Below are 43,481 nucleotides of genomic sequence, written 5' to 3' on the forward strand. Positions count from 1 at the left end.
AACAGGCGTCGTGTCGGGCACGACGGCGCTCGTGCTGGGCCGCATCGTCGATCCGCCCGACAACCTCGTCGTCCAGCACCTGATGGACGAAGGGCTCGCCTGCGCCGTCCGCGCCGACCATCCGGGCGTCGGCGATGCCATGACGCGCGAGCAGTTCGAGGCGATGAAGCACGTCAACATCGTGCCGCCCGGACGGATGCGCGCCGGGCTGTTCCAGGCGCTGGCGCAACAGCAGCTGAAGCGCGACGTCGCAATCTCCGTGACAAACTTCTTCGCGGTAGCCGAGATGGTGGCGGTGACCGACTATTGCGCCACCTTGCCCTCGCTCATCTGCAGGCGGCTGATGCACGACCCCCGGCTGAAGATCCTGCCGGCTCCGGTCGACCTTGGCAGCTTTCCCGTGGAAATGGCTTGGCACGTCCGCTATCGGCATGATCCCGCACACCGCTGGCTACGGGCGCTGATCGGCGCGGTCATCACTGACCTCACGGGGAAGACGGCAGCGGCAGCCACGCCGTCGCCAGCCTGAGGACGATGTCGAACCGCGACGTCGCTTGTGCGTATCCCGTAGGTAACAAAATTCGCTATATAGCCTCTGACGATAGGATTTATCATGCGCGCAATCGGCTACCAGCAGCCCGGAACGATCGATCGCACAGAAGCTCTCGTCGATATCGAACTTCCCGATCCCAACGCTACCGGCCGTGATCTCCTCGTCGAGGTCAAGGCTGTCTCGGTAAACCCGGTTGACACGAAGGTGCGCGCTGGCTCGGGTTCGATCCACGGTGATTGGCGCGTCCTGGGTTGGGATGCCGCCGGTGTCGTTCGCGCGGTTGGCCCTGATGTGCGCGGCTTCGAACCGGGCGACGAGGTGTTCTACGCGGGTAGCATCGGCCGCGATGGGACCAACGCCGAGTTGCACTTGGTCGACGAGCGCATTGTCGGGAAGAAGCCGGCTAGCCTCGATTGGGCAGAGGCAGCGGCGTTGCCGCTGACGGCGATCACTGCGTGGGAGGCCCTCTTCGAGCGATTGTCCGTGCGTACTCCTGTAGCTGGTGCAGCACATGCGCTGTTGATTGTCGGGGGTGCCGGCGGGGTAGGCTCGATGGCAATCCAGCTTGCTCGCCAGGTACCCGAGCTGATCGTCATTGCGACAGCCTCGCGCCCTGAAACGCAGGCCTGGGTGGCCGAGCTCGGTGCGCACCATGTCATCGATCATCGCCAGCCGCTGGCTCGGCAAGTGGCGAATTTGGGCATTGGCGCGCCGGCTTTCGTCTTCTCGACCACGCACACCGACGAGCATATCGAGCAGATCGCCGAGATGATCGCCCCGCAGGGACGTTTTGCGCTCATCGACGACCCCAAGACGCTCGATGTCGTACCATTCAAACGCAAGTCGGTGTCGACCCACTGGGAGTTCATGTTCACCCGGTCCATGTTCGAGACCGCTGATATGGAAACGCAGGGTCAGATCCTGTCGACCATCGCCAGCCTCGTGGACGCCGGCGACGTGCGCACCACCCTCACCGAACGGTTCTCCCCCATCAACGCCGCGAACCTCAAGCGTGCGCACCAGGCGCTTGAGAGCACTACCGCACGCGGCAAGATCGTCATCGAGGGTTGGCAGTGATGCGGTTCACGCTCACCCGCAACGTCCGCCGTGCCCGCGGCCCCCGCCGCACCAACTGAAAAGGACCAAGCCTCGGCGTTATCGATGCCAGCCATGTGCGGTTGTGGGCGTCGCTTTCGCTGGGTCACTGATATCTACAATCATAAAAGACCGTGATGTTTTGAGATAGCAGACGCGGTCCTCGGGTGAAAACTCGGGACGTCTGCTAGCTCGGCCTCTCACCAATCGGTGCCAAGAGCGGGGAGTGCTTCGGCTAAGAAGTCAATCCACGCCCGCGTCTTGGCGGCGGGGCGCCGCGTCGGGTGTGTGATGGCATATGCCGCTCCCAGCATCATAGGCGGCTCGTCCAGCTCAAGCTCGCTCAATTGGCCGGCGCGAAGCGCCTCTGCCGCAATAAAGCGTGGCCCATAGACCAGCCCTTGGCCCGCGATGGCAGCGCGAACCAAGGCCTCGCCATTGTCGGAACACATCGATCCTGAGATCGGCACCTTGATCGTCCCGTCTTTGCCGAACGCCCACGATGTCGTTCCTGCAAGCGACGCGTTGGTGTGGCCCAGGCAATCGTGATCGCCGAGATCGGCCAGGCGGGTTGGCGTTCCCCGCCTCGCCAAATAAGAGGGTGCGGCACACAACACGACGCGCATCGCCACGAGCTTGCGGGCAACAAGCGCACTGTTGGCGAGGCGCCCGATCCGTACGGCGACATCCCAACGTTCTTCCAGCAGGTCGACGTAACGATCGTTGAAGCCCAGTTCGATCGTCACTTCGGGATGACGTGCGGAGAAAGCAGGGATGAGTGAGGCAAGGTGCAGAACGCCGAAGGTGGCGGGCGCACTGACGCGCAGCAGTCCCTGCGCGGTGATCGACCGCGACGATGCCTCCGCCTCGGCTTCTCCGATCTCCATCAGGATACGTTCGGCCTTTTCGAAATAGTCGGTGCCTGCCTCGGTCAGCGACAGCCGACGCGTCGAGCGCTGGATCAGCGTGGTGCCGAGCCGCGCTTCGAGGGCGTCTAGGTGCTTGGCCGCCATCGCCGGCGACATGTGCAGATCGCGTGCGGCAGCAGAGATGCCACCGAGCCTGATCGCCCGGACGAACACGTCCATACCCGTCAATCGATCAGCCATGATTTCCTACCCGTGGTTGAAGCTGATCCTTCTACGCGAACGATTATCATTGCGCGATATCGGGCACATATTCCGGTCAACAGATCGAACAATGATCCAGGCGGCTTCCGTGGCGCCTGCACCGGAGTGTATGACCATGAGCGTCCAGCCTACCTACTTCATCCCGCATGGCGGCGGCCCCTGCTTCTTCATGGACGATCCGCGCGGCGTGTGGAGCGGTATGGAAGCGTTCCTGCGCAGCCTGCCGAACTCGCTTGCCGAGAAGCCCAAGGCCATCCTCGTCGTCTCGGGACACTGGGAGACGGACGGCTTCGCCTTCACCGGCGCCGAACGGCCCGAGCTGATCTACGACTATTACAACTTCCCGCCCCATACCTATCAGCTGCGCTACGACGTGCCGGGCGCACCAGCGCTCGCCGCCCGTGCCGCGGCTCTGCTCAAGGATGCGGGCATCCCCTCGTCTGTCGACCCGAAGCGGGGCCTGGATCACGGCGTGTTCGTGCCCCTCAAGGTCGCCTTTCCGGATGCGGACATTCCGCTGATCGAGATGTCCGTCGAGCGCGGGCTGGACCCGGCCCTCCATGTCGCTGCGGGCCGCGCCCTTGCGCCGCTGCGTGAGGAAGGTGTGCTGATCCTAGGTTCGGGCATGAGCTTCCATAACATGCGCGCCTATGGCGATCCGCGCTCGACGCCCGGCTCGCAGGCGTTCGACCAGTGGCTGGCCGAAAGCATGGAGCTGGACGGCCCACAGCGGGCCGAGCGTCTTACGCAATGGGCCGATGCGCCCTCGGCGCGGTTCGCCCATCCCCCGGCCAAGGAGGAGCATCTGCTGCCCCTGATGGTCGCGGCCGGCGCGGCCGAAGGCGAAGGCGCCCGGGTCTATGCCGAGGAAGTGCTGTCGACCGCCATCTCCGGCTTCCGTTTCAACTGATCTCAACTCTCAACGCGTCATCGAAGGAGAATTGTCATGACCATCGCCGTCACCGGCGCGACCGGCCAGCTTGGCCGCCTCGTCATCGAAAGCCTGAAGCGCAAGTCGACCGGCGAGCCGATCGTGGCGCTGGTGCGCTCGCCCGAGAAGGCCAGCGATCTGGGCGTCGAGGCACGCGCGTTCGATTACGCGCAGCCCGAGACGCTTGCTCCGGCACTGGCCGGGGTCGACACGCTGCTCCTGATCTCGTCGAGCGAAGTCGGGCAGCGCGAGCCGCAGCACCGCAACGTCATTGAGGCCGCCAAGCAGGCGGGCATCAAGCGTATCGTCTACACCAGCCTGCTCCACACCGACCGCTCGCCGATCAGCCTAGGCGAGGAGCACCGTGCGACCGAAGCGATGCTGGCATCCTCCGGCATCCCGACGACCCTCCTGCGTAATGGCTGGTACACCGAGAACTACACGGGCTCGATCCCGGCGGCTCTGGAGAATGGCGCGTTCGTCGGCAGCGCTGGCGAGGGACGCCTGTCGCTCGCGACCCGTGCCGATTATGCCGAGGCCGCAGCCGTCGTGCTGACCAGCGAGGGCCATGAGGGCAAGACCTATGAGCTGGCTGGTGACGACGCGGTGACGCTTGCCGACCTTGCCGCCGAGATCTCGCGCCAGACGGGTCGCGACATCCCGTACCGCGACCTGCCGCAGGCCGACTACGCTGCGATCCTGAAGCAGGTCGGCCTGCCCGAGGGCTTCGCCGAAGGGCTCGCGGCGTGGGACGTCGATGCCTCGAACGGCGCGCTGTTCGATGACGGCCATCAGCTCTCGAAGCTGATCGGACGTCCGACGACGCCGCTGGCCGACGCCGTGCGGGCGCAACTCGCCGCGCAGGGCTGACGTTACGCAATCCTCCGACGGTTAAAAAGCCATCCCTGGAGATAGCGCATGAACATCGACCTTTCCGGCAAAACAGCGCTCGTGACCGGTTCGACCGCCGGTATCGGCTTCGCAATCGCGAAGGGGCTGGCGGCAGCCGGGGCGATCGTCGTCCTGAACGGGCGCGACGAGAGCCGCACCCAGGAGGCGGTGGCCAGGCTGAAGCGTGAGGTCGGGGATGCCGATGTGCGCGGTGTAGCCGGAGACGTTGGAACGGAAGCCGGATGCGATGCCATCGTATCCGCGCTTCCGGCGGTCGACATCCTGGTCAACAATGCCGGCATCTTCGGCCCGCAGGACTTTTTCGAGACGCCTGACGCGGAATGGGAACGCTTCTTCAAGGTCAATGTGCTGTCGGGCGTACGCCTGTCCCGGGCCTATCTGCCGCGGATGCGCGACAAGGGCTGGGGTCGCGTGCTGTTCCTGTCCTCGGAGTCGGGCCTGAACATCCCGGCGGACATGATCCACTACGGCGTGACCAAGACCGCCGACCTCGCCCTGTCGCGTGGCCTCGCCAAGCGCATGGCGGGTACGGGTGTAACGGTGAATGCTATCCTTCCCGGTCCGACGCTCTCGGAGGGCGTATCCGAGATGCTGGCGGATGCGGTCGCCTCGGGCAAATCGTTGGAAGAGGCCGGCGCCGATTTCGTCAAGGCACACCGATCGTCCTCGATCATCCAGCGCGCTGCCACGGTCGAGGAAGTCGCCAACCTGTGCGTGTACATCGCCTCTCCACAAGCGTCCGCGACCACCGGTGCGGCGCTACGCGTTGACGGCGGTGTGGTGGATACGATCGCCTGACTTTCAGTTTGTCCTATCCCGATTGGGAAGGGCGGCCAGCACTACCAATGCGCGAGTTGCACGACATACGGCAAGGCGGGTGCCGTTTCCCGAACTGCTTGTCGAGCGTGGCGAAACGGAAAGCCAGACCGCCAGAAAATCGACCGGGGCTGTTGAAAAATGCGCCGCTGGTGGCCGGTCCGGTTGAGGGCGAGATGACACCCCAAGGTTTCGGGATCCCGTCTCGCATGGGATCCCAATCGGAACGGGGGCCGCGGTAGCCAACGTCAGCTATGCGCCTTGCTTTACCCAAAAGCGGCCGGTCCGCTAACCACCAGAATTTCTAGGTTCCGTTACCGACCTCCCGCCAGGCTAATCCGGTTACCAAGATGGCGAAAGGCGCGATCACGACAGGTAAGCAGGATGACCTGCATTCGCGTTGCTGCCTCCGTCAGAATCTCGGTCATAAGATCGAGGCGGGTATCGTCCGAATAGACCAGCGGGTCGTCCAGGATCAGCGAGACCGGCATGCCCTGCTCGAGGAGCATGTCGGCAAAGGCAAGCCGCGTGAGGACTGCCAGCTGTTCCTGCGTGCCCCTGGAGAGATCGCCGCAACCCTCGGCTAATCCGCCCCGCGCAATCGACGCCAGGCCAAGGTCGTCGCCAAAGCCGGGGTCCGCGCCCGGCAGCAGCCGTTCGATGTGCCGGCGCGCACGCCGCGCCACAGGCCCGACGAACGTCCGTGACGTCTCGGCGCGTGCGCTCTCCAAAGTGTCGCGAAGCAACTTCAGCGTTTCGGCTTCCTGCGTCACACGTGCCAGATTGGCAGCTGCGGCATCAGCCTCCTCACGCGCAACTGCGGCGCGGTCGGCCAGCCCCTTGCCGCCTTCCGCCTCGATCCGCGCCTCGAGCCCGGCAATCACCTTTTCCAGGTCGGTACGCTGGGCCCGGGCCACCTCGACCCGCTTGTCCAGCAGTCCGATCTGCCGTTCGATCGTCACAACGTCATGCGCAGTCGCCGCGCGTTCGGCATCCTGCAGGTTGACGAGCGCTGCCGCCTCCTGCTGGCGCGCATCGCGCAAAGCGTCGTCAAGCGAGGCCACCTCGGACTTGGCTTCCAGGGTGGCAAGCTGGGCCGCGACATTCAGCGCATCCCGCTCGGCGCCAGCTTCCTGAACCATCAATGGAGCATTGCGCGCCTCCACCTCGCGCAACTGCTCGGATGCCACCGCATCGACACCTTCAGCCTTTGCCAGCGCTATATCCGCCTCACGTGACGCGATCGTCAGCGCCTCGACGTCTGGTTCTTCGCCACTCCCCTCCCCTTCCGCGCCTTCCCGCAATCCGGCGATGAAAAGTTTCAGGGCCGAAGCACCCGCCTCGACGTCGAGCAGCGTCACGGCAGGCGTGATCCCGGCGATCCGCGCTTCAAGCGTGCGAAGGTTGGCGACCGCGTCTCGTGCCGCCTCGTTACGATCACGAGCCGCAGCGACACTCTCCACCCCGTGCTCAGCCAAGGCTGAGTTCAGATCATCGGTCGCATTGGCGAGTGCCGTCTCGGCGCCTTGCAGCCCGACCGGCGGACGGATGATCAGTTCGGCATCGCCCAGTCTGATGCGCGTCTCGCGAGACAGCATGCGGTCTCCACGCTCCGCCGCAGCTCCGTCGATCGTCAGACCGCTGACATCACCGGCGAACTCTATCCGCGTCGCACCGGCATCCATAGCCGCCCGCGCCTTGTCCACGGCACGTTCACGTTCTTCGAGGGCCTTGATGACGGTGGCAGGGATCGTCGCAGTCGCGAGCTGTCGCGTCGCTTCGTATTCGGCCTCCAGCCCAACCAACTCGGTATAACGCCGTCGTGCCTCGCCGATTGCCCCCCGGCGCTCGCGCTCCGCAGCCCGAATCCGAGCAGCATCAAGTGCCGCGTGAGCGGTCCGCCGAGTGTCACGAGCACGGGTTAGCAGCTCACGGGCTATCCTCGCTCTTTCCTGTGCGGCCGCCAGCTCCCCGACCAAGCCGGATCGACTATCCCGTGCCTTGCTGAGCGCCGTAGCCGTGTCGCTGACAGCTTTGCGGGCGGTTGCGAGGCGCGATGCGAGATCCTCAAGGGCCCTGACGCGTTCGACAAGGCGGCCGTGCTCTGCGCGGCGTGTGTCGAGCAGCTGAGCGGCAGAGCGCGCCACATCGAGCTGGCCTACCAGCGTCCGACGCTGCTCAGCATCGGTGGTATCGGCAAGATCGCGGTCTAGCACCTTTAGCCGCGCTCGCGCAGCCTCGAGATCGGAGAAGCCTTGTTCCAAGGCGGCAAGCCGAGTGGCCGCCTCGCTCGCGGCGCGTTGTGCTGCCTCATGCTCGTCGCGTGCCGCGGTCTGGCGACCGGTCGGCCGACCGCTGTTGGTCCAGTATTCCGCGAACTGGCTGTCGATGCGGGGACGAACACGCTGGTAGGCGGCACCGCCCATGATCGTGCCGACCTCAGCTTCCAGCGTAGCGCGAACGCTGTCGCGCACGATCTCACCCGGCGCCGTCACTTCAAGCGCCTGTGCCTGCCCGACCCACAGCAGGCCGAGTGCGCCGTGGGCGGCCGCGTCGCCGCCCTGGCTGGTGTCGCGACGCGCACCGAGCAGTGCTTGCAGCTGCGCCTCGGCATCCTCGCCCTGCGCACGCCCGTTCGGTCCCCGAACCTCAACCGAAGCACTTTTCAGGAAGCGCTTGCTGACTTCCCACGCCTCACCTTTCGCCTCGAAGCCGATCTCGATCTGCGGAGCGACGGCCTCACCGTAAGGCGCATAGCTACGCGCAAGCCGGTTGGCGGTGTTGTGCCGGATGAAGAAGGCGGCGCGCATCGCTTCCAGCAGCGTCGACTTACCAGTTTCGTTGGGCTCGATGATGACGTTGAGCCCGTTGGTCAGCCCGTCGAGCACGAAGGGGTCGCGGTATTTGCGGAAGTTTGAAAGCGCAACGCGCCGGATTCGAAGGCTCATGCCGCGTCCTGCCCACGCTGATGTTCCACAAACAGGCGCTCAAGCGCGCGCCTGGCAATGGCGCCGTCGCTGCCACCGGCCTCTATCATGCTCATCAGCTTGCCCGCGGCCGTACCTATCATTCCCTCGACCCGCAGGTCTGCCAAATCCTGTTCGCTCGGCCGACCGACGAGATCGTCGGCGGTAACCACCAGATGGCGCAGGCGATGGCGCAGGTCATTGTCGAGACGCGCAAGGATCGCGATACGATCGGACAAACTGACGATACCCGAGAGCGAGAGCTGCAGGAGGGTTGCCGATGGTTCGACCTGCGCAAGCAGCCGGTCGCACTCGGCGGCAAAGCCCTCCGCGTCGGCCACCGTCCACGAGCGCATCAGCCACTGGAACCTGCCAGTACGGATTGGCGATACCGACGGCTCCGCCCCTGCCTCAAGCGTCACGAGCAGAGCGTAGCCCGGCTCATCCCGCTGGAAGCGGTCGGTTTCTGGCGTTCCTGAGTACCAGGTGCGCGCATCGACCCTGAGGCTCCCGTGCCAGTCGCCGAGCGCAAGATAGTCGAGGTTGGAGCGCTGCGCGCGATCAGGTGCGATCTGGTTCTGCGCCTCGCCGCGCGACGAGAAGTCGCGGATCGAGCCGTGAGCGAGACCGATGCGCGAGCGCGCGCCTGGCGTCTCCATCGTGTCGAACAGCGCGGTTGGATCGTCGAGATTGTGCCGGTGGGTTAGCGGTGCCGGCAGCAGCCACTGCCCGGGCTCCAACTCGCATGGCACCGGCTCGGCGAGGACGCGGACATTGGCGGCGCCCTTGGCGCGGACACGGTCCCACAAGCCGCTATTGCGGGCGAAGTCGTGGTTGCCGGGCAGCAGCCACCAGGTACAGGCATAGCGCTGCATTCGCGATACCGCCTGCACGATCACACGGTCTTCTGGTCCTTCGGTATCGAACACATCGCCGGCGACCAGTACGTGCCTGACCTCATGCTCCGCTGCCGCCTTGCCGATCGCGTCAATCGCATCGAATCGGGCTTCGCTGAGGGCAGCGCGCACATCGCTGTCGAAGCGGCCGTATGGCTTGCCGAGTTGCCAGTCTGCTGTGTGGATCAGGCGTAGCATCGAAACCTTCTGGCGGTGTGGGCCATGGCAGTCGAGCCGAGCCCCCTACCCGCTCCCCTAACCCTTGACCGTACGAAGTCAGCGGATCGCGACAACCTTGACCTCGACGGCGTCGGCGACCTTCTTCCAATTCTGGTCGCTGGTCCATGCGGGCAGACCGTCGCGCCGTGCGAGTGCCAGGCAGAAACGGTCACCGAGACTGAGCCCCGCCTCGGCTGTGGCCGCCCGCAACCGCCCAGCGATCTGCGCGAGCGCCTTGTCGGCCGGCACGACCGTCAGCGGCAATGGATCAAGCATCGCATCGACTTCGCGCTCGGGCATGCCGGCATGGACGAAGTGGCTGACGACCTCGGCATAGTTGACGCTGCTCACTCGCGCGCCACCGATTTCCGCCGCAACTTTTGCCGCGCCGCGCTCGCCCTTGAGCATCGCGATGATCGCAGACGCGTCAAGCACCACGCTCATTCGCCGCTCTCTTCCCGACGTCGGGCGAGAAAAGCGTCAACAGAAGCGTCAGGGTTACCGCCGGTGTACTGCTTGGCCAGGGCTTGGGCACGTGCCACTGCCTGACTTGCTGTTCGCAAGACCACACCATCTTCGGTTTCGTCGAGGTAGACCGCACCACCGCCACTCAGACCGAGGCGCTTCCGGACGTCCGCTGGCAGACTCATGCGCCCGTTAGGGGTAATATTAATTTGCAAGGTCATGTTAGCACGTCAGCCCCGATGCACCACTTCGATGCAATATAGCTAAAACGTCCGCCTACGACAACAATGTCGCTCTTGCGCCTATCTTCCACTCCAATGTCATGCTTGTCCTTACGTGTCACACCGCTACGATCCTGCCAGATGCGCTTTTTAGGAGGTGCGTTTTGGGTATACCCGTATAGCACTACCGGGTCTCAGTACACTTTCCGTGTGCTACAGGTTCAAAGGTACCACTCTCAATTTTGGTGCGTTTTGCATGCGATGAGCTAGCTATAAAAGACCATACGCACCGATCCATAGATCCGAAGCGCCCGATCATCGTCGACCCGTAAGACGGGATCGATTTCTTTCTCGCCAGTAGCCCGCGGTGTGTCACGTGGCACACCGTTGGTCGCGGAAGCCGAACCTCGCGCCGCGATCCACGCGGTAGCGGCGTCGATGCGTTTCAAGGCGGGCGCTGGGGCTACCGCACCGAACGGCCACGGTGCCGGCGGGCCCGTGTTCCTCGCGAAGGGCACACCATCGGACTACCTGTGGATCCCGGACATTTGAAAGTTTGGCCGCTCCCCGGATGGATGGGGCGAGACGTACGTGTCGCGCCGCTGGTCGTCGGTGTGAACACGCTCGCGGCATCAAGCACCAACTCTCCGGTCGAAAGCCCACAACCTGCATGACACGGCGTTGAACGTCATGTACCCCGTCATCATGGGTATGCTCCAACAACCATGTTCGCGCCATCTGGCGATATGGTTCGCGGTGCTCGCGATCGCAGCAAGACTCGTCGTCCCGAGCGGCTTCATGCCGCAGAGGGCGGGCAACCACGTGGTCATGGCGGTTTGCACGAGCTCTGGTCCGCTGGTGACCCTCGTTCAGGTTCCGGGTGCGTCGACGGACACGCGCGACGGCTCCGAATCCATCCGCCCTGCGTCACCGTGCTCGGTCTCCGCCACGGACACCTCGATCTGCTCGGCGGTCGATCCGGTCCTACTGACTGCCGCCCTCGCTTTCATCATCAAGACGTCGATCTTCCACGCCGTACGAAGCACTGTGCCGGCTCCTCCACGTCTTCGTCCTCCACTACGGGGACCACCCTCGACCCGCTAGGCATCGGTCAGGCGGCATCCTCTGCGTCCGCCGCCTCCAACCATAATTCCATGACCGATGGAAGATTCGAAAGGTCGCATGACGCCTCCGGTCCGCGGATGGCGCGCGACCAGACTCGACCTAAGCGAGGAACATACCTTCATGCTCAGCCAACGTCACAGCGAGACAACGCTCGCAGCCATCAGCACCAAACGCTTCCTGCTCCTGGCAGGGCTTGTATCGATCCTGATCAGCGTCGCCACTTGGACGTTGGATCTCACACAGGCGACCTACGCCTGTCCGTTCTGTCGAGTCCAACGTTCGGCGATCGGTATCCTGGGGATACTGATTCTGCTTCTCCCGTACGGCAATCGGTTCTTCCTCCGGTATGCCGCAGTCGCTGTTGCCACGCTCGGGTTGGGCGTCGGCATGATGCAGAACTTCAATGGCGGCTGGCTCGCGATGTTCAAAGGGACGTTCAAGCTTCATGATCCGATCTGGTTCGACTCGACGATCCTCTCGTCGTGCGCCATCGTGATCATGTCCTTTCAGCTCGGGATCATCTTCGAGGTCTCGGCGAGGCAGACGCTTCGGACGGAGAGGGCCTGATCATGCTGAAGTCGACGGTGGCATGCATCGCATGGCTCTTGATGGTCGCGCCCGCGGCGGCCGAGCCGACGCAGATCGTCGTGCGGGTAATCAGCCAGGACGGGAAGTTCGTCGGCGATCACACGGGAGGAGCATCCATCACGCTGCGCGAGGTGAAATCGGGCAGGGTGCTCGCACGCGGCGTCACAAGGGGCGGGACGGGCGACACGGAGCGGATCATGGAGGCGTCTCGACGCAGCCCTTCGATCGCGCTTGCCGATGCCGCATCCTACAAGGTCACTCTCGATCTCGGCGAGCCGACGCTCGTTGACCTTGAGGTGGAGGGCCCCATAGGTCGTCCTCGATCCAGGATCAGCGTGAGATCGCAGCGCTGGATCGTCCCAGGCGTGCCGGTGACGGCAGGCAATGGCTGGCTTGTCGAGCTTCCGGGGCTCGCGATCACGCCCACCATATCGACGCAGGGCCGATCGGTTTTGATCACGGCCAAGGTCGAGCTGATGTGCGGCTGCCCGATAACTCCCGATGGACCTTGGCCATCCGCCGATTACGCCGTCACTGCGAGCATCTGGAGCGGGCGCCACGAACTGGCGAGCGCGCCGCTTGCGTTCACCGCGGCGCCTGGGACGTTCAGTGGGCGCATCGCCCTACCGCGAGCCGGGAAGGCGAAGATCTACGTCAACGCCGTGAACGGCCGAACGGGCAACTCGGGACTGGCGACCGTCAGGTTGCCGTGAGCCAAGGCGCTGCGCGTGGGAAACCGAAGCGCGCAGCGCCTCCGTCGATTGACGAGCTATTGATGAGGATCCGCCATGTCCAAACCTCAATTGCGGATCGGCAGGGGAAATATGCAAATCCGCTAAAGAATAGTTCCACTGGCATGAGCCGGATCGAACGCCATCGCATGTATGAGAGGACCTGTGGCTTCTGATGATGCAGCGCAGGTAAGACCTGCATCATCGCATTAGATGCACCTTTCTTCGACGAACACGCTCCCGCACCCTGCGCAAGTCCCAGGTTCAGGTTATAATCGGCGAGACTTCCGCAGGCACGTCGTCCGAGTCGGTATCCACATGCTTCAGGTGAACGGTCTGCGTGGCGTAGGCTATCGGAACCTTAGCCTTCTCCAAGCTGGCATGGATCTTCAAGAGCAAATCCTGTCGGATGATCAAGCTCTCGTCGAAGTCCTGCGCCCTGATGTAGGAGAAGATTTCTATGTCTACGGAGCTCAGATTGATGTCCTTCAGGCGCGCCCGCGCGCCCGGCTTGATGATATGTTCGTTCGCCTCCAGGATTTCCGTCATCATGTGGAGGGTCGCGGGCAGCTTGTCGGACCTGATCCCGTGCTCCAACCTGATGATCGGATTGAATAGGAAGGAGTCCCGTCGAGCGAAGTTTTCAATCTGTCGCGCCGAGAAATCTCCGTTTGGAATGGTCACCACGGTCCGCTCCAAGGTGCGGATGCGAGTGGAACGTATGCCGACGTCCTCCACCGTGCCTACCACGTCACCGACCTTGCAGAAGTCGCCGACCTGCACGGGTTTGTCTGCGATCAACGTCACGCTTCCGACCAGGTTCTCGACCGTCTTCTGCGCCCCGAGAGCCAAGGCGATGCCGCCGATGCCCAATGCGGCGACCCCCGTCGTGACGTCGATCCCGAACGTGTCGAGGACGGCCACGACCGCGATGAACAGCAGGACGAGCTTCGCAGCGCGACGGACGAGACTGATCACGGACACCGCTTGCCGTCGTTCCAGTCCCTTGAGCCGATTGATGCTGAGCTGTGCCACCGCATCGATCATGCGGGCGAAGAACCACGCCAGCGCGATCCAGGCGAAAACACCCAGGTACCGCAGCAGGATTTGACGTGCGATGATGGAGACCGGCAGCGATCCCGCCCATAGCTGGAACAGCAGGGTCGCCCCGAACAGGCTTACCGGCGGCATCGCCGCCTGAGCCACACGATAGGTCCTGCTCCTTTCGTGATCGTGGATCGTGCGCCTCATCACGAAGAGGATCCCGGCGCTGACCACGTAGAAGCCAAGGAAGACGAGCGACGCGAGGCCGAGCAGGGTCGACCAGTCCCCGACCGCCGCGCCCCCGATTTCGATCGGTTGCCCGCCTTTGCCGGTGTTCCTATGCTCGTGCAGCCGCCGTGCGGCGATGCTGGTCTTCAGCGCCACACGCCAGACGTTGCCGGCCGTTGCCGTTCCGCCACGGGTAAGGAGTATGGGTACGTCACCCGTTCTCGAGAGGCTTCCTACCCGTTCGATGTTGGACCCGAGACCGTCCTCCAGATTTCCCTGCGGGTCGTTGGACAGCGAAACGAACGGATCGATCGCACCGCTCTGATCCAATACGGACTGAAGCTCCTCCGTCAGACGGCGAACGTCCGCCTTGGCTTCGAAGTAGCGGCCGGCCCGGCTGTAATCGCGCTCGGCCATTGCGGAAAGAAGACCCGAGACGGTGCCTCGCGGCGTGTCGCGGCCATAGATGTCGGTCGGGGGCTTTGTGGACGACGCGGACGCGCCGGCTTTCGGGGCGGCCTGCGACTGTGCCCGACCCGGCACGGCGCCCGCGAGGAGCACCATGCCGATCAAGTGTAGGCGTGATGTACGAAGCATCGATGGCCTCATGCGCCTGCGATGAAGTTCTCGACCGCGATCTGGGCGAGGTCGTCAGTCATCTGGGTGCGCGGATGCTTGCAGAAATAGGCGGATGCGGGGTCGATCACGCCGGCGATGCCGCGGTCCTTGGCGATCGCGGCGCAACGGATCATGTCGATCGCGACACCGGCGCTGTTGGGCGAATCCTCGACCGACAGGCGCAGTTCCAGGTTCATCGGCACGCCGCCGAACAGCTGGCCTTCCATGCGCAGGAAGCATACCTTGTTGTCGTTCTGCCACGGCACGTAGTCCGACGGCCCGATATGGACGTTGTCGTCGTCGAGCCGCTCGGCCGCGACCGACTGGACCGCCTCGGTCTTCGAGATCTTCTTGGATTCGAGGCGGCGGTGGTTCGACATGTTGAGGAAGTCGGTGTTGCCGCCGGTGTTGAGCTGATACGTCCGGTCGAGCTTGACGCCGCGCTTGGCGAACAGGTCGGTGAGCACGCGGTGGACGATCGTCGCACCCAGCTGTGCCTTGATGTCGTCGCCGATGATCGCGACGCCGGCATCCTCGAAGCGCTTCGCCCATTCGGGGTTGGAGGCGATGAAGACCGGAATGTTGTTGACGAAGGCGACGCCGGCTTCCAGCGCGCATTCGGCGTAGAATTCGGTCGCCTCCTGGCTGCCGACCGGCAGGTAGTTCATCAGCACGTCGGTGCCCGAACGCTTCAGTTCGGCGACGACCTCTTCCTTGGTCGGCTGCGTGTCGTTGGCGACCACGAAGGTGCGATCGTCCTTATATTGGCTCATATGGTCGGCGACGCCGTCCAGCACCGCGCCCATCTTCACCACCGTGCCGGTCGACGGGATGGTGGCGGCGAACACCGCGGTGCAATTGGGCTTGGCGAAGATCGCCTCGGCGACGTCCTTGCCGACCTTGCGCGTATCCACGTCCCAGGCGGCGACGACCTTGATGTCGGAGGGTTCATAGCCGCCGACTTCCCAGTGCATCAGGCCGGCCGCGTCGTTGGTGCCTCCGCGATAATGCTCCAGCCCCTGGACGAGCGAGCTCGCGCAGTTGCCGATGCCGACGATGGCGATGTTGATGAGTTTCACGAATTTACTCCGGTATGCAGCCGTTGCTCGGCTTTATCGATGGTGAGCATCCATGCGTGACGCCTGCGCAGACATCGCTCTGATCATGCCCAGGACACCGCCTGGATTGGCGGCGCCATTGATCACGTCGGCTTGAATGCTGCTTGCAAGCGACGGCTCTTCGTCGCCTTGCTTTTCAGTGGTTGAAGAGGCCGTCGATCACGCCCCCTCGTCGACTTCGCTCATGGCGGCCAGCGCCGCGAATGCCGGGCGTGCTCTTCGGTCTGGTTTCAGGCCCCCGGGCAGGGAAGCGGGCGCTGCTGGGATGCGGGCTGTCCCGCGGACCATCAATGCCAGCGTAGGCGGATTTCGCGCGATGACCTTGTCGAGTCTGCTCGGGTCAAACCAGACGCCTCGGCATCGGGGGCGATAGTAGAGCTCGCCCCCTCGGCGGTCGGCGATCAGCAGTCCGAGCTGACATCCGGGAGCCAGCATAACGCCGTCACGGCGCTGCGATGACGATGGGATGTCGTTCATGGCCTGCCCTTGAGGTTCGCCCGAGAGGCTCAAGGATGGATGCCCTGTTCGGCGCAATCGCGTCCCGAGACCTCAGTCTGGATCGTGCTGTGTCCGATCTCGTATCGGTCTCGCAGAAGCGCTTGAACGGCCGAGCGCGTCCCATCGACGTCGGCACCGCGATCGAGTACGAGGTGGACCGTACAGTTCACCTCGTCGTTGCTCATCGACCAGACATGCAGGTCATGAAGGTCGGCGACGCCGCGCACGCCGGCGATGGCGGTGCGAACCTCGCTGAGCTTGAGGCCGCCCGGAACGCCTTCTAGTAGGACGTTGCTGGTGTCGCGCAGCAGGATCCACGTACGCGGCAGGACCCACAGGCCGATGCCGACCGCTACGATTGGGTCGACCCAGGTCCAACCCGTGAAGCGGATGGTGAGAGCGCCGGCGATGACGCCGACGGAGCCAATCATGTCGGCCCAGACCTCCAGATAGGCGCCCTTGACGTTGAAGCTGCCTTCCTTACCCGCCATCAGCAACCGCATCGACACGATGTTCACGACGAGGCCGATCGTCGCGACGATCAGCATGCCCCAGGATTGAACCTCCTGTGGGGTGCTGAAGCGCTTGATCGCCTCGACGAAGACGTAGATCGCTACGCCGAACAGCAGCACGGCATTGAAGGCCGCAGCGAGGATTTCGAAACGACGATACCCGAACGTCCGCTTGTCGTCGGCCGGCTTCTGGCCCAGCTTGATAGCCAGCAGCGCGATCACCAGCGCCATCACGTCGGTCATCATGTGAGCGGCGTCCGAGAGGAGCGCCAGGCTGTTGAAGACGAAGCCGCCGATCACCTCCGCGATGAAGTAGGTGAAGGTCAGCGCGAGCGCCCAGCTCAGCATCTTGGCGTTGGCGCCGGCCGCATGGTTGTGACCGCCCGCGCCATGGCTGTGATCGTGCCCTGCGCCAGCATCGTGCGCTCCGGCGCCGTGGTCGTGACCGGCGCTCACTTGCCGGCCTCCCGCTTCGCGAGCCAGATGCGCATCCGCGAGATCTCAGCCCGCTGCGCCATGACCACCTCCCGTGCGAGCTTCCGCACTTCGGGATCGCGGCCGTATCTCAGCTCGACCTCCGCCATCGCGATCGCGCCCTCGTGGTGCGGGATCATCGCACGCATGAAGTCGACATCGGCATCCCCGGTGAACCGGATGTCCATGACGCCGTGCATCTTGGCGTTGGCTGCGCGATACGCCCGCGTCGCGGGAGAACCTGTCGGTGCGGCCGGTCGCAGGTGCCGTCCGTGCGGCATGGTCTGTGCGACCGGTTGCGCGCTCACCGACGCGGTCGCGGCGACGGCCGCGACCGCCAGCATTTTCTTCATCGTGGGCATGTCGTCTCTCCTTTCGGATGGGTGGGCGCAGGGCGCCGATTGGGATCGAGGCGGTTCATCCGGCGATCTCCTCGAGCGCGAGCAGCGCGAGGAAGCCGATGAAGAAGAAGGCGCTGATGAGTGGGCTGTCCGGCTTCTCGTGCGCCTCGACCAGCAGCTCCTCGGTAACCAGATAGAGGAGCGCCATGAGGCCGAAGCTCAGAAAGCCGGCGATCACCACGGGTGACAGTGTGGCCACCGGCAGCGCGGCCAGCGATCCGATCGGAAGCAGAAGGGCGAGGCCTGCGACCGTCAGGACGACCCGCAGCCTGGAGCGCATGGTCTCACCGAGTTCCGTCGTGAGCGTCACGCCGAGGAACAGCACCTCGAGCGTCAGCGCGACCGTCAGCAGGATGCCCGCCTTGGCGCCGGCGACGAATGCCAGTCCCAACACGAGGCCATCGATGAGCAGGTCGATCCCGATCGCGCCCAGCAGCGCGGCGGGACCTTCGAAGCGTTCCTCGAAGCCCTTGAGCGCGAGCATGACCGCCACACCGGCGGCCCCGCCGATCAACGTCGCGGTCGGGCTCGCCTCGTGCTTGACCTGCGGAAGGATCTCTGTCGCCGCCGCGGCGAACACGACGCCGGCCGCGAGATGCTGCATGGCGCTGGTAAAGGCGGCACCGGGACGTCGCACGACCGCGGCAATTGCGCCCAGAATGACCGCGATGGTCGGGATGATGGTGTAGCTCAGTGCCAGCATGGCAGTACTCCCAAACGCGAATGTCCGCGCGATCGGCTTCGCCCGGTCGGTCGGGACAGCCTTCCATCACCAATCGTCCGAAGTCGGATCGTGCTCCGACCGCCGCGGCGCTTCGGCGTCTTCGCAGCGTATCGTCGCTCCCTCGATGCGGTCGATGCCGGTCGGTATGCCGACCTTCGGATCCTCACGATCATGCGATCGGCCCTGGTTGTGAGGACCAGTGCCACTTCCCTCCGCGGCGCCTCCATGTCGCGAATCCGATGCGATGGAACATTCCGATCCATCGGATCAGCACGAGCACATGCGGGGTGGAGATCAGACTGTAGGTTCTGCCAAGGCGCGTCGTGCGTACAAGCAGGTTGGCGGCCAGGAGCCACAGGCCGGCCGGAAGAAGAGCGGCGAAAAGCTGAAGCGTCTTCATCGGGTGGTCAGGCAACGCTTCTGCCCTGTGATGGTCCGCAGGACAGGCAGGGCGATCGCACGGCCACGCAAGGCGCCCGCCGAAGAACGGATCCGGGTGCGATCCGAGCAGGCCTGGACCCGAATGGATCGACGCGCGCGAAGATTACTGAGGGCCATCAGTGCCCCCCCTCGATGGATCGAACGTTGCGACCCTCCAGGCGTACCAGATGAAGGCGGCAACGATCACGGCGTTGCTGGTGGGCTCGATGAGGTCGGCCACCTGCCGATACCGGGTGCCCAATCGGAAGCCGGCCACCACCAGGACGCTCGTCCAGATTGCGGATCCTGCGAACGTCGCAACGAGAAACGGTACGAGCGGCATTCCGCTGACGCCGGCCGGCACGGATATCAGCGTGCGGATGCCCGGGATCATGCGTCCGAACAGCACCGCCCAGCGCCCGCGCCGATCGAACCAGCGGTCGACCCGATCGATCTCGCTTGGGGTCAGTGTCAGCCAGCGGCCGTGCGAGGCGGCGAAGCGCTTCAGGCGATCGACGCCGACCCAGCGACCGGCATAGTACCACAGGAGCGCACCGACACCCGATCCGAGCGTGCCGGCGACGATGACGGCTGGCACGCCGATTTCACCTCGCGTGGCGACATAGCCGCAGAGCGGCAGGATCACCTCCGACGGGATCGGCGGAAAGACGTTCTCCAAAAGCATCAGCAGAAAAACGCCGAAACCTTTGAAGGAGGAAAGTACATCCAGTATGATGTCGAACATTGTGATTTCAGATCCCCGAGCGTCGCGGGCGCAGCCGAAGACGATGCTCGAGCAACATCCCCAGGCTGCTGCACGCAACTGCCTTTTCAGACGTGGGCGTTCTCACGGCTTCCACCGTCATCCTGCCCTACCGGTCGGATCGCGGTAGGCTAGCAGCCTCAAGGCGTTGACGACGACCAGCAAGGTCGATCCCTCGTGCACCGCTACCGCGGGTCCGATCCCGAGCCCCAGGATGGTCGCCGGTACGAGGAAGCCGACGACGCCGAGGCTGACGAAGACGTTCTGGCGAATGATCCCACGGGTGTGACGGCTGAGACCCACCGCGAACGGCAAATGGGCCAGATCGTCGGCCATCAGCGCCACGTCCGCGGTTTCCAGAGCCACGTCCGACCCGGCCGCGCCCATCGCGATCCCGACGGTCGCACTCGCCATGGCAGGTGCATCGTTGACTCCATCGCCGACCATCGCGACCTTGTCCTCGCCTGCCAGCTTCTTGATTGCGGCCACCTTGTCCTCGGGCATCAGATCGCCCCAGGCTTCATCGATCCCGACGTCCCGGGCGATCGCCTCGGCGACCTTCTGATGGTCGCCGGAGATCATGATCATCCGTGACACACCCATGTCGTGCAGACGGCGCAACGCGGTCCTCGCGGCCTCGCGCGGCGTGTCCATGAGACCGATGGCGCCGAGATCCCGGTCGCCCTTGCGCACGACCATCGTGGTCCGGCCGCTCTCGCGCAGCGCGGCGACGGCACTCGTTGCCCCTTGACCCAATACCGGAATGCCTTCCTTGCCGAACATCTCGGCCTTCCCGATCCATACCGTCTCGTCTCCGACGGTTGCGGTGACGCCGCGGCCGGTGAGGCTCTTGAGGTCTCCGGCTTCGGGTAGTCCGCGTGCGCCGAGTCGTTCACGGCCGTCCTTGACGATCGCCTGCGCAAGCGGGTGGTCGCTGAGCGCCTCGACCGCGACGGCGAGTGCCAGCAGCTCGTTCTCGTCGGCAGCATCGACCACCACGACATCGGTGATGCGTGGCCGTCCTTCGGTCAGCGTGCCAGTCTTGTCGAAGGCGATCGCCTTTAAAGATCCGAGATTTTCCAGCGGCGCGCCGCCCTTGACCAGGACACCGCCTCGCGCCGCTCGCGCGACGCCGGAAAGCACTGCACTCGGCGTCGCGATCGCCAGCGCGCAGGGGCTTGCCGCCACCAGCACAGCCATCGCCCGGTAGAAGCTGTCGCGGAAGGGCTCGTCGACGACGACCCAGGCGAACAGGAGTAGAAGGGCGAGCACGAGGACGGCAGGCACGAACACCCGCTCGAAGCGATCGGTGAACCGCTGCGTCGGCGATTTCTGCGTTTCCGCCTCGCTGACCATCTTCACGACCTTGGCGAGTGCGCTCTCGTTTGAGCGACGCGTCACCTCGATCTCGATCGCGCTCCCGCCGTTGATCGTACCGGCGAACACCCGGCTTTCCGGACCCACCGCGTCCGGCTTGGCACGAGCGATCGCGGCATCGGCGACGGGGATCTTGTCGACCGGGATGCTCTCGCCGGTGACGGGAGCCTGGTCGATCGCGCTGGAGCCCTTGATGATGAAGCCGTCTGCAGGCAGGCGTTCGTTCGGCCTAACGATCGCGACATCGCCGATCACCAGCTGTTCGACGGGTATCTCGCTTTTCTGGCCGTCCCGCCGAACGGTCGCGATCTCCGGCGCGAGCTTGGCCAGCGCCTCGATGGCCTTCTTGGCGCGACCCATCGCATAATGCTCGAGCGCGTGACCGAGACTGAAGAGGAAGAGCAGCAGCGCGCCTTCCGCCCAGGCGCCAAGGGCTGCGGCACCGGCTGCGGCGACCAGCATCAGAGTGTCGATCTCGAACCTGCGGAGTCGCAGGTTGTCGATCGCCTCGCGCAGCGTGAAGAAGCCGCCGAAGAGATAGGCCGCGACGAAGCAGGCGGTCGGCAGCCATTGCGCCGCGTCAGGCATCAGCTTCTCGACGCCGTACCCTATCCCCAGCAGCGCACCGCAGGCGAGAGCGAAGATCAACTCGGTGTTGGGCCCTAGGAACTCGGCGTGCGAATGGTCGTGGCCGTCGCCTGGGCCATGCTGCTCCTCCTTCGTCCGGGCGCCCTTCCCATGATCGTGTCCGGCATGATCGTCGGCTGCGATCCGTTCGCCGAGACCCACCTTGAGCTTGCGAAGCGTCGCACGGATCTCGTCCTCGCCGGTCCGCTGCCGATCGTATTCGACGCGGATCGTTCCGCTGGTGGTCGCGCTCGCCTGGACAACGCCGGGCATCGCGCAGAGCGTGTCGCCGATCGTGCGTGCCCGACGTTCGTGCGTGATCCCCGTAACCTCCCAAACGGAATGGCCGTAGCGTTCGGTGATTTCGGCGCCTGCCGCACGTACCATCTCGCGCAGCCGCGGCAGCGGCAGCTTGGCGGCGTCGAAATGGATGCACAGTGCCGCAGGGGCGTCACCGTCGACAGCGATGACGTGGGCCTTCTCGACGCCGTCGCGCGTCGCCAGGGTGGAGACGAGGCGCTCCAGGCAGGCGTCGGCGGCATCGGGCAGGTCGGGCAGCAGCACCGGAATGTCGAGTTCGAGCTTGTCGTTCATGACGGCCTCCCAACTGTGATCTTCGATCGTATGCGGGCATCGCGTCGCATCTCGCGTGCGGCGGCGAGGAAGACGACGCTCGCGGCGAGGTGCCGAGAACACGAAACCAGCCGCAGCTTCAGCCCGCTTCTGGTGATGATGATCGTGCCGAGGATCACCGCGGACGCCGACAACGAAGTGCGTGCAAGAGGGCGCATCGCTCAGTTCTCCCCCTTGGTGCGGTGGCAGACGCGCACCTTGCCGTCGGAGCGGGTGAAGGCGATCGATCCACCCGCGATCACCGCCCTCGTGCTGCCGTTGCGGAACTCGTCACCGGTGCCCCGCGCGCGCAGGATCTCCGTCCTGCCGCGCGGCAGCCAGGTGACCGCCATACGCAGACCATCGCGGAGGTAGTCGACGTCGGCGCGCGATCCGTCGTCGCAGTAGACGACACGTTGCCCAACCAAGTCCGGCATCGTCTCCGCGTTGTGAAGAACGCCTTCCGTGTCGTCTGGCGCTGGCCCGCAAGCCGTGAGGCCCAGTGCGGCGAGCGCGAGCAGGAAGAGCCTGCCACGAGGCACAGCCGTCCGTTTAGCTCGCTCGCTGCTCACCACAGGACTCCATGCACCGGTTTGAGCGGTGCTGGCGCCTCGAGGCCGGCGGACTCGAGCAGATCGATCTCGATCGTGCGGCACATGGCGGTGAGCGGCACATCGTGGACGGTGTTGGCGAAGGGATCGGTGAGATCTTCGCCGATGCTCAGCACGGCGAGGAAGACGAGGCCGATCAACGTCGAGCCTATCGGCGTCCAGAGCCCGAGCGATTCGACCAGCGCGATGGGCAAGAGTAGGCAGAACAGGCGGGTGAACAGGTTCGGGAAGAAACGGAAGCCATTCGGCAGCGGGGTGTTCTTGATCCGCTCCATACCGCCTTGGGCGTTGGCGATGTCGACCAGCACGCGCTCGACCATCGCCTGCTGAATGGTGTCGATCCTGCGGTTCGCGAGGGCACTGGCGAACAGCAGAGAGATGCTGTTCAGGATCGCATTGGCCGGGTTCGTCTTCTTAACGACCATTTCGGCAAGCGTTTCGCCCGCGATCCGCCTGATCTCGTCGTAGGCGGGTTCGCGGCGGAGTTGGCATCGTATCGCATGGGCGAAGGCGATCTGCCGACGGACCACATCCTGGTGGAGACCCTCCGCATCGTCCTTCCCTTCCGAAAGGCTCCGCGCGACGCGCGACAAAGATCGCGACGCGTTGATGAGCGCGCCCCATAAAGTCCGCGCCTCCCACCAGCGCGCATATGCGGCGTTGGTCCGAAAGCCCATGAACAGCGCGATCGCGGTGCCGAACAACGCAGTCGGAAGCGGCGGCTCCTTGATCGGCGTCATGAAGTGGAAGGCGGTGACCGCAACGTCCCATACGAAGAGGATCGTCAGCGGCTTCCATACCTCAAACATGATCTGCCGAAATCGTGGCGTGGCGCCCACAATCATAAATGTTCATTGCTCCAGCATGCTTCGGCATCAGCCGAGCGGCATGTTCATGATGTCTTTGTATGCGGACAGAAGCTTGTTGCGGACCTGAAGCGTCGCTTCGAACGCGACACTTGCACGGTTCTGGATCAGCGCGACGGTCGCGATGTCGTTCGTCTCGCCGCGCTCGTAGGCCTCGGTAGCGACGTCTTCCCGCTGCTGCGTCTCGTTGACCTTCGCTACGACGCCATCGAGCGTCTGTGCGAAACTGGACGAGGGGGTGCCCGGCGCCGCGCCGGGCGCGACGTTCGGCTGCGCTTCGCGAAGCGCTCGACTGCGCGCGATCACGTCTGCGCGGATCGCCATGACGTTCGAGATGGTCGGATCGGACATCGTCACGCCCTCCGCTGACGTCTGCGCGGACGTGTTCCGGCCGAACCGCACCGTTGATACGATCGGGTCACTTGCTGCCCTCCTGGACGCAGGTCCGGGTTCGGCTCGTGCCCTCGACGATCGTCAGCTGCGTTCCGGAGAATGTCGCCGTGATGCCGTCGCCGACATATTGCAGCCTCTGCGTGGGCGCGCTGAGGATCCGGGGAGGAGCATCGTTCCCGTCGCGCAGGTCGAGCCGCAGTCCATCGTCCTTGTAGTCGATCAGCAGCCTGCTTCCGTCGTCGCAGCGATAGCGGTGACGGCCGAGTTGCCCGCTCGACACCCCGCTGTCGGCGGAATGAACCTCCTGCTGGGTGGGCGGGTCGCTGGGCGCGGGCTTCGAGCAGCCGGTCAGGACCACGAAGCCGACCATCGCGACGATCTTGATGCCAATCATCGTACCTTCCTCCGATAGTGCTGCGCTATGCGGCGCCGGTCGGCTCCGCGGACCGCCTGTCCGGCGCGCCAGTGAAGGTAGGCCGCAAGTCGGTCGTCGGCCTCGATCATCAGTACGCGCAGACGACGCAGAACCATCGCGGCGATCGGGAGCGAGAGCAGGCCCCGGAGGGCGCAGCTGTGCGACACCGTGGTGCCGCCGTCGTCGCCCTGGAGTTCGAAGCGCTCCTCGATCATGAACACGTGAGGAATGCCGCACGACCAGGCGAAAGCCCGGGGCTTGTCCAGGTGGTCGACCTCGGCGGGTGAACGGACGGAGCGTGACCAGCCCGGAAAGGCGAACGTGCACTGGGTTTCGCCAACCTGGCTGGCATCGTCGAGCTGGATCATCGGCCTCCAGGCTTGACGGTGCTCGGGCTCTATCAGCGCGGACCAGATCCGCAGCGGCGGGCCATGGAAAACTCGGGAAATCGTGATCTCCGGCATGGGTATCCCCATCATCGATATGGGAGGGCGGCACGACGGTGCCGCCCTCCTCGTTCGTCAGGCCATGGTCTTCCCGAAGGTCTGACCGTGATCATCGCCTTCGTGCTCTTCGTTGTAGTGCTCCGGCAGCTCGATCGCCTTCTGCCCGAACCGCGCGTAGAGGGTGGGAAGCACGAAGAGCGTCAGCAGCGTCGCCGAGATCAGCCCGCCGATGACGACCGTCGCCAACGGCTTCTGCACCTCGGCACCGGCACCATGTCCGAGCGCCATCGGTACGAAGCCGAGCGATGCCACCAGCGCCGTCATGGCGACCGGACGCAGGCGCTGCATCGCACCAACATGCGCCGCCTCGGCGCGGTCCATGCCCGAACGGATCAGGTCCTGGATGGAGCTGACCATGACGAGGCCGTTGAGGACCGCGATGCCGGACAGCGCGATGAAGCCCACCGCGGCGGAGATCGAGAAGTCCATGCCGCGCACGAAGAGAAGCAGCACGCCGCCCACCAGCGCGAAGGGCACGCCGGTGAACACGATCGCGGCATCACGCACCGATCCCAGGGCGCCATAGAGGAGGAACAGGATCAGGACGAAGCAGGCCGGGATGACCAGCTTCAGCCTTGCGCTGGCCGACTGGAGGTTCTCGAACTGTCCACCCCATTCGAGATAGCTGCCCGGTGGCAGGCGCACCTGGCTGCCGATGGCAGCCTGTGCGTCGGCCACAACGCTTCCGACGTCGCGACCACGCACGTTGGCCTGCACGACCACCCGGCGCTTGCCGTTTTCGCGGCTGATCTGGTTCGGCCCGTCCACGACTCCGATGTCGGCGACGCTGGAAAGGGGAACGAAGGACCCGCCGGCGACCGGAACCTGGACCTGCTGCAGCAGCCCCAGATCCGAACGCTGCGCCTCCGAGAGGCGGATGACAACCGGGAAGCGGCGGTCTCCCTCGAAGATCTGCCCGGAGGTGCGGCCACCGAGGGTGGCGGTGACGGTGTCCTGCACATCCTGAGCGGTGACGCCGAGGCGTGCCATCGCATCGCGGTTGACGCGGATGTCGAGCATCGGGAGACCCGTCGTCTGCTCGACCTTCACGTCGGCCGCGCCTTGCGTCTTGCGCAGGATTGACGCGACCTGCTCCGCCGTCCGGTTCATGGCGGAGAAATCGTCGCCGAAGACCTTGACGGCGATGTCGCCGCGAACGCCTGCGATCAGCTCGTTGAAGCGCATCTGGATCGGCTGGGTGATCTCGTAGGCGTTGCCCGGGAACTTCGCGAGATTGCCCTCGATGCGCTTGACCAGATCCTCCTTCGCCAACTTGGGGTCGGGCCAGGCGTCGCGCGGTTTCAGGATGACGAACATGTCCGTGGCATTGGGCGGCATCGGGTCCGATGCGAGCTCGGCGGTGCCCGTCTTCGAATAGACGAACTGCACCTCGGGCTGCTTCGACATCATGCGTTCGATCGGCACCTGCATCGCCTGGCTCTGCTGGACCGACGTCGCCGGGATGCGCAGCGACTGGATGAGCAGGTCACCCTCGTCGAGCTGCGGCAGGAACACCTGCCCCAGCGTTCCGAACGCTAAGACCGCCAGGACGAGGCTGCCGACGGCCGCCCCGATCGTGATCGTGGGACGCCTCATGGCCCGATTGAGCCCCGGCTCATAGCGCTTCTTGAGCCAGGTGACGATGCGGCCGTCCTCCTCATCGACCTTCTTCGACAGCCAGATGGCAATCATCGCAGGCACGAAGGTGAGCGACAGCACGAACGCGAAGGCGAGCGCGATGATGACGGTGAGCGCCATCGGCACGAACGTCTTGCCCTCGACGCCGGTGAGCGTGAGCAGCGGTACGTAGACGAGTATAATGATCGCCTGTCCGTATACCGAAGGCCGGATCATCTCGCGCGCGGCAGCCGCCACGCTCGCGAGCCGCTCCTTGACGGTGAGCCGTCGGCCTTCGTGATGTTGGCGCTCCGCGAGCCTGCGCAACGCATTCTCGACGATGATGACCGCACCATCGACGATCAGGCCGAAGTCAAGCGCGCCGAGGCTCATGAGGTTGGCAGAGACGCCTGCCTTGAGCATCCCGAATCCGGTTAGCGTCATCGTGATCGGAATGACGAGCGCTGCGATGAGCGCCGCGCGGAAGTTTCCGAGCAGGAGAAACAGGACGACGATGACGAGGACCGCGCCTTCGCCGAGGTTGCGCGCCACCGTCCGGATGGTGGAGTTAACCAGCTCGGTGCGGTTGAGCACCGGCTGCACCACCACGTCCGGCGGAAGCGAGGCGTTGATCGTCTTCAGCTTGTCCGCGACCGCGGTCGCGACCGAGCGGCTGTTCTCACCGATCCGCATGATCGCGGTGCCCACCACGACCTCGGTGCCGTTCTCGGACGCGGAACCCATCCGGATCGCCTGTCCGGTGCGAACGGTCGCGACCTGATCGAGCGTCACGGGCACACCGTTGCGGGTCGCCACGACGGTCCGGGCCAACTCGCCGGTGTTGCGGACCAGAGCGTCCGACCTTACCGCCAGTCCCTCACCGTTGCGGTTGACGAAGCCGCCTCCGACACTGGTATTGTTCCGCTCGAGAGCGTTACCCAGTTCGGTCAGCGTGATGCCGAGTGAAGCGAGCTTCTGGACATCGGGGACGACCAGGAACTGCTTGGCATAGCCTCCGATCGAGTCGACACCAGCCAGGCCGGGCGTGTTCTTCAGTAGCGGGGTGACGATCCAGTCCTGCGCGGTACGCAGATAGGTCGCCTTGTCCTCCTCGCTCGTCAGCCGATCGCCCTCGGGGGTGATGTAGCTGCCGTCGGGCTGCTGGCCCGGCTCGCCGGGCTTGTGCTTGTCGTCGGCGCGGTGCTGCAGGCGGACGGTGTACATGTACACCTCGCCCAGACCGGTCGCGATCGGTCCCATTTCGGGGTTCACGCCGTCGGGCAGGTTCTCGGCCACGCCCTGCAGCCGTTCGCCGACCTGCTGGCGGGCGAAGTAGATGTCGGTCGCGTCGGAGAAGACGGCCGTGATCTGGGCGAAGCCGTTGCGGCTCAGCGAGCGGGTGTATTCGAGGCCCGGGGTGCCGGCGAGCGCCGTCTCGATCGGGAACGACACCTGCTTCTCGACCAGCTCGGGCGACAGCGCTGGCGCGCGAACGTTGATCTGCACCTGATTGTTGGTGATGTCCGGCACCGCGTCGATCGGCAGCCGGTAGAGGGAGAAGGCGCCGATGGTTGCGGCGATGACGGCGAGCAGCAGGACGAGCCAACGCTTCTCGACCGCCCATGTGACGATGCGGGCGATCATGATCTCAATCCTCTACCGCTTCGCTCTTGCCGAGTTCGGCCTTGAGCGTGAAGCTGCCGGTGGTGGCGATCTGCTCACGGCCGGTCAGGCCGGAGCGGACGATCACCGTGTCACCGGATGCGTCGCCGAGCTGCACCTGGGTCGCCTGGAAGCCGTTCGGAGTTCGTACGAAGACGACCGATTTGCCCTCGTCGGTCTGCACCGCCGTGGTCGGCACACGGATCGCACCGCTGCCGCCGCTGCCCGTCAGTTCGACCGAAGCGGTCACGGGTTCGCCGACGCGCCAAGTGCCACCACGATTGTCGAGCGTCGCGATCGACGGCACGAGGCGGGTCTGGGGATCGAGCGCTGGCGACACGAAGGTGATCCGCGCCGTCGCCTGCCGGCCCGCGGCCTTGACCGTCACGACGTTGCCGGGACGGACGCGGCCGGCATCCTCCGGCTTGAGGTTCAAAGCCAGCGACACCTGGCCGAGATTGGCGATGCGATAGAGCTCGGCATCGGCCGTCACGGTCTGACCGAGGGTCACGGGCCGTGCGATCACCTGGCCCGAGATCGGTGCGGCGATTCCCAGCCGGTTCAGTCCCGCCCCGCCGACGCCGGCTGCCGAAACGGTGCTCTGCGCCTGGGTCAGCGCGATGCGCGCCTCCGTCGCTGCGGTGCGCGCCGCGATCAGGTCCTGCTCGGGCGAGACCTTCTGCGAGAACAAGCGCTGTTCGCGCGCGAGATTGGAGTTCGCGAGCTGCAGCCGTGCACGTGCGGCCTGCACCTCGCCCTTGATCTGTGCGGCCTCCCGGCTTTCGATCACGGCGATCGTTTGACCTCGGCCGACGGTCTGCCCGAGATTGCGCGTGAGCGCGACCACCCGACCGGCGATGGCAGCTGACACGACCTGTGTGCCCTGCGGATCGCCTTCGATGATTGCAGGAAGCTCGATCGTTCCCGCACCTCCGACGATCGGACGGCCGATCTGGACTCCGGCTGCGGCGATCTGCTCCCGCGTGAGCGTCACGGCATCCTTCTGCGCCGGTGCTTCCGCCCCGGCGTTCGCCGACGCGCTGTTCGATGCCTCGTTCGCAGCGGCTTCGTTTCCGGCGTCGCTTCCACCGCCGCATGCCGACAGCAGGAGGGCGGCCGTCGCTGCGCCCACGAGATAATAGCTTTTCATCACTGGTTTCCCCCAACGGGCGCAGGGGCGGTCAGCCGCTCCACTTGCGCGCGTGCATTCTGGTAGTTGGCGAGCGCGTCGATCGCGGCGACGCGCGTCTCGGCGAGGGTGCGTTCGGCGTCGAGCAGTTCGAGTTGCCCGAACTTGCCTTCGCGATATCCGATGCGCGCGATCCGAGCCGCTTCCTGCGCGGCCGCCAAAGCCGGTCCGGACGCCGCACGCGCAGTCGTCGCCGCGTTCGCCGCCTGAGCCTGCGCGTCAGTGATGGCTTGCTCGATGTCGAGCGCCGTCACCCGGCGAAGAGCGTCCGCCTGGGTACGCTGTGCAGTCGCCTGTGCGATCGCCGCGCGGCCGTTGTTGAACACCGGGATCGGTATCGAGACCGTGAAGACGGCCGCGGTGTCGTTCGTCGCTTCCAGCCTGCGCAGCGCCGGACCGACGTTGATGTCCGGCACCCGATTGGCGCGCGCGAGCCTTACGCCCGCATCCGCGATGCTGAAGTCGGCATCGGCTGCGGCCAGCGCCAGCGTTCCGACCGTTCGTACCGGTGCCGCCGGCCCATAGGCCGCCGCGTCGGGCAATCGATCGAGCAACGTCTCGTCGAGACGGCCATCGATCGGCTGACCAATGCGTCGCGCCAGATTCGCCCGGGCCGCGTCGGAAAGTCGGAGCTGACGCTCGACGTTGGCCTCGGCGTTGATCCGCGCGACGTCGGCGCGCTGTTGTTCGAGCGGCGACGCCCGTCCGGCCTGCACGCGAACACTTGCCGCGCGGAGTGCGTCGCCCGCTATCCGCGCCTGATCCCGCGCCGTCGTCACCCGCCGCTCGGCTGCGACCGCTTCGACGTAGAGCTGCGTCACCTGCAACCGCACGTCCGCGGCTATGATGGCCGCCTGGATCTCGGCGCGTGAGAGTTGGGCGTTGGCAACTCCGACCCGGGCGCTGCGCTTGCCACCCAGTTCGATCGGAATGGCGAACCCGACCGTAGTCTCTGCGGCGCGCACGCCCCGATAGGGTCCGGAGCCCGTTATATTCTCAATCTGTCCTTGGAAGACCGGGTTGGGGCGCAATCCCGCAACGGTCCGGCCCGCACGTGCGGCTTCGATGGCAGCGGTAGCGGCCGAGGTCGAAGGCGCCGAGCCGCCGGCAGCGACGACCGCCTGGTCGAGCGAATAGATCGGTCCAGCCTGCGTGATAGGCGCAGGCGGCCCGGCTTGCGCGTGGGCCACCGAGGCGCACGACGCCGCAGCCAGCAAGGCTGCGCACAATTTCTGCATTGTCGAGGAATCCTAACGAATGTCGTCAGGCCGGGTCATCCCGGCCGGCAGCATCCGTCAGGCGTTTGGCGGCCGCAACGCCGGATCGACGGAACTCAGCGCCCGCACGGCGTCGAAACCGGGTTTGGGACGAGCGCCCTCGATATTGAAGGTGACCGGGATGGCGTCAGCCTGCGGAATGCTCAGAGCCTGTCCGTGACAGGTTCCATGATGATGCGGGATCGCCTTGTCGGCATCACCCTGCGACTGATCGGCATCACCATCTACATGGACGACGCCTGTGCATTCGATCGTCGTCGCCTGCCCCGGCACTTCGCGCGCGTGGACGGTCGCCGTCATCACGAGCGACGACGCCAGCAGGAGGAGCAGCAAGGACCAGGCGCGGGCCAGCATGGGAACGCGCCTATCACCATGACGACCCGATGTCATGCGTTCTCTCCGCGATGAGGGCGATTGTAGGCACTGGACCTGTCAGCAAAACGCCATGCGGGGATAGCATCCGCGAACACCCGCCACGCGGAGCGGAGGAAGATAATCGCAATGACGCCTCCGACCACGATGTCGGGCCATGCGGCACCTGTGAGGTGGACGAGGCTCGCTGCGATGAGCACTCCGATGTTTGATGCGACATCGTTGCGCGAACACTCGAAGGTGCTCGCCATGTTCACGTTCGCAGCGCGGAAACGCCACAACAGCGCCAGACACGTGAGGTTCGCTGCCAGCGCCGCCCCGCCGAAGCCGAGCATCAGCGTCGAAGACGGCGGCACGCCGTTGGCGATCTTACCGGCGATTTCGACGAGGACGGCGATGCCGAATACCAGGATGAGGCCGCCCTTGGCGATCGCCGCTCCCGCCTCCCAACGTGCGCCACGATTGAGTGCATAGAGGCTCAGCCCATAGACCACGGCATCGCCGAACATGTCGACAGAGTCCGCCATCAGCGCCGACGAGCGGGCCAGCAGCCCACCACCGAACTCGATGGCGAACATCGATAGGTTGATGACCATGACGACGATCAGCGCGCGTCGCTGCTCGGCCTTACGGCCAAGTTCCGCGATCGTGTCGCGCTTTGCTGAACAACAGGCGTCCGCCATCATCGTGCTCGATTCGTTGGGTCGGACCCCCTATATGAACCCTCATCCCACTAGAGGGTCAAGGGTCTGTGATGAAGATCGGTGAAATAGCAAGATTGACCGGGTTGAAGGTCGAGACGGTACGCTTCTACGAAGCGGAAGGATTGATCGGGGCGCCGATCCGCAGCGGAGGGAACTACCGCGTTTACAACGGCTCCCACCTGGATCGCCTGTCGTTCATCAAGCGCTCGCGCGATCTTGGCTTCACCCTCGACCAGGTGCGTGACCTTCTGCGGTTAGCAGACGATCCGCGCGGCTCCTGCGCGGAGGTCGATGCGATCGCCGCGGTTCACATCCATGAGATCGATCGCAAGCTCGCCGATCTCGCCGCGCTGAGAACCGAGATCGTGCAATGGGGAGCGACCTGCGACGCGACAACGATCGCCGATTGTCGGATCATCGACGCACTTTCGAACGCTGGCTGACTAAGCCTTCAGGCCGTCAGATGCTGGTATAGGACCGTGCCCCATAGACGCGGCGCGATCGCGTCCCTATGTTGTCCACATGGCCACTGTTCTGACCCCTCGCGAACAGCAAGAGACCGCCTCGATCGCGTGGCAGCTTGGCGGTTACGATGACATGTTACGCCTCGAGCGGGAGCTCAAGGCTATGAAGGCTGCGGGCAAGCGCCCTAAGATGGTCATTGACCAGGCGACCGGTAAGCGGAAATTGGTCGAGGCCTGAGCCTTGTTCTCACTGACGCTGGCCGTTGTCACAGGCGTTGCAATCCTCCTTCCTGGCTTCTTCGCAATCCTGCTCTGGAATACCCGCGCCCGCCGGTACGCCGTTGCGCGCCCGGATCTGCCGGTTAACGCATTGAGCGTGCTGGCGATCGGGGTCGCCGTTTCCCTGATCGCGCACCTGCTGACCGGGCTTGCTATCGGGCTGGTGCAAACGCTTCTGATCGACGTCAGCCGCTTCTTGCCCGCAGATTACCGGACGCCCGCGGTCAATCCGATCGGCACGTTGCTGATCGTCGCGCAGGGTGGGCCAAAGGCAGCCGCGTTGAGCGCTAGTGATCTGGTGTGGGGCATTTGCGCACCGATTTTCTCGACGCTGGCAGTCGTCATGCTGATGGCCGACGATGCACTCGATGTCGCTACGGAAGGGTGGGACTTTGGCGGGCACGGCTGGGCCTACACGCATATCATCAAGCCTACGCAGCACGGTCATCGCCCGATCGCCTATGTGCTGACCGATCTCCAGCATGACGGACTTGGGGTCGGCTATCGCGGCGTGGTCGCCGACATCCGCCAGAGCAGCGATGGCCAAACGCAGAGCATCAGCCTGGCCTCCCCTGCTCGCTTTCTTTTCGAACTCAAGCCCGGCACGTCGCGACGTTGGACGCCGTCCAGCGAGCCTGCGCTGGTTCGCTACGCGGAACGTCCGGTCGGAGACGTGATCAGCCTCGACCAGAAGGTCATCCACGATATCGTGGTCTCGACGCCGGCCACCGATCTGTTGCGCGAGCTGCGCGACCTCGACACGCAGCGCCAGCATGGGTGATTTCTTGACCTTCATTGCTCCCAAGGCGCTGCTGTGGATCGGTTTCGTCGTCAGCATGGTGTTGACCGGCCTGTTGGTCGCGCTCGCGGCATGGGCAGTCGCAGGTCCGTGGTGGCCGACGACGCTGGTTCAGAACGGCTTTCGCCGTCATCGTTCCTGTTGGGCGCTGATTCAGGCATTCGCCATTGCCACGCTTCCCATCCTGCTGCTTGGCGAACACGGCGTCGGCGTGGGGGCCTTGATCTTCCTGGTTTTCGCGCCACGATACGTTAACTGGCGGGTTCGCTGGGGCGCCTGGCACGATGACAACGAGGCGACCCGCACCACCGCCCGCACGATCCGCAATCGCCTGCGGGACCGACAGGAAGAAGCTGCGATGCCACCAGGTGCCGGCCCATGGCCGGAATATGTAAACGACGTGGTTCGCGCGACTAGGGACCAGCTTTATACGCCACCAGAGACGGTAGTGCCACCTGATGCCCTCCCTAGCTGACATAGGAATCGCAGCTATGTCATCCGCGCAAATTCGTGATTCCGAGTAACTAGTTCAGCCCGAGCTTGGCAAAGAAGGCCTCGTTTCTCAGCCGGGCATCATGAAGCAGCTTGTTGTAAGGCAGAACCTCAACGACGGCATTGTGGATGGGCGAAAAGCCAAAGTACCCCTCGCCATCCGCACTTTTATTCTGAGCAATCGACATTGATACAACCTCGACCAGCTTTGGCGTAAAATCAGCGACGACGAAGCAGATAAATCTGGTGCTGGGAGGAATAGGTTTGCGGAACCTGCCGGTGCGATCCTTGAACGCTCCGCCGTTCCGCATGATGTTTACATATTCAAGCACCTGCGTGACCGGGTTGTCGCTATGACTGTAGTTGGGTCGGCCGGGTCGCTTGAATTCGACAATGATAATCGGTTCGTCAGTACCTTCACGGTCGAACGCCAGCGATCGATCGAAAACAACGGCGACGTCCGGTTCGCGGGTACTGTCGCTGTCGGTGAGAAACGTTGTGAAGGGCTTGTCGGACTTCAAATAGGAATAGAAGGCTAGTCGATCATCCAGAATCCATAGGTTATGGTCTTCATAGTCGAGCGCTTCGCCATCCGAGCGGATCGGTATGATGAGGTCATGGACGATCTCCTCACGCAAGTAGTCTCGCTTCTCCGGATCGACGTACGCCAGCGAACTGTCGAGGAGATCGAGGATCTCCTTCCGCTTAACGACATATTCGGCGAGCGACGCTTTCTTGTCCGAGTTGATCGCACTGGCAACCTTCTGCACCCGGTCGACGACCTCACTGGCATTGCCGGCGGATAGTGCCTTTATCTCGCGCTTCGTCTCGCGTTGCTTGCGTCGACGCTGGCGCGCCAGCTCGATATAAATATCCTCCTCCGACTTGGCGTTGAGCGATAGATGCTCCTCGACGAAAGCCGGGATATTGCTGGCGACGGCCAGAAACTGCGGGTTCTCACGTACGACGCGCAAGGTAATACCGGCCTGTTTGGTGCGAACCTGTTCGATATAGGGCGCTAGGTGTCGCTTGGCAGCGTCGACCGCCGCCTGATGCAGGCTGCGATAGTCATCTTCGCGGAACGTGAAGTTGGTGCGCTCCTGATTAACGTGGCCGTTCAGGTAGTCGCCTGACACCAAGCCGATATAGACGGAGTCGCTATTTTCACCGATGTAACCAAGCCCAAGCTGATTATCGATTTTCTCGTCGCGAACAACGCGGCCATCGCCCACATACAGGTTCCAGTGCTTGCCGCCGTCGTGCAGGCGCAATCCCTTGTTGAGCAGGATGTGGTACATATCAACGTCGATCGGTTCTTCCCCGGGCTCGAGGACGACTTTCAATGTCTCGGGCGTGTCGGACTCGACGTTGCTGCTGTAAAAATCGAGCAGGCTGATCCGCTCGGCACGATCAACAAGCGTGAAGGATGGCACTTCATAGCTGGCGAAGTTGCGCAGGAAATGACCAATGATGTGCGCGGCTATCGTGTCGACCTTGCGAGGACAATGCGCACTGTAGGATTGCACGTAAGGCTCCAGCCGCACTTTCGTGCCGATGGTCGGGGTCGCACCCGCAAGCCGCAACTCATGGCCAATCAGCGGACTGGCGTCGTTCTGGGCGACAGCGAAGTCGAACGACCGGTGCAGCGTTGAGCCGCCTTCGCTGAAGCTGCTGTTGACGTGCGTGTTCTGAAACACCTTCAGCCAGGAAAGGCGACCCACCCCCTTACCGCCGCGGCTGATCTTGCTGGCGGTATCTGCGGTGCGGAACGCGCGCCAATTGTCGGTGTTCAACCCGATCCCGTTGTCTTCAATCAGGAAGCCAGCGACCGGTGGGTTTTCGTCGTCCGAGCTGCTGCGTAGGATCGTCACCGTGATGACGCCCTTCGCCGTCGCCTCACGATCCCAGCGCGCCTCGATGGCATGGAACGCGTTGGCGATTGCCTCGAACAACGGGAACAGCGCGTTCAACGGAGAGGGCGCGAAACCAAGGTTGCGCACGCGGCCTGCCAGGCTGAACTGGAAGTCATCGGATGTGTCGGTCTTCACAGCGTCCCCTCGCCCTTATGCCTATGCGACATCCTCGCCAACGCCAACCCATCCCTTCCGCGCCTGCTCATTACGCAAAGCCTTCGCCGGCGTGATTGCGGAACGCCTCCTGATCGCGAACATACTCGCTGAGCATCTCGAGCGACTTATGGCGGCTGTGCTCTTTCATCTTAAACAAATTGGCACCATGGCGACCCGCCTCGGTCAGGAAGCCGGCGCGCAGTGAATGGCCTGAGAAAAGTGCCGGATCATAGCCGGCTGCGGCTGCGCGCGCCTTGACCACCAGCGCCACTGTTTGCGGACTAACTGGCTTTTCGGTGAGGCGGCCGTGCGGTGTGAGACGGCGGAACACGGGCCCCTCGGTGATGCCCGCGACCTCCAACCAGGCGCGGTAATGGCGCACAGGCTCCATGCGACGACCATCGAGGACCGCGACGCTCTGCCCCTTGCCCTCCTGATCGCCCTTCGAAAACGGAATCGTGACCAGCAGCCCGCGTGGATCTTCGGCCACATCGGCGATGTCAATCGCGACCAGCTCAGAGCGGCGGAACGCCCCCATCATGCCGATGCTCAGCAGCGCGCGATCCCGGTAGTCGATGAGGGCGGAGCCGGTGATATGGCGCACCATGTCACGCAGCACGTCGCTGTCGGCCGGCCGCTTCTTCGCCGGGCGATCGCTGCGTTTGGCGTTACGGATACCCCGCATCACGCGATCCAGCGCGGCCGCGCCGGCTTGTACGGTTGGCGGTTCGAGCTCAGCGGCGCGGTGGGCAAAGACGATCGCGGCCAGCCGCCGACCGATGGACGACTTGGATAACGGTCGCCCATTCGAATGGGTGCTACCGTCTCTGGCAAGCTCGCTTAGGAACGCAGCCGTGACAATGGGTGAAGCCGGGAGTGAGGCGTAGCCGCGTGTGTCGCACCAGGTCGTGAACAGTCGCCAGTCGGACCGATAGGCACGCAAGGTCGCATCCGCCGATGCGCGCGCCAGGAAATGGTCGACCCGGGCGCGGTCGCTCTGGTTAAGATCCGGTGCGAGATCGATTGACGCTGGCGACAGATCGATCGGCCCGATCGCGAGAAGCGCGCGGCGCTCCGCGGCATCATCGCCGATCATACTGGACCGTCATGCACAGGATCATAGAGAGTCACGTCCTTGTGCCATGACAGCGTGCCCTCCTGACGTAGCCAATGACCAAGCGGGCGCACTCGAGCCTTGTCACCAAAGGGAAAGATACCGGACTGGTGCTCGTAGATCGAGACGCTGGTCCAGCTTGCGAGGTGAGGTGTCGTCAGCGCTCGCTTCCCAAAGGCGATGGCACCGTCATCGCTGTCTTCGCGTTGATAGTGCTTCAGAAAAGTTCGCCCCGATCGTTCGCGGGGCCGGCCAAAGATGAAGTCGTAGCCATAGACAGTATCCCCCTGGCCATCGTTTGGTGGGCCGTCGATCTTCAGATGCTCGTCCTGCAGCTGGTAGCAGGTCAGGCACCGCTCCATGGCGATGACGTTACCGACACATTCCGGATACACACACTCGTCTCTGCTAACGTCAGTCGTCGTCTGGCAGACGACGCAGCTTAGCTCGGTCTCGCCGGGCACCTTGGCGGCAAACTGGGCTAGCTTTGGGAGATCCACCGCATAATCGTACGGCGTGGCCTCAAAGCAGGCAGGACAGAGATAGGCATGCTGCCTGGGATTGAAGCCGAAAAGGTCGATCGCCTCCGCGGGTGTGAGGAATTCGATGGCACAGGCCACCTGGCCGACAACGGCGCTGTAGACGTGGTCATCCAGGCCGAAGATGGCGAACTTGCTCTCCCCCTCCATCGCAAACAACCGGTCAACCCATGATGTCTCCGCAAAAAGCGCGTTTGCCGCCATTAGGATGGTACGGGTGACCTCACCCGCAGTGAAGGTTACGCGCGGCGCCGAATGCATGATGCGGTTGCGGTCTTTGCGAACCGCGGTCCAGAAGGTGTTGAACGCCGGGTCCAGCGGCGGGTCCGCAACGCTGTTGTGCACGGCTACGAGCTTTGACGCCTCGAGGCTCGGCAGCTCGCCAAACGATGTTGCCCCCTTCGCCGCCTTCGGGCTCCAGTCGGCTGGATCGCCAAGGAGGAGGTATGGCGACACGCGCGCGATCCGGCCCTTGAGGCCGAGCTCCATCGCTTGCTGGATAAGGCTGTAGGCGTTCGACAGTGCAGGCTGCACACTTCGCCAATAGTCGTCGGTCGCCTCCGCATCCCCACTGGCACCAACTCCGATGGACCACGCGTCGTGCGCGTCCATGGTGATCTTCCATGCCAGGTAGAGCTGATTGACGCCGGCATCGTGAAATTCATCCGGCGTCGGCACGTCGATGATCACTGTTTCGGCTCCGTTCCGACCCATAATTTTGCCTGCCACCTTGCTAGCAGGAATCGGGCTTATCGCTAGTAACTATTGTGGCTGTCGGGATCGATGGCGGCTTGCGTTTACCCCCTCGCCTCTTCGCTATCATGGTGGCATATATAACTCCTAATGCCACCACACGCGGGCTTTGCCATATGACGCTACAAGTTAACATCACACCAAATGGTCGTATGAGCCTGCCGGTGGGCATTCGAAAGCGCCTAGGGCTTGAGGATGGCGGTGCGGTCCTTGTCGAAGAAACGCCGGACGGAGTTATCCTGCGCACCGTGGAGCAGGCGGTGGCAAAGGCGCAAGCAATCGCCAAGCGCTACGCACAACAGCCCGGCGCGTCGGTCGATGACTTTCTTGCCGTACGGCGCGAGGACAGCGGCGAATGACCCATGTCGTTCTCGATGTCTCGGCGATCCTCGCACTGTTGAAAGGCGAGCGCGGTGCCAGCAAGGTCGGCAGCGTGATTGCGGATGCCTCAGTGTGCGCGATCAATCAGGCGGAGGTCATCAGCCACTTTGTTCATCTAGGCGCGCCGCTTGACGACGTGCGGGCGATGCTGGCGGCCCTGCCCTATACCGTCGTCGCGGCGGATGATGCGCTCGCCTGGGATGCCGGTAACCTGCGCGCTGCCACCTCATCGGCCGGGTTGTCGCTGGGCGATCGCTTCTGCCTCGCTTTGGCCAAACGCCTCGGCGTCGCGGCGTACACCGCCGACAAAGCGTGGCGCGACATAGCAGGCGACGTGGCCGTGAAGATCGTGACTATCCGGTAGGTTGTGAGGTGCACACCGAACCGCCCCCATCTGCCGCACTTGAGGCGTGGCTCGATGCCAACGGGACGATCGAAGATCGCTACGGTCACCTCCTGCTCGAACAGATCAAGCCAATCGACAAGAGTCTGATCGACGCTCTTCGCCCGTATTTTGAGTCAGCTCATCTCGACGCGCGCGAACATTTTCATAAGCAGGTCGGCATCGACCTTCACCCGGACGCTGGGGCGGCGGGAGCCCATGCCTGCTATCCAGACTGCCTGCCGGCCGTCGCCCGGCGTGGCCTATTTGGCGAAGTAGTCGCCGGCTTGGTAACCCAGGCCTATGCAGAGGAACTCGTCGGCGAGCATCAGTGGTCGGTCCCGATCTTCCTTTTCCGCTTCCATGCCGATGTGGAGAGCTATCTGTGGGACCTTCGCTACGATCCATCCCGCAAGCGCCAGGTATTCGGTCGCTTCGGTTCCGACTTCGTCGGGGTACGGCTCGACGCGGCCGGGAACGTGGTCCGGGTCATCGTCGGGGAAGCAAAGTGGCGCGCCTCCCTTACCAACTCGGCCGTCGCCGCCCTCCTCCATGGCGAGAAGAACCTGAAAGATCCGACTACGGGCAAGAATGTCCACAACGGTCGTGGCATTTGGTTTGAGGTGAATCGGGATAGCGTCGTTCCGAAGGGCTTGCGTCAGCTGCAGCGCCTGCTGGAGCTGCGGGATCCCGTGAATCATGCGACCGCCATTGCGTCCATGGACGCCGCGATCACCGCGACCGTACCCACGCTTGCTCGGACGAACCTCGTTGTGATCGCCGGCAACGCCGCAGCGACCCGCAAGAAACTGAATGTGCTGATCCCGTGGAAGAAGCCGCCGGCAGACTACACCGCCCCGCATGACTTGCAGGTTGTCGAGTTGATCCTTGAAGGCGGTGAGGCGCTGATCGACGGGCTGTATACCTCTATGTGGAAGCCCTGACGCCATGTCCGAAGAGATGCGGCGTGCCGTCGCAGAGCAAGTTCGCACTTCGCTGGCCATCGAAAACGCGTTATCCCGCCCACAGGCTCGCGCCTTCGTGCGTTGCTTGCAGACGACCTGGCAGGTTCCCACGATCCATTGGTCGGCGCGTGAGTCTGAGAGTCAGCTGAGTGACGCGCGCCGTCTTCTTCATGCGGCGCACATTTTCCGCACAGTGGATGGGCCGACGTGCCCTGGCGCTATCGACTGCTATCGCCGCACGGGCGAACTGCTTGAGTGGTTGGCGCGGGCAGATGACGGCCTGCGCACGATCGTACCAATCGAATTGCTCGCGGCCGGTGCCTACCAACTTGGCGGTTTGCCGGCGATGGCAGCCGGCTTGCTCGCCCAGGTGCCGTCCGATCAGGATGGGGTCAGCCTGCTCGCTGCCTTCCTGCGCGCCGACTTCGACGATGTCATCGCGCGCGCCGCTAATTTCTGGAGCGAGCACCCACATCTCACCCAGCCTGACCAGGGAACGTTGCTCGCAACCGCGCTCCTCGAATCCGACGAAGCCGGCGAGGATGGCGATCGCGTCACCTGGTACTTCACCATCGAATTAGTTCGCACTGTCGGCCTCATCGCCGACTGCCTCCGCCGCGGTGACGATCCACGCCTGGATCGCGCAATGGCCAAGTTGCGCGCGCTCGACGAGATGGCAGCTCGGACCTTCAGCGACGATGCAGCGCTCGTTCTTTCCCTGATCCGGGATGTGGCCGATCGCTTCGTTGCCGCCTCCATCTACAAACCCCTGCGCGCATTAGCTGTGCTCCGGCCAGAGCGGCTTTCCAAGCTCACCGATTACGCGCGTGACCAATTCAGTCGCGGGCGCGGTATCCTTTGGACATCGCAGCTGCAGGGACTGGAACGGCTACTACGCGACGACTCCTTCGCGCTTTGCACGCCGACCGGATCAGGCAAGACGTTGGTGGCCAACATGGCGATCGTCAAAGAATTGCTCCTGCGTGCGGAGCCCGCAGCGATCGGACCGTTGGCGCTTTATATCGTTCCCTCTCGCGCGCTGGCGAACGAGGTCGAGGCGAAACTGACCTCGGAGCTTGGTCGAGAGTGCCTGATTACGGGTCTGTATGGTGGCGCCGACTGGGGCATCACGGATGCCTGGCTGACGACCGACCGTCCGGTGGTGCTTATCGCTACGGTCGAGAAGGCTGACGCGTTGATGCGCTATCTCGGGCCCATCCTCATAGCGCGCATCAAACTCCTCATTATTGACGAAGCCCATCAGGTCGTACCCGACGCTGACGAGTCCACCCGCGTAAGCTTCGCGGAGCATAGCAATCGGGCCATCCGGCTCGAGACGCTGGTTTCGCGTATCGTCGCGCGACAGCCGGAGGTCGTACGCATCGCGCTCACCGCCGTTGCAGGGGGGGGCCGCACAGCCCGTTGCGCGCTGGATCGAAGGCCGCGGGGATGCTCAGGCCGTTGGCGTCCGCTATCGCAGCACCCGCCAGGTTATCGGGGTGCTGGAGACCGCAACGAACGCATCAGGTCGTATCCTGCTCGACCTCATGAACGGCCGCCCGCTTTACCTCCGGGGCGAGGAAGACCCGGTGTATCTTCCCCTCCGCGTTGCACCGATGCCTCAGCTTCGCTCGCAGTGGCGCAACAGCCTCAATCGCTTCAACACGTTGAGCGTTTTGTGGACCGCCCTGCATCTCGTAGAGGAGGATCAGCGCATCCTGATCTCGGTCGCGCAAGAGCCCGAACAAACGATGCGCTGGTACAAAGAAGCGCTTGAGCTGCCAGCTTGGCAGGCGATCGTCAATTTTACGCCGCCCCGGGGCCGCCGTGGTGAGCGCTTTGACGAGGCGCGAGCCGCTTGTCAGGACTATTGTGGAGCCGATAGCTTCGAGCTTTTCCTGTTGGAACGGGGAATTGCCACCAGCCACGGTCAGATGCCGCAGCGTCTCCGTCGGTTGATGGTGGAGATGATCGATCAGCGTATTTGCCCGATAACGGTCGCGACGGCGACATTGACGGAGGGTGTGAATCTTCCGTTCGATCTCATATTTTTGACCTCACTGAAGCGCACATCGTGGGATCCAGTCGAGGAGGAGCAGATCATCGCTCCGCTTAGTACGGCGGAGTTTCGCAATCTTGCCGGACGCGCTGGGCGACCTGGTGCATCGCGAGGGATTGAAGGACTGACCCTGGTCGCTCTGCCCCGCCAAATTTCAACCACTGCCACTGCGAGCCGCCCCATACAGCGTCGTCAGCTGGCAACCTTGAGTACGGAATACGACCAGCTGCGTGATGCGCTTGTAATAGAAGAGCGTGATGCCGATAGTGTGCCCAGCCCCCTGGCGATGCTGCTGGAACTGATCTGGGATCGCGCGCATCGGCTGCTGCAGGTATCGCCAGACGACTTCCTCAACTGGCTCGAGGCGACGGCGCCCACGACCGTCAGCGCAGCAGCCGGCACTGGAGCGACCGACCCTCGTGCCCGACTTGCGGATGCCATGGATGAGCTTGATGGCTTGGCGTTGGCGGCCGTGGAGGAACTTCAGCAAAGCGATACTGCTGCAATGTCGCGCGCGCAGATCGAGGCACATCTGAAAAGCGTTTGGGAGCGCACGTTCAGCGCAACAGCAACCGCCCAAGAAGCATGGCTTGAACAAGCATTTATTCGTCGCGGTTCCGGCGTAGTCACCCAGCTCTACCCTGACCGTGCCGAACGCACTCGCCTCTACCAATTTGGCTTCACACCGGTGATTGGTCGCCGGTTCGAGGGAGTAGCGACCGCGATACTTGCGGAAATCAGCAAGGCGGTAAACTACGGGACCGCTAGTCCAGAAGAACGGATCGACGTGTTCGAGCGGATCGGCGATCTCATCAAGGACGATCGCGGCTACGGTTTCCGCGTCCGCCGGACCGATACCGATGAGCGTCTGCTTGACCGCTGGAATGACGTCCTTGGGTGGTGCCTCAACGAACCTGATGTAACACCCCCTGCCCCCGATCAACTGCGATCTTGGCAGCGTTTCGTCGCCGACAACCTCGAATACCGTCTTGGTATGGCGTTGGGAGCCGTCGTTGCGCAGGCTTGGTCGCTGGGGGCAGCCGATCCGTTAGCCATCCCTAGCTTGAGTGATTGGAAGGCTACGACCGGTCTTCCGTGGTTCGGCTTTTGGGCACGGGAACTCCTACGCTGGGGTACGCACGATCCATTCATCGCCTTCTGTCTATCTCAGGGTTTGGCGAAGACACGGGATGAAGGCGCGAACCGCCGCGCCGACTTTAATCGCTGGCTGACATCTGCTGAACCAGCCCCCGAACCGGACGCGTTCATCGATCCGCAGCGCTTCCTCGAGTGGCAGAGGTCACTCGCCAGGAAGGCCACCGAGGACAAGCCGACTGCGCAGTTTGACGCCGTGCTGACCGGCACCAACGGACAACGCGGGCACTATGCCTGCCGATTCCGATGAAGCCGCCCCTCGTTTCCGAGATGATTGCGCCCCTTCGTTCCGAGATGATGTCGCCCCCCCGGAGACAGGGCCGTGCTGGCTACGTCTGTTGTTATTTCGTTCGT

General features: G+C 64.0%; 41 protein-coding genes (1 of these 41 running past the window's edge). 15 read left to right on the plus strand and 26 right to left on the minus strand.

Going from position 1 to position 43,481, the window contains the following annotated elements; translation table 11 throughout:
* Positions 1 to 529 carry the 3' portion of a LysR family transcriptional regulator gene (locus tag ACP7A3_RS15880; RefSeq protein WP_043061434.1) on the plus strand. 407 nt of this gene lie to the left of the window's left edge, so the window shows 529 of its 936 coding nt (coding positions 408-936); the start codon falls outside the window, past its left edge; its stop codon occupies positions 527 to 529.
* 84 nt (positions 530 to 613) lie between these two features.
* Positions 614 to 1,630 (plus strand): zinc-binding alcohol dehydrogenase family protein, encoded by a 1,017-nt coding sequence (locus ACP7A3_RS15885; protein ID WP_426256591.1) that lies wholly within the window; start codon positions 614 to 616, stop codon positions 1,628 to 1,630.
* Positions 1,631 to 1,848: 218 nt separating this feature from the next.
* Here the strand turns inward: ACP7A3_RS15885 and ACP7A3_RS15890 are convergent, their stop codons facing one another.
* Positions 1,849 to 2,736 (minus strand): LysR family transcriptional regulator, encoded by an 888-nt coding sequence (locus tag ACP7A3_RS15890; RefSeq protein ID WP_243403486.1) that lies wholly within the window; start codon positions 2,734 to 2,736, stop codon positions 1,849 to 1,851.
* Between the two features lie 151 nt (positions 2,737 to 2,887).
* Here ACP7A3_RS15890 and ACP7A3_RS15895 point away from each other — a divergent pair, with 151 nt between their 5' ends.
* Genes ACP7A3_RS15895 through ACP7A3_RS15905 form a run of 3 tightly spaced genes read left to right on the plus strand, consistent with a single transcriptional unit; the run spans position 2,888 to position 5,419 of the window.
* Positions 2,888 to 3,688: a DODA-type extradiol aromatic ring-opening family dioxygenase gene (locus ACP7A3_RS15895; protein WP_174521625.1), complete on the plus strand. Its 801-nt coding sequence runs from the start codon at positions 2,888 to 2,890 to the stop codon at positions 3,686 to 3,688.
* Between the two features lie 36 nt (positions 3,689 to 3,724).
* Positions 3,725 to 4,579, plus strand: coding sequence for an SDR family oxidoreductase (locus tag ACP7A3_RS15900; RefSeq protein WP_043061431.1), 855 nt, complete (start codon positions 3,725 to 3,727; stop codon positions 4,577 to 4,579).
* A gap of 48 nt (positions 4,580 to 4,627) precedes the next feature.
* Positions 4,628 to 5,419 (plus strand): SDR family NAD(P)-dependent oxidoreductase, encoded by a 792-nt coding sequence (locus tag ACP7A3_RS15905; RefSeq protein ID WP_061780454.1) that lies wholly within the window; start codon positions 4,628 to 4,630, stop codon positions 5,417 to 5,419.
* 332 nt (positions 5,420 to 5,751) lie between these two features.
* On the opposite strand, the gene ACP7A3_RS15910 is transcribed toward ACP7A3_RS15905, so the two are convergent.
* From ACP7A3_RS15910 to ACP7A3_RS15925, 4 genes are all read right to left on the minus strand, one after another.
* Complete coding sequence (locus tag ACP7A3_RS15910) at positions 5,752 to 8,385, minus strand: AAA family ATPase (RefSeq protein WP_061780453.1); 2,634 nt, start codon at positions 8,383 to 8,385, stop codon at positions 5,752 to 5,754.
* Positions 8,382 to 9,497 carry a metallophosphoesterase family protein gene (locus ACP7A3_RS15915; protein ID WP_043061447.1) on the minus strand — a complete coding sequence of 372 codons (1,116 nt, stop codon included), beginning with the start codon at positions 9,495 to 9,497 and terminating at the stop codon, positions 8,382 to 8,384. The genes ACP7A3_RS15910 and ACP7A3_RS15915 overlap by 4 nt, the downstream gene beginning before the upstream one ends.
* A 78-nt stretch (positions 9,498 to 9,575) precedes the next feature.
* The gene (locus ACP7A3_RS15920; protein WP_043061448.1) at positions 9,576 to 9,962 is read right to left on the minus strand and encodes a type II toxin-antitoxin system VapC family toxin; all 387 of its coding nucleotides are present in this window, start codon (positions 9,960 to 9,962) and stop codon (positions 9,576 to 9,578) included.
* Entirely contained in the window at positions 9,959 to 10,204 is a 246-nt protein-coding gene (locus ACP7A3_RS15925) for an AbrB/MazE/SpoVT family DNA-binding domain-containing protein (RefSeq protein WP_022676113.1), read from the minus strand. The genes ACP7A3_RS15920 and ACP7A3_RS15925 overlap by 4 nt, the downstream gene beginning before the upstream one ends.
* 1,182 nt (positions 10,205 to 11,386) lie before the next feature.
* Here ACP7A3_RS15925 and ACP7A3_RS15930 point away from each other — a divergent pair.
* Both ACP7A3_RS15930 and ACP7A3_RS15935 read left to right on the plus strand, forming a co-directional pair.
* Entirely contained in the window at positions 11,387 to 11,896 is a 510-nt protein-coding gene (locus ACP7A3_RS15930) for a disulfide bond formation protein B (protein WP_052814283.1), read from the plus strand.
* 2 nt (positions 11,897 to 11,898) lie between these two features.
* Positions 11,899 to 12,630 carry a hypothetical protein gene (locus ACP7A3_RS15935; protein ID WP_043061449.1) on the plus strand — a complete coding sequence of 244 codons (732 nt, stop codon included), beginning with the start codon at positions 11,899 to 11,901 and terminating at the stop codon, positions 12,628 to 12,630.
* Between the two features lie 282 nt (positions 12,631 to 12,912).
* Here ACP7A3_RS15935 and ACP7A3_RS15940 read toward each other — a convergent pair whose 3' ends face one another.
* The 18 genes from ACP7A3_RS15940 to ACP7A3_RS16025 all read right to left on the minus strand — a co-directional run bounded on the left by ACP7A3_RS15940 (position 12,913) and on the right by ACP7A3_RS16025 (position 31,655).
* Entirely contained in the window at positions 12,913 to 14,517 is a 1,605-nt protein-coding gene (locus ACP7A3_RS15940; RefSeq protein ID WP_043061450.1) for a mechanosensitive ion channel family protein, read from the minus strand.
* 8 nt (positions 14,518 to 14,525) lie between these two features.
* Positions 14,526 to 15,617: an inositol-3-phosphate synthase gene (locus ACP7A3_RS15945; protein WP_043061451.1), complete on the minus strand. Its 1,092-nt coding sequence runs from the start codon at positions 15,615 to 15,617 to the stop codon at positions 14,526 to 14,528.
* Between the two features lie 198 nt (positions 15,618 to 15,815).
* Positions 15,816 to 16,133 carry a zf-TFIIB domain-containing protein gene (locus tag ACP7A3_RS15950; RefSeq protein WP_082049398.1) on the minus strand — a complete coding sequence of 106 codons (318 nt, stop codon included), beginning with the start codon at positions 16,131 to 16,133 and terminating at the stop codon, positions 15,816 to 15,818.
* A 29-nt stretch (positions 16,134 to 16,162) separates the two neighbouring features.
* Positions 16,163 to 17,122 (minus strand): cation diffusion facilitator family transporter, encoded by a 960-nt coding sequence (locus ACP7A3_RS15955; RefSeq protein WP_043061452.1) that lies wholly within the window; start codon positions 17,120 to 17,122, stop codon positions 16,163 to 16,165.
* A complete protein-coding gene (copM, locus tag ACP7A3_RS15960; RefSeq protein WP_052814285.1) occupies positions 17,119 to 17,502 on the minus strand; it encodes a CopM family metallochaperone in 384 nt (127 codons plus the stop codon). Before copM ends, ACP7A3_RS15955 begins: the two co-directional genes overlap by 4 nt.
* A gap of 55 nt (positions 17,503 to 17,557) precedes the next feature.
* A complete protein-coding gene (locus ACP7A3_RS15965) occupies positions 17,558 to 18,244 on the minus strand; it encodes a ZIP family metal transporter (protein ID WP_043061453.1) in 687 nt (228 codons plus the stop codon).
* 565 nt (positions 18,245 to 18,809) lie between these two features.
* A complete protein-coding gene (locus tag ACP7A3_RS15970; protein WP_043061455.1) occupies positions 18,810 to 19,430 on the minus strand; it encodes a DedA family protein in 621 nt (206 codons plus the stop codon).
* A gap of 117 nt (positions 19,431 to 19,547) precedes the next feature.
* Positions 19,548 to 22,046, minus strand: a complete 2,499-nt coding sequence (locus ACP7A3_RS15975) for a heavy metal translocating P-type ATPase (protein ID WP_061780452.1) — start codon at positions 22,044 to 22,046, stop codon at positions 19,548 to 19,550.
* A gap of 200 nt (positions 22,047 to 22,246) precedes the next feature.
* Positions 22,247 to 22,636, minus strand: a complete 390-nt coding sequence (locus tag ACP7A3_RS15980) for a hypothetical protein (RefSeq protein ID WP_426256592.1) — start codon at positions 22,634 to 22,636, stop codon at positions 22,247 to 22,249.
* On the minus strand, positions 22,633 to 23,520 hold the full coding sequence (locus tag ACP7A3_RS15985) for a bestrophin family protein (protein WP_043061457.1): 888 nt from the start codon (positions 23,518 to 23,520) through the stop codon (positions 22,633 to 22,635). Before ACP7A3_RS15985 ends, ACP7A3_RS15980 begins: the two co-directional genes overlap by 4 nt.
* A gap of 30 nt (positions 23,521 to 23,550) precedes the next feature.
* On the minus strand, positions 23,551 to 23,892 hold the full coding sequence (gene fliE / locus ACP7A3_RS15990; protein ID WP_043061491.1) for a flagellar hook-basal body complex protein FliE: 342 nt from the start codon (positions 23,890 to 23,892) through the stop codon (positions 23,551 to 23,553).
* Between the two features lie 67 nt (positions 23,893 to 23,959).
* Positions 23,960 to 24,328 (minus strand): hypothetical protein, encoded by a 369-nt coding sequence (locus tag ACP7A3_RS15995; protein WP_043061458.1) that lies wholly within the window; start codon positions 24,326 to 24,328, stop codon positions 23,960 to 23,962.
* Positions 24,325 to 24,813 (minus strand): SRPBCC family protein, encoded by a 489-nt coding sequence (locus ACP7A3_RS16000; protein ID WP_043061492.1) that lies wholly within the window; start codon positions 24,811 to 24,813, stop codon positions 24,325 to 24,327. The genes ACP7A3_RS15995 and ACP7A3_RS16000 overlap by 4 nt, the downstream gene beginning before the upstream one ends.
* Before the next feature lie 57 nt (positions 24,814 to 24,870).
* Complete coding sequence (locus ACP7A3_RS16005; RefSeq protein WP_043061459.1) at positions 24,871 to 28,116, minus strand: efflux RND transporter permease subunit; 3,246 nt, start codon at positions 28,114 to 28,116, stop codon at positions 24,871 to 24,873.
* Between the two features lie 4 nt (positions 28,117 to 28,120).
* Positions 28,121 to 29,284, minus strand: coding sequence for an efflux RND transporter periplasmic adaptor subunit (locus ACP7A3_RS16010; RefSeq protein WP_043061460.1), 1,164 nt, complete (start codon positions 29,282 to 29,284; stop codon positions 28,121 to 28,123).
* The gene (locus ACP7A3_RS16015) at positions 29,284 to 30,561 is read right to left on the minus strand and encodes a TolC family protein (RefSeq protein WP_043061461.1); all 1,278 of its coding nucleotides are present in this window, start codon (positions 30,559 to 30,561) and stop codon (positions 29,284 to 29,286) included. Before ACP7A3_RS16015 ends, ACP7A3_RS16010 begins: the two co-directional genes overlap by 1 nt.
* Before the next feature lie 57 nt (positions 30,562 to 30,618).
* On the minus strand, positions 30,619 to 30,954 hold the full coding sequence (locus ACP7A3_RS16020; RefSeq protein WP_061780451.1) for a hypothetical protein: 336 nt from the start codon (positions 30,952 to 30,954) through the stop codon (positions 30,619 to 30,621).
* A 32-nt stretch (positions 30,955 to 30,986) separates the two neighbouring features.
* Positions 30,987 to 31,655, minus strand: coding sequence for a cation transporter (locus tag ACP7A3_RS16025; RefSeq protein WP_043061493.1), 669 nt, complete (start codon positions 31,653 to 31,655; stop codon positions 30,987 to 30,989).
* A 71-nt stretch (positions 31,656 to 31,726) separates the two neighbouring features.
* Between ACP7A3_RS16025 and ACP7A3_RS16030 the strand changes: the two genes are divergently transcribed.
* From ACP7A3_RS16030 to ACP7A3_RS16045, 4 genes are all read left to right on the plus strand, one after another.
* A complete protein-coding gene (locus ACP7A3_RS16030) occupies positions 31,727 to 32,119 on the plus strand; it encodes a MerR family transcriptional regulator (RefSeq protein ID WP_043061463.1) in 393 nt (130 codons plus the stop codon).
* A gap of 79 nt (positions 32,120 to 32,198) precedes the next feature.
* Complete coding sequence (locus ACP7A3_RS16035; protein WP_043061464.1) at positions 32,199 to 32,378, plus strand: hypothetical protein; 180 nt, start codon at positions 32,199 to 32,201, stop codon at positions 32,376 to 32,378.
* Between the two features lie 3 nt (positions 32,379 to 32,381).
* A complete protein-coding gene (locus tag ACP7A3_RS16040) occupies positions 32,382 to 33,200 on the plus strand; it encodes a hypothetical protein (protein ID WP_064312603.1) in 819 nt (272 codons plus the stop codon).
* Positions 33,193 to 33,693 (plus strand): hypothetical protein, encoded by a 501-nt coding sequence (locus ACP7A3_RS16045; RefSeq protein WP_061780449.1) that lies wholly within the window; start codon positions 33,193 to 33,195, stop codon positions 33,691 to 33,693. Before ACP7A3_RS16040 ends, ACP7A3_RS16045 begins: the two co-directional genes overlap by 8 nt.
* Before the next feature lie 49 nt (positions 33,694 to 33,742).
* Here ACP7A3_RS16045 and ACP7A3_RS16050 read toward each other — a convergent pair whose 3' ends face one another.
* The 3 genes from ACP7A3_RS16050 to ACP7A3_RS16060 form a co-directional block, all read right to left on the minus strand.
* Positions 33,743 to 35,758: an ATP-binding protein gene (locus ACP7A3_RS16050; protein ID WP_043061467.1), complete on the minus strand. Its 2,016-nt coding sequence runs from the start codon at positions 35,756 to 35,758 to the stop codon at positions 33,743 to 33,745.
* Between the two features lie 70 nt (positions 35,759 to 35,828).
* Positions 35,829 to 36,875 (minus strand): site-specific integrase, encoded by a 1,047-nt coding sequence (locus ACP7A3_RS16055; protein ID WP_043061468.1) that lies wholly within the window; start codon positions 36,873 to 36,875, stop codon positions 35,829 to 35,831.
* Entirely contained in the window at positions 36,872 to 38,122 is a 1,251-nt protein-coding gene (locus ACP7A3_RS16060) for a hypothetical protein (protein ID WP_133178092.1), read from the minus strand. The genes ACP7A3_RS16055 and ACP7A3_RS16060 overlap by 4 nt, the downstream gene beginning before the upstream one ends.
* Before the next feature lie 179 nt (positions 38,123 to 38,301).
* Here ACP7A3_RS16060 and ACP7A3_RS16065 point away from each other — a divergent pair, with 179 nt between their 5' ends.
* The 4 genes from ACP7A3_RS16065 to ACP7A3_RS16080 are packed head-to-tail and all read left to right on the plus strand — an operon-like array spanning position 38,302 to position 41,690.
* Entirely contained in the window at positions 38,302 to 38,544 is a 243-nt protein-coding gene (locus ACP7A3_RS16065) for an AbrB/MazE/SpoVT family DNA-binding domain-containing protein (RefSeq protein WP_043061471.1), read from the plus strand.
* A complete protein-coding gene (locus ACP7A3_RS16070) occupies positions 38,541 to 38,930 on the plus strand; it encodes a type II toxin-antitoxin system VapC family toxin (RefSeq protein WP_043061472.1) in 390 nt (129 codons plus the stop codon). Before ACP7A3_RS16065 ends, ACP7A3_RS16070 begins: the two co-directional genes overlap by 4 nt.
* Before the next feature lie 8 nt (positions 38,931 to 38,938).
* Complete coding sequence (locus tag ACP7A3_RS16075) at positions 38,939 to 39,892, plus strand: hypothetical protein (RefSeq protein ID WP_043061473.1); 954 nt, start codon at positions 38,939 to 38,941, stop codon at positions 39,890 to 39,892.
* Positions 39,893 to 39,896: 4 nt separating this feature from the next.
* Positions 39,897 to 41,690, plus strand: coding sequence for a DEAD/DEAH box helicase (locus tag ACP7A3_RS16080; RefSeq protein WP_232479914.1), 1,794 nt, complete (start codon positions 39,897 to 39,899; stop codon positions 41,688 to 41,690).
* Positions 41,691 to 43,481: the final 1,791 nt, after the last annotated feature.

The sequence above is a fragment of the Sphingomonas sp. DC5200-1 genome, from assembly GCF_049897245.1.
GTDB lineage: Bacteria > Pseudomonadota > Alphaproteobacteria > Sphingomonadales > Sphingomonadaceae > Sphingomonas > Sphingomonas aquatilis.

Excerpts from the sequence above, each read along its gene's own strand:
- ACP7A3_RS15995 (WP_043061458.1), bottom strand. The coding sequence starts at position 24,328 with ATGATTGGCATCAAGATCGTCGCGATGGTCGGCTTCGTGGTCCTGACC.
- ACP7A3_RS16065 (WP_043061471.1), top strand. The coding sequence starts at position 38,302 with ATGACGCTACAAGTTAACATCACACCAAATGGTCGTATGAGCCTGCCG.
- ACP7A3_RS16020 (WP_061780451.1), bottom strand. The coding sequence starts at position 30,954 with ATGCTGGCCCGCGCCTGGTCCTTGCTGCTCCTCCTGCTGGCGTCGTCG.
- ACP7A3_RS16045 (WP_061780449.1), top strand. The coding sequence starts at position 33,193 with ATGGGTGATTTCTTGACCTTCATTGCTCCCAAGGCGCTGCTGTGGATC.
- ACP7A3_RS15965 (WP_043061453.1), bottom strand. The coding sequence starts at position 18,244 with ATGCTGGCACTGAGCTACACCATCATCCCGACCATCGCGGTCATTCTG.
- ACP7A3_RS16035 (WP_043061464.1), top strand. The coding sequence starts at position 32,199 with ATGGCCACTGTTCTGACCCCTCGCGAACAGCAAGAGACCGCCTCGATC.
- ACP7A3_RS15985 (WP_043061457.1), bottom strand. The coding sequence starts at position 23,520 with ATGATTGTGGGCGCCACGCCACGATTTCGGCAGATCATGTTTGAGGTA.
- ACP7A3_RS16005 (WP_043061459.1), bottom strand. The coding sequence starts at position 28,116 with ATGATCGCCCGCATCGTCACATGGGCGGTCGAGAAGCGTTGGCTCGTC.
- ACP7A3_RS15930 (WP_052814283.1), top strand. The coding sequence starts at position 11,387 with ATGACGCCTCCGGTCCGCGGATGGCGCGCGACCAGACTCGACCTAAGC.
- ACP7A3_RS16080 (WP_232479914.1), top strand. The coding sequence starts at position 39,897 with ATGTCCGAAGAGATGCGGCGTGCCGTCGCAGAGCAAGTTCGCACTTCG.
- ACP7A3_RS15885 (WP_426256591.1), top strand. The coding sequence starts at position 614 with ATGCGCGCAATCGGCTACCAGCAGCCCGGAACGATCGATCGCACAGAA.
- ACP7A3_RS15890 (WP_243403486.1), bottom strand. The coding sequence starts at position 2,736 with ATGGACGTGTTCGTCCGGGCGATCAGGCTCGGTGGCATCTCTGCTGCC.
- ACP7A3_RS15910 (WP_061780453.1), bottom strand. The coding sequence starts at position 8,385 with ATGAGCCTTCGAATCCGGCGCGTTGCGCTTTCAAACTTCCGCAAATAC.
- ACP7A3_RS15915 (WP_043061447.1), bottom strand. The coding sequence starts at position 9,497 with ATGCTACGCCTGATCCACACAGCAGACTGGCAACTCGGCAAGCCATAC.
- ACP7A3_RS15950 (WP_082049398.1), bottom strand. The coding sequence starts at position 16,133 with ATGAACGACATCCCATCGTCATCGCAGCGCCGTGACGGCGTTATGCTG.
- ACP7A3_RS15940 (WP_043061450.1), bottom strand. The coding sequence starts at position 14,517 with ATGCTTCGTACATCACGCCTACACTTGATCGGCATGGTGCTCCTCGCG.
- ACP7A3_RS15975 (WP_061780452.1), bottom strand. The coding sequence starts at position 22,046 with ATGAACGACAAGCTCGAACTCGACATTCCGGTGCTGCTGCCCGACCTG.
- ACP7A3_RS16025 (WP_043061493.1), bottom strand. The coding sequence starts at position 31,655 with ATGGCGGACGCCTGTTGTTCAGCAAAGCGCGACACGATCGCGGAACTT.
- ACP7A3_RS15905 (WP_061780454.1), top strand. The coding sequence starts at position 4,628 with ATGAACATCGACCTTTCCGGCAAAACAGCGCTCGTGACCGGTTCGACC.
- ACP7A3_RS15920 (WP_043061448.1), bottom strand. The coding sequence starts at position 9,962 with ATGAGCGTGGTGCTTGACGCGTCTGCGATCATCGCGATGCTCAAGGGC.
- ACP7A3_RS16030 (WP_043061463.1), top strand. The coding sequence starts at position 31,727 with ATGAAGATCGGTGAAATAGCAAGATTGACCGGGTTGAAGGTCGAGACG.
- ACP7A3_RS15895 (WP_174521625.1), top strand. The coding sequence starts at position 2,888 with ATGACCATGAGCGTCCAGCCTACCTACTTCATCCCGCATGGCGGCGGC.
- ACP7A3_RS15935 (WP_043061449.1), top strand. The coding sequence starts at position 11,899 with ATGCTGAAGTCGACGGTGGCATGCATCGCATGGCTCTTGATGGTCGCG.
- ACP7A3_RS15970 (WP_043061455.1), bottom strand. The coding sequence starts at position 19,430 with ATGTTCGACATCATACTGGATGTACTTTCCTCCTTCAAAGGTTTCGGC.
- ACP7A3_RS16000 (WP_043061492.1), bottom strand. The coding sequence starts at position 24,813 with ATGCCGGAGATCACGATTTCCCGAGTTTTCCATGGCCCGCCGCTGCGG.
- copM (WP_052814285.1), bottom strand. The coding sequence starts at position 17,502 with ATGCCCACGATGAAGAAAATGCTGGCGGTCGCGGCCGTCGCCGCGACC.
- ACP7A3_RS15925 (WP_022676113.1), bottom strand. The coding sequence starts at position 10,204 with ATGACCTTGCAAATTAATATTACCCCTAACGGGCGCATGAGTCTGCCA.
- ACP7A3_RS16055 (WP_043061468.1), bottom strand. The coding sequence starts at position 36,875 with ATGATCGGCGATGATGCCGCGGAGCGCCGCGCGCTTCTCGCGATCGGG.
- ACP7A3_RS16010 (WP_043061460.1), bottom strand. The coding sequence starts at position 29,284 with ATGAAAAGCTATTATCTCGTGGGCGCAGCGACGGCCGCCCTCCTGCTG.
- ACP7A3_RS16070 (WP_043061472.1), top strand. The coding sequence starts at position 38,541 with ATGACCCATGTCGTTCTCGATGTCTCGGCGATCCTCGCACTGTTGAAA.
- ACP7A3_RS16015 (WP_043061461.1), bottom strand. The coding sequence starts at position 30,561 with ATGCAGAAATTGTGCGCAGCCTTGCTGGCTGCGGCGTCGTGCGCCTCG.
- ACP7A3_RS15900 (WP_043061431.1), top strand. The coding sequence starts at position 3,725 with ATGACCATCGCCGTCACCGGCGCGACCGGCCAGCTTGGCCGCCTCGTC.
- fliE (WP_043061491.1), bottom strand. The coding sequence starts at position 23,892 with ATGTCCGATCCGACCATCTCGAACGTCATGGCGATCCGCGCAGACGTG.